Origin of the sequence: Micromonospora coriariae, assembly GCF_900091455.1 — a bacterium.
Classification (GTDB): domain Bacteria; phylum Actinomycetota; class Actinomycetes; order Mycobacteriales; family Micromonosporaceae; genus Micromonospora; species Micromonospora coriariae.
On record NZ_LT607412.1, the window covers coordinates 6,647,364 to 6,705,034 of the forward strand.

The following is a 57,671-nucleotide window of genomic DNA, read 5'->3' on the forward strand; positions in this document are numbered from 1 at the left end:
GCTGCTCGGCTGGGACGCCCCGGTGCCGTTCCTGTCCCAGGAGTCGACCGCGCTGGCCACGGTGATCGTGTTCGAGGCGTGGCGGTACTTCCCGTTCGCGTTCCTGTTCCTGCTGGCCCGGCTCCAGGCGGTGCCCGGCGAGCTGGAGGAGGCCGCCCGGGTCGACGGCGCCACCCCCACCCAGCGGTTCCGGCACATCCTGCTGCCGCAACTGCTGCCGGTGATCGCCCTGCTGGGCGTGCTGCGCTTCATCATGACGTTCAACAAGTTCGACGACGTCTACCTGCTGACCGGCGGCGCGGCCGGCACCGAGGTGGTCAGCGTACGGGTGTACGAGTTCCTCACCGCGCGAACCGACATCGGCGCCGCCGCCGCGCAGGCGGTCGTACTGGCCGTGGTGCTGATCGTGTTCGTGCTGATCTACCTGCGCTTCTTCGGACGGAGGGTCGGCTGATGGACCGGGACCTCGTCGAGACGGTCAGCCTGCGCTGGCTGCGCCGCCTGGTGATCGCCGCGTTCCTGGTGATCACCGTCTTTCCCTTCTACTACATGCTGATGCTGTCGGTACGCCCCATCGAGCGGCTGCTGCTCGACCCCGGCTCACTGGTGGTCGGCTTCGGTGAGCTGACCGTCGCCACGTACGCCGAGGTGCTCAAGGCCACCGACGACGGCGGTCAGGGATTCCTCACCTTCATCCGCAACAGTGGCCTGGTCGCCGTCGCGGCGACGCTGCTCACGCTGCTGGTGGCGATCCCCGGGGCGTACGCCGTGGCCCGGCTGCGGTTCTTCGGCCGGCGGCAGGTCGACTTCTTGTTCCTGGCGGTCTACCTGTTCCCGTCGATCGTCATCGCGATCCCGCTGTTCGTGGTCTTCACCCGGGCCGGGCTGCGCGGCTCACTGTTCGGCCTCGTGCTCGTCTACATCTCGCAGACGCTGCCGGTCTCGGTCTACATGCTCAAGAACTACTTCGAGACCATCCCGGTCAGTCTCGAGGAGTCCGCCGCGATCGACGGCGCCGGTCGGCTCGGAATCATCCGCCGGGTCAGCCTGCCCCTGGCCATGCCGTCGATCATGGCGGTCGCGCTCTACGACTTCATGATCGCCTGGAACGAGTTCCTCTTCGCGCTGCTGTTCCTGGTCGACAAGCCCGACCGGTGGACGGTGTCGCTCGGCCTGTCCCTACTCGCCGACGGGGTCGAGGTGCCCAAGACGGTGCTGATGGCCGGGTCGGTCGTCCTCACCCTGCCCATCGTGATCCTCTTCTTCTCCAGCGAGCGCCTACTCACCGAGGGCCTGACCACCGGCGCCGAAAAGGGCTAACCCCGCCTTCCCCGCCCCGTCCCCGTCCCCCCACCCCGCCCCCCGCCCCGGCCCCGCGTCGATCTAGGGCAAATCAGCGCTAGTTGATCTCCACGGACGACGATATGCCCTAGATCGGCGCGACGAGGGCCGGCGCGCGGGGGCGGCGGGCGCGGGGGCGGCGGGCGCGGGGCGGCAGGGCGGGGGCTGGGTTGGGCGTCGCGGCGCTGCCGGCCCCGGTTACGGTGGCGACATGGCCAAGCCGACCCGTTGGACGACCGACACCGGACCCGAGCACTCGCAGTGGTACATCGACCGGTTCCGGAAGCTCGCGGCCGAGGGAGCGGACCTGGCCGGCGAGGCCCGGCTGGTGGACGCCCTGGTTACGCCGGGCTCCCGGATCCTCGACGCCGGCAGCGGCACCGGCCGGGTGGGCGCCGCGCTGGCTCAGCGGGGGCACACCGTGGTGGGGGTGGACGCCGACCCCGCGCTGGTGGCCGCCGCCGGCGCCGACTACCCGGGCCCGCGCTGGCTGGTCGCCGACCTGGCCGAGCTGGACCTGCCGGCGCTCGGTGAGGCCGAGCCGTTCGACGCCGCGGTGCTGGCGGGCAACGTGCTCGCCTTCGTCGCCGCCGGCACCGAGCCGGAGGTGCTGCGCCGGCTCGCCGGGCACCTGCGTCCGGACGGCGTGCTGGCGGTCGGCTTCGGCACCGACCGTGGTTACCCGCTGACCGCGTTCGACGCCGATTCGGTCGCGGCCGGGCTGCGCCTGGAGCACCGCTTCGCCACCTGGGATCTGCGCCCGTGGCGCGACGACGCGTCCTTCGCGGTCACCATCCTGCGCCGTCCGGCCGCCTGACCGGCACCAGCCGGGCCACCGGTCAGGCGGGGGCGGCGACCGCCTTCGCGGCGGCCGGGTCGAGGGTCGCGCCGGCCGGCACCAGACTGACCAGGCCCGCCGGCAGCCGCAGCGGGCGCACGTCGCGGTAGCCGAGCATCGCGAGCACGTCCCGGTCGGCCAGCACGTACCGCCGGCCCAGGTCGGTGACCACGGAGACCGCGCCGCCGGACGCGCCGGGCGCCGCGGCGGCCTCGACGACCGCGCCGCGGCCCGGCTCCACCACCACGTGGTCGGCCAGCACGGCACCGCCGGTCGGCGCGGTCCGCGGCACGGCGGCCAGGTCCGGCAGCGGTACGCCCCACCGCACCTCCCCGGCACCCCCGTCGTCTCCGACCCGGGTGCAGAGCGCCCCGTCGTCGCCGGCCGCGAGCCGGGGCGGGGCCGGCGGCGGAGCGGTCGGACCGTTCGGGGCCAGGTCGGGCACCGTGGGCAGCGCGGCGAACCGACCCAACGTCATCGGCTCCGGCTCGCCCTGCCCGGTGCGGGCCAGCAGCAGCCCGGCCTGCAACTCGGTGATCCCGGCCAGCCCGGCGTCGAGTGCCACCGCGTACTGCCGGCCGCCGCCGGAGTTGCGCACCAGGTACACCTGGCCGATCGTGGCGCCCGGCACCCCGGAGGCGCGTCCGCCCAGATCGGGCAGGGCGAGTGGGGCCAGGTCGGCGCCGGCGGGCAGCGAGTTGAGCAGGGCGGGAGCCACCGGGACCGCCCGGGCCCGGGTGGTTGCCAGCGCCGCCAGCACCCGGCTGGGGTCGCGGATCAGGTAGCGCCGCTGGTGCCAGACCAGGTGCAGCCCGCCGTCCGGGTGGCGCAGCAGCAGCGCGTCCTCGCCGAGTGTCCGGCCACCGCCGGGCTGGGTGCCGATCAGCAGCGCGGAGCGGGGTGCCTCACCGGCCGCGCCGGCCGGGATCGTGGAGCAGACCGTCCACGCCGCCGCGGACAACCGACCCGGGGCGGGCAGTGAATCGGGCGCGTCGGCGATGCCCAGCGGCAGCCCGCGCGGCACGCCGTCGATGGACCGCCGGGAGACCAGCACGGTCTTGGACCGGTCGGCGCCGACGATCAGCAGCGCCGACGCGTAGTTGAGCACCGGGTGCAGCTTCTGCTCCCGGTAGACGAAGCGGGCGCCGGACTCCTTCTCGACGATCACCGCGCCCGGGTCGCGCCAGCCGCTGCCGCCACCGGCGAACAGGCCGTAGAGCGCCGAGCCGCCCAGCCCGATCGCCGCGACCAGGACGCTGGCCAGCGCGGCGCCGGCCAGCCGTCGGAACGGCGACTGGGCCGGATCGGTCTCGCGCATCACCAGGGCGGCGACCGCCCGCTGGACGCTGAACTGGTAGGAGTGCAGCTGGTCCTGCCGCGACGGCATGAGATCCCTTCCGGCTGTATCGGCCGGCACAGGATATGCGCTGCGTCGATGTCTCGTGGACCCTGCGTGGCGGGCGCCGGTCGGGCCGGTACCATCCGGGGACGAATCCGGCGGCGAGAGGGCACCCGTGGGCACGCGTTTCGAGGAGCTGGCCTGGCGGGAAACCCCGATCGGCGCGATCAGCCTGCGCCGGCGCCGCGACCCGGCACTCCAGGTCGAGGTGTACGAGGTCAAGCTCGACGACGAGTACCTGATGTCCAGCCTCTTCCCGGTCGCGGAGATCGAGCTGGCCCGGCTGGGCCTGGCCGAGTTGGCCGGTGACACGCTCGACGTGGTGGTCGGCGGCCTCGGGCTGGGTTACACCGCCCGCGCCGCGCTGGACGACCCGCGGGTGCGGTCGCTGCTGGTGGTGGAGGCGATCGAGGACGTGATCGACTGGCACCGGCGCGGTCTGCTGCCGTTCGCGGCGGGGCTCGCGGAGGACCCGCGGACCCGGTTCGTCCAGGCCGACTTCTTCGCGGCCGTGGCCGGCGACACCGGGTTCGACGCGGAGGCGCCGGGGCGACGGTTCGATGCCGTACTGCTCGACGTCGACCATTCTCCGCGCAACGTCCTGCACCCGAGCCACGCCGCTTTCTACGCACCGGCCGGGCTGCGGCGCCTGGCCGCCCAGCTACGCCCGGAGGGCGTCTTCGCGCTCTGGTCGGACGACCCGCCGGACGCCGAGTTCACGACGGCGCTCACCGAGGTGTTCGCGACCGCGCGGGCGCACGTCGTGCCGTTCGCCAACCCGCTGACCGGCGGCCAGTCCGCCAACACCGTCTACGTCGCCCGCACGGCGCTCTGAGCGGCCGCGACGCTCGGGCATGATCTCGGCCGGACCGGGAAGGTGGCCGGGAGGTCGCCGCCGTGGGCGCGACCGGTTACCGGAGGTGGACATGCGCGCACTGCTCTGGGTTGTCGGCGTGGTCGCCGGCGTGCTGATCCTGCTCGGGCTGATCCTCGAGGCGGTCCGCTGGCTGATCATCATCGGGTTGATCGCGCTGGTGATCGTGATCATCCTGGGTGTGGTCAAGGGACGGCAGGCGATGCAGCACCAGACCAGGCGACGGTGAGGGCCCGCGTGGTCAGAACCAGTCCTTGCGCATGTCCAGCGTGGTCCGGTCCCGGCTGTCCAGCAGGTCGAACTGCGGCCCGGTGCGGGGCAGCTCGACAGTGAAGAAGTAGCGCGCGGCCTGGCGCTTGCCGGCGTGGAACGCGTCGCCGGCCCCCTCCGGCGGCAGGGCCAGCACCTGTTCCAGCCACATCCACGCGACCACGACGTGCCCGACCGCCTCCAGGTAGACGCTGGCGTTGGCCAGCGCGAGCACCGGGTCACCGTCGGCCCAGAGTCGGCGGGTGACCGCGACGACCCGGTCCACCGCGCCGCCCAGCCGGTCGGCCAGCTCGGCGGCCTCGCCTCCGGCCTTCCCGGCCCGGGCGACGGTCTCGCGGATCGTCGAGGTCAGCAGGGTCAGACCGGCGCCGTTGTGCATAGTCATCTTGCGCCCCAGCAGGTCCAGCGCCTGGATGCCGTGGGTGCCCTCGTGGATCGGGTTGAGCCGGTTGTCCCGGTAGTGCTGCTCCACGTCGTGGTCGCGGGTGTAGCCGGCGCCGCCCAGCACCTGGATCGCCAGGTCGTTCGCGGTCAGGCACCACTGTGACGGCCAGCTCTTGGTGATCGGGGTGAGGACGTCCAACAGCAGGTGCGCCCGCTTGCGGTCAGCCTCGTCCGGGGCGGTCTTCTCCTCGTCGAGCAGCCGCGCGCAGTAGAGCACCAGGGCCAGCGCCCCCTCCACGTAGCTCTTCTGGGCCAGCAGCATCCGTCGTACGTCGGGGTGGTCGATGATCGGCACCTGCGGCGTGCCCGGGTCCTTGGCGCCGACCGGCCGGCCCTGCGGCCGTTCGCGGGCGTACGCCAGGCTCTTGAGGTAGCCGGTGTAGCCGAGCGCGGTGGCGCTGGCGCCCACCCCGATCCGGGCCTCGTTCATCATGTGGAACATCTGGGCCAGCCCCTGGTGCGGCGGCCCGACCAGGTGACCGACCGCGCCGGAACGGCCACCTGGTTCGTGCGCGCCGTCGCCGAAGCTGAGCAGTGTGTTGGTGGTGCCCCGGTAGCCCATCTTGTGGTTCAGCCCGACCAGCACCACGTCGTTGCGGTCGCCGAGCGAGCCGTCCGGCCCGACGAGCACCTTGGGCACGATGAACAGCGAGATGCCCTTGACCCCGGGCGGGCCGTCGGGGATCCGTGCCAGCACCAGGTGGACGATGTTCTCGGCCAGCTCGTGATCACCGCCGGAGATCCACATCTTGGTGCCGAAGAGCCGGTACGTGCCGTCCGGCTGCGGTTCGGCGCGGGTGGTGATGTCGGCCAGCGAGCTGCCGGCGTGCGGCTCGGACAGGCACATGGTGCCGAAGAACCGTCCCTGGAGCATGGGTCGTACGTAGGTGTCGACCTGCTCCGCGCTGCCGTGCGTCAACAGGAGGTTGGCGTTGCCCAGGGTGAGGAACGGGTAGGCCGAGGTGGCGACGTTGGCGGCCTGGAACCAGGCGAAGCAGGCCGCCGCGACGGCGTGCGGCAGTTGCAGGCCGCCGACGGAGGCGTCCAGCCCGGCGCTGAGCAGGCCGGTCTCGGCGAAGCTGTCCAGCGCCGCGCGGACCTGCGGGATCAGCCGTACCCGCTGCCCGTCGAATGTCGGTTCGGCGAGGTCGGCGGCCCGGTTGTGCGGTGCGAACTGCTCGGTCGCCACCCGCTCGGCGAGGTCCAGGGCGTCGTCGAAGGTCTCCCGCGAGTGCTCGGCGTAGCGGGGGCGCTCGACCAGCTCGGACACCCGCAGCCAGTCGTGCAGCAGGAAGTCGAGGTCGCGGCGGGAGAGCAGGGTGGACGGCACGGCACTCCTCATCGGGCGCGGCGGTGACTCGGCGCGGGGCGCCAGCCCGGCGACGCCCCGGCCCATCCTGACGGATAGGCCGGGCGCGCACCACCGCCGGCGGCGTCAACGGCGCCCGGCCAGCTCCTGGATCCGGTCCTTGTCGCTGAGCACGACGGTGCCCGGGTCCGCGTCCGGCAGCTCGGCCGGCGAGGTCGAGCAGCCTTGCCCAGCTGACGCGGCTGTCGCCGGCGTGCACGGCGATTCGCCTCGGGGCGCCGCCGGCCGGCGGTGAGCAGGCGGGTGACCAGCAGGGTGCGGGTCACCGCGCCGCCACGACGGGGTTCCCCGCGCCCGGCGGGGGCAACTCGCGGTCGAGTGCCCGAAGTACGTGCAGGCACATGTCCCCCGGGCTCGCACGCCGAAACCACCCGGATCACCCGTGCCGCAGGGGATGGCAGATCGTGGGAACACCGAGGTCCGCCGCCCCGACCGGCCGTGCCGGGCGAATCGTCGTACCGTCCGGTTAGGGTCGCGGACCGTGACCGAACCCGGAGACGTCCCACCCGAGGTCCTCGACCGGCTGCGGCCGATCTGCCTCGGGCTGCCGGAGACGTACGAGGAGCCGGCGTGGGTGGGCACCCGCTGGCGGATCCGTAAGCGGACCTTCGCCCACGTGCTCACCGTCGATTCCGACCACCAGGCCGCCCGTGCTCGGGCCACGGACGTCGACCACCCGACCTGCCTGCTGATCTTCCGCGCACCGCCCGACGAGATCGCCGGGCTGGTGGCCAGCGGGCATCCCTTCTACAAGCCGGAGTGGGGCCCGACCGTGCTGGGCATGGTCGTGGACGACGACACCGACTGGGACGAGGTCGCCGAGCTGCTGACCGAGAGCTACTGCCTGCTCGCCCCGAAGCGACTCGTCGCCCTGGTGGACCGACCGGCCGCGCCGTCCGGCTGAGCCTCCCGCCGGGTGGCCCGATCGGCGGTGCGGCCGGCGGTCGGCGGCTACCCACGGGCCGGCGGTCTCGGGCGGCGCGGCGCGTGGATCCGTCGATATCCTGCCTCGCATGCATCGAAGCCGCGTCTACGCCCTGCTGATCGACGCCCCCGAGCCGGAAGTCGACCGGGCAGCGGCGTTCTGGTCGGCGGCACTGGGTGTCAGCGCCCGGCCCGTTCCCGCCGAGCCGCATTTCACTGATCTGCACGAGGCGGTGCCCGGGCTGGTCACCGCGGTCCAGGCAGTCGATGACGCGCCCCGCTTCCACCTCGACATCGAGAGCGACGATGTGGCGGCCGAGACAGCGCGCCTGGTCGCCCTCGGTGCCACCGAGGTGTCGCGATGGCTGGAGTGTCGGACCCTGCGCGCGCCCGGCGGGCATCTGGTCTGCGTCGTGCCGGTGGCGAGCCCGCCGGAGGTCTTCACCGCCCAGGCCCGGACCTGGCCGTGACACGCGCCCGCTCCGGCCGGGTTCGGCGACGGTGTCGGAGGGCCCCGCTAGGGTGCGGTCCATGGCGGAATTCGTACTGGTGGCGGGGGCGTGGCTCGGGTCGTGGGCGTGGGACGAGGTGCTGCCGCCGCTGCGCGCGGCCGGTCACGGCATCCACCCGCTGACCCTCTCCGGCCTCGCCGAGAAGCAGGGTGTGCCGGCCGGGCAGCAGACCCACGTGCAGGACATCGTCGGTGAGATCGAGCGGCGAGACCTGCGCGACGTGGTGCTGGTCGGGCACAGTTACTCGGGCATCCCGGTGGGTCAGGCCGCCGGGCGGATCGGCGACCGGCTGGCCAGGGTGGTCTTCCTCGACTCGGAGGTGCCGGTCGACGGCGGGTCGTTCGCGTCCGGCTGGTGGCAGGGCCCGGCGGCGCTGGAGTCGTTGCTCGCCGACAACGACGGCTACTGGCCACCGCTGAGCGGGGACGATCTCGACGGCCAGGGGCTCACCGACGAGCAGGTCGCACGGCTGACCAAGGGGTTCACCCCGCACCCGGGCGCCACGCTGACCGAGCCGGCCGTGCTGACCCGCCCGCTCGGCGAGTTGCCGACCACGTACGTCAAGTGCCTGCTCGACGGGCCTGAGCCCAACGACACAGTGGCCGGGCTGCTGACCAGCGAGCACTGGCGACTGGTCACTATGGACACCGGCCACTGGCCGATGATCTCCCAGCCCGCCGAGCTGGCCCAGGTGCTGCTGGCCGCGGCGGGCTGATCTGCCCCGGGCCGCCCAGGCGGTGGTGGCTCTCCACGTCGGCGCTCCCGGGCGGCGGTGCGGCGCCCGCCGCACCGCCGATCGTCTGCCGGGGCGGTCAGGTCGCCGTGTCGTCGAGGCTGGCGATGCGGGGCACCGGCGACGCGACCAACCACAGCACGGCGAGCGCGCCGCCCAGGCCCGCGACGATGAGCGTCGGCCGCAGGCCGATGGTCGTGCCCAGTGCGCCGCCGACCAGCGCGCCGAGCGGCCGGATCCCGTAGTTGACAGCGCCGTACGCGCCGGCCCGCCGGCCCCGCGCGTCGTCGGGCGTGACCGCGGTGATGAGGGCGTTCAGGTTGACGTCCATGAGCATCACCCCGACGCTGGAGACCAGCTCGATGGCCGCCAGCATGGCCACCTTCGCCCAGGTCGGTCCGCTCAGCAGCGCGGTCAGCGCCAGCGGCGCGGGAAAGAGCACCGCGCCGATCATCGCGGTACGGCCCAACCCGATGGCGCGCGAGACCCGGGGCGCCAGCGCCGCGCCCGCGAGCCCACCGATCGCGCCGGCGCCGAACGCGACGCCGATGGCGCCGGCGGACAGATCGAGCTCGCGGCTCGCGTACAGCACCAGTAACGCGGTGGCGATGAAGGTGAAGAAGTTGACGGTGCTGGTGCAGCCGAGCGCGGCGCGCAGCACCGGGTGGCGTAGCACCAGCACGAGACCTTCACGGACGAGGCCGAGGGTGGAGGACCGCCGTGGCGGCGGGGGCGCCTCGGTCACCGGAATGCGGCTGATCAGCAGCGCGGACCCGAGGAACGACACCGCGTCGACGATGACGGCGACCGGCGCGCTCAGCGCCTGGACAAGTCCCCCGCCGACGGCCGGGCCGGCCATGAAGGACACGGCGCGGCTCATGCTCAGTTTGCTTGTCGCGTCGACGTAGGCCGACGGCGGCACCAGGGCGACGAAGAACGTCTGGCGGGCCATGGCGAACAGCACCGCCCCGGCGCCGGTCAGCAGCGCCACCAGATAGAGCTGGGTGAGGGTGACCGCGTCGAAGAGGTAGGCCACCGGCAGGCTGAGCAGCACCGCCGCGCGGACCAGGTCGGCGATGATCAGGAGCCGGCGCTTGCGGGTGCGCTGGTCGACCCACGCGCCGACGAACAGGCCCAGCAGGTTGGGCAGCCAGATCAACGCGGTGAGGACACTGACCTGCGCGGGCGTCGCGGCGAGCAGGGAGACGGCGATCAGCGGCAGTGCCAGCTCGCTGATCCGGTCGCCGAACTGGGAGACCGTCTCGCCGATCCAGAAGGTGCGGAACCGCCGGTCCCGGTGCAGGGCCGGCGCTGGCGCGATGTCGACGGTGGTCACGACGTGGCCGGGTCGTCGCCGGGCTCGGGCAGCAGGTAACGCAGCATCCGGACGAGGTGCGCGCCGGCCGGTGGCGTCTGCTCGTCCTTGCGTCGCACGTACGGGGCGAGCAGTTGCTCGATCGCGTCCTCCAGCTCCCGCAGCTCGTCGGCGGTGGCCACGAACCGGGTGTCGGCCACCCCGGCCAGCCCGCGCCACTCGGCGTCCAACCGGGGTTCGTCGTGCAGCAGCCACTGCTGCGGTGCGTCGGCGGTACGGGCGAACATCTCGCCGCGCAGTTGACGGGCGGCCGCCTGACCCTCCGCGTCGTCGGGCAGCGTGAAGCGGAAGCCGCGGGCGGCCGCCTGCCACCAGCGTTCCCGCTTGCTGGTGGCGCCGTCCCAGTCGGTGACCAGGCCGAACGTCGCGAGATGCCGCAGGTGCCAGCTGACCACCGAGGGTGTGGCGCCCACGTGCGGCGAGAGCCCGGTGGCGGTGGCGGGGCCGTGCCGCTGGAGGCGGTCGAGGATGGCCAGCCGGACCGGGTGGGCCAGCGCCCGTAGCGCCTGCGGCTCGGTGATCTCAAAGTCCCCGTAGGGGTTCGTGAGAGACATGTTTCGAAAGTAGTCTCTCAGGTTCCTCCGGGCAACCCCGTCCCCACCGGATCGCCGCGGTCAGCTCACCCCGAGCCGGGCCAGGGGCTCGACCAACTCGCGCTCCTCGTAGCTGAGATGGGACAGCAGGGCGTCGGTGAGCAGGTCCACCGCGGCGCGCAGCTCGGCCAACCCGTCAGGCGCCCCGACGTACGCGACCAGGGCCCGGTCGACGCCCTCCAGGACGTCGTGGATGACGTGGTGTTCCTGCTCCAGCCGGTCGATGACCGGGCGGAGCCGGGGGTCCGCCTGCCGCAGCCGCGGAAAGAGCGCCTGGTCCTCGATGGTGTGGTGGGTGGTGACGATCCGGCAGTAGGACTCGCAGTAGGCGCCGAGCGTCCACCTGTTCTGCCGCATGGTCATCGTGTTGATCTGCGACCGGGCCGCGCCAGCGTCGATCTCACCGGCCGCGACCTGCTCGATCAGGTCGTGGATCTGCGCCAGCTCGCCGCGCAGGCCGTCGTGCACCTGCACCAGGTGCTGGCCGGTGGCCTGCTCGTGTGCGGTGTAGGTGCGGGTCGGGTCGGGCGCCGGCCCGCTCGGCCGGGCCGACTCGTCCCAGACCCGCTGGTCGCTGAGCCGCCGGCCGTCGTCTGGGGTCGGCACCACGGCGAACGCGCCGCCGGTCACGCGCGGCCGCGCCGGGGGCTCGACGACGGCCGCCGGCTCGGTGACCGGAGTACGCGTCGGCGCGGTGCCCCGGTCGCGCTCGGCGGCGACCAGCTCGCGGACGGCGGGCGCCACCTCACCGGCGAACCGGCGCAGGTCGTCGGGGTCGTCGCTGCCGAGGATGAAGGCGCTGATGCCGTCGCCCAGCGCGAGATCGGCCAGTTCCCGCACCCACTGCTCGGCGGGGCCGTGCAGCGGGCCGTGCCCGGCGGACGCGAACTGGCCGGAGATGTTGAGCAGACGGCGGACGTCCCCGGGCGAGCGGCCGGCCTGCCGCGCGGCGACGTCGATGATCTCGTTGCCCTTGGCCAGGTCACCGGGCTGGAGGTAGCCCAGCGAGGGCAGCCATCCGTCGGCCCGACGGCCGGTGAGCTGGAGCATGCGCGGCTTGTACGCGCCCAGCCAGATCGGCACCGCGTGGGCGGGGGCCGGGCCCCGCTTGGCGCCGACGACCCGGTGGAACTCGCCGTCGACCCGCACTCCTCCCCGCGCGTCGGCGTCCCAGAGCTGGCGGATGACGTCGATGGCCTCCTCGAGGGCCCGCACTCCCTGTCCCGGGGTCAGCCGTCGGCCGCCCATCGCCTCGATGGCCTCCCAGAACGCCCCCGCGCCGAGCCCGAGCTCGACCCGACCGCCACTGAGCAGGTCCAGGCTGGCGACGCTGCGGGCGAGCACGGCCGGCGGGCGTAGCGGCAGGTTGGTGACGTTCGCCGACAGGTGCACCCGGCTGGTCCGCGCGGCGACGTAGCTCAGCAGCGTCCAGGTGTCGAGGAACCTCGGCTGGTACGGGTGGTCCTGGAAGGTGACCAGGTCCAGCCCTACCTGCTCGGCCAGGACGGCGAGGCCGACGGTGTGGTCCGGATCATCGCTGGCCGGAGTGGTGAACGATCCGAAGACCAGGTCGTGGCCGTAGTCGCCCATCTGCGGAGCCTCCCGTGTCGTGCGACGCCTCGGTACGACGCGTCATGACCTCAACCTTATGTCATACAGAACATCTGCTGCCAACAAGGTCTGCGACGCTGCGCTACTGTCGACGCATGACGGGTGCCACTGACACGCGGGACCGGCCCGATCCGCTCGACGAGGACCTGGGCTGGATGCTCGGGATCGTCTTCCGTGGCTACGTCCGGGCGGCCGAGCACGCGCTCACCGACTTCCCCGGCGGGCCGCGCGGCTACCAGGTGCTCACCGCCGCGATCAACGGACCGGCCCGGAACCAGGGTGCGATCGCCGAGGAGCTCGGCATCGACCGCACCGTGCTCACCTACCTGATCGACGACCTGGAACGCCCCGGGTTCGTGGCCCGCCGGGCGGACCCGGCCGACCGGCGCAGCCGGCTGGTGGACGTCACCGACACCGGCCGCGCGGCGTGGGAGCAGCGGCGGCGGGCGCTGCGGCAGGTCGAGTCGCACCTGCTGGGGGCGCTCGCGCCGGCCGAGTCCGCGACGCTGCGGGCCCTGCTCCAGCGGGTCGCCTGCTCGGCCCAGGCGGTCGACCCGCTGCGCGACCTCTGCGAGGTGGTCGCGCAGGTGCGGTCTGACCCGGCCAGCCCTGGCCCGAACCGGTCGGGGGCAGCGCCGGAGCCGGGCCGGCGGGCGCCCGCCACCCGAGCCCGTCGCCGCGGCACCGCCTGAATTCCGGGCGAGTCGCCCGCTAGGAGCCTGGGTCAGTAAACGTGTTGACGATGGGCGGCGGGTACCGGGCATGATCGCTGCCGTGTCTTCCAAGATTTCTTTCGGTGAGAAGCCCACGCTCACCGGTGACCTCGTGGTTCTGCGTCCGGTCTGCGTGGCCGACGCGTCGGCGTTGGCTGCGGCGGCGCTCGATCCGGACGTGGATCGGCTGACCGGCACCCACAGCAGGTTCAGTCTTGAGGCGTTGGAACGCTGGTATTCCTCCCGGGCCGAACACGACGACCGGTTGGATCTGGCGATCGTCGAACGAGCCACCGGCGAAACCGTCGGTGAGGTGGTCTTGACAGAGCTTGACGTCCACAACAGTTCCTGCTCGTTTCGGATTGCCCTGTTCGGGCGCCGGTTCTTCGGCCGAGGGTTGGGCACCGAGGCGAGCAGGATGATCTTGGGTCACGCCTTCGAAACCGTCGGTGTGCACCGGATCGAGTTGGAGGTCTACGCGTTCAATCCGCGGGCCCGGCGCGTCTACGAGAAGATTGGCTTCGTCCACGAGGGAACCAAACGGGATGCGCTGTGCTGGGACGGGGAGTGGATCGATGCGCACACCATGGCCCTGCTGGGCGATGAGTGGGTCACGCATCGGGGCCACGTTCGCCCCGCGCAGTGATTTTCAGGCGGGCGAAGTGAGCTGTGTCCGTCGATGAGCCTGGCCTGTTCGATCCGGTTGCGGTAGTACCTCGGGCGCAGAGCCCGTCCTCGCCGGTGGACAAGCGGTTCCGGGCGTTCGACCCGCACCAGGTGCTGCTGCCGCCGCCGTCGCTGGACGACTGGCTGCCCGAGGGGCATCTGGCCCGGTTCGTCGCTGAGCTGGTCGATGACGTGCGGCGCGGGTCCGCCAGCACCGCCCGACCGTCGTGCGTCGAGCCGTACCGGCGGACCCTCGATCCGCTGTCGCGCTGGTCAGCGCACGTGCACGAACACCGGGTTCGAGTAGAACCACAGGTCGTCCCACGGGCTCTCCAGCCCGTCGGCGAGCGGCTCGGCCTCGTCGGTGCTGGTGCCCCGGACCCGCGCGTAGGTGTCGGCCTCGACGTCGCGCAGGGTGTGCCGGATGACGTAATCCGCACCCTGCCGGCGCCAGTCACGGGGGCCGAAACGGGCCACCACCTTGGTGGTGGGGTTGGTGTCGGCGTCGAGGTTCGCGCTCGGACCGGTGATCTGGCCGACGATCAGGTCGACCCGACGGACCTCGGGCCGGTCACCGTTGGCGTTCTCGCCGTTCAGAGGACGGAACTTGATCTCGATCTCGACGTCGGTGCGGTTGCGACGGCTCACCGTGATCGTCTCGCCCACCTCGGCGGTCTTGCCCTGGGACTTGGCGGTGACGTCGAGGCTGCGGATCAGATCGCCGGTGGTGACCCAGATCCGGCCGTTGCGCAGGCCGTCCATGATGTCGCCGTAGTCCTGGCGGGCGTGCACGTAGGTCTTGCTGTACTCGCCCGGCCAGAAGTCCGAGCCACCGCGAGTCCAGTGCACGTGCGAGTCCGAGGTCGCGGTGATCCACCAGCGCCGACCCTCGCCGAGCAGCGAGTCCCACAGCCCGCCGACCCGCGCGGTCATCTGGTCGAAGCCGCCGTAGGTGGGGTGGTTGCCGTACCCGCCCCGCGCGCCACCGTTGAGCGGACCCGCCTGGTGTCCGGGCGCGCCCTCGAAGCCGATGTAGATGTCCGGTGCGGCGTTGTTGCCGTTGCGGAACTCGCGCGGGGTGTCCTGGCCGTAGACGCCGAGCCCCGGCGCCGAGCGGGACGCGTGGTGGGCGATCACCAGCGGCTTGTGCGGCATGCCCCGGGCGACCTTGAGGAACTCCACCATCTTGGCCTCGGTGTCCCGGCCCGGGTCGGTGGGGAACGCGTCGTACTTGGCGAAGCGGCTCTCCAGCTCGAACAGCTGCTTCGCCTCGTCGTCGTGGCGCGGGATCATCAGCGTGTGGTGATCCAGCGAGGGCGCGTCGAACTCCATGCCCCAGAACTGGAGCACCTCGGGGACCAGCTTGCGCGAGCGCAGCAGGTCGGGGTACGCCTGCTCGATGTTCACCTTCGAGTGGGTCGGTCCACCGTGGTCGGTGCACATCGCCCAGGTCAGGCCGAAGTTCTTGGCCATTATGGCGTTGGTGACGATCGGGTAGACCGCGTCCGCGCCCTTGTGGAAGACCACCGGCGACTTCGTGGTGTCGAATTCGCCGCTGTACTCCGAGTGGACGTGGTGGTCACCGGCGCGCCACGCCCGGGTCTTCGAGTCACCCCGGTCGTTCCTGTCGTCGCCGGGCCGGCGCTCCTCGTCGGCCCAGGCCGCGCCGCCGCCCACCAGCGGGCTGGCCGCGGCCAGTGTCGCGCCGACGCCCGCGTACTTGACCAGCTTGCGCCGCGTCAGCTGCGCGCGCTCGACCTCTTCGGGTTGCTTGTCCCTCACGTGCGAGCCTCTCCTCGATCAAGCGAATGCTCTTTCGATGAAGCAGCCTCGGAGAGGGTCGTGAACGGCGGTTGTACGGGGTGCGGGTCCACGATGAACACCCCGCCCGGACCCACTGAAGGCTCGGCCGTCAGCGGCGGGACGCTGCGGTCGGTCACCCGGTGACAGCGCCGGGTGCCGGAGCGGGGCCGCCCGGTCAGGGCACCTGCCGGGTGTCCCGCGTGGTCCGGGCGGCCGACGGGTCGGCCGGCGCGGTGACCACCCGTGGCGCGACGTCGACCGTGGGCAGCCCGGCCCGACCGGTGAGCGGGAGGATCAGCTCGCTGCGGCCCAGGTCGACCCGGACGGTGGCGTCCCGGTCGTCGGTCTCGGTGAACTCCGGGTCGCTCTGGCCGAGCACCAGCCCGAGCACGTGGCCGGCGGGCAGCACCGCGTCGTAGGCGTTCAGCGGCACGGTCACCGTGTACCAGCGGTCCGGCCGCAGCGGGGTGCGGAACCGCAGTGAGCGGTGGTGGGCGGCGTCGAGCCAGCCCCGGGTCAGCACCGCGTGGTCGGAGACCGCAGTGATCTCCTCGGTGTCCCGGTAGCAGGCGTCGTCGGCGGCCGTGGAGGCTCCCCAGCAGGACTCGGTGCTCAGCGTCCGCACGCCCTCCGAGCTGTCGTAACGGATCCGCTCGGCGGTGCCGTAGTCGACCAGCCGGGCGGTCAGCTCGGTGGTCGGCCGGTCCACCCGGACCCGCAGTCGCACCGAAGGGCTGCCGGAGATTCGTACCGGCGCCGCGAGCGCTCCGGAGAGGAAGACCAACCGCCCGGAGGTCGCGGTGTTCGGCTCGGCGACCAGTTCGGCCTCGGTGAGCGATTCGTCGACGTACGCCTGCTCGCGGCCCGGCCGGGCGCCGCGCCCGCCGAGCGTGCCGGCCACGCCGTCCCCGGCGCCGAGGGCGACCCGGGCCGACCGGGTGCCGGGCGCCGGCCAGTCCCGCTGCGTCGTCCACGTTCCGGGCGCGGTCTCCAGGTCGACCCGCGGCTCGTCCATGACCCCGTTGCGCAACCCCTGCAACCAGTAGTCGAACCAGCGGTGCAGGGAGTCGACCCACTCGGCGCGCCGGACGTCGAACGGGTCCTCGTGGCCGGCCTGGTAGAGCCAGAGCTTGCGGGGCACGCCCTGCTCGGCCAACTCCTGCCACCAGCGGGCGAACTGGTTGGTCGTGACGTTCAGATCGTTGACGCCGTGCGCCACGAACACGCTGGCCCGGACCCGGCCCGCGGCGGGTCGGTAGTCGCGTTGCGCCCAGAAGCCGTTGTGGTCACCGGTCTCCTCGGCGCTGTCGGCGCGCAGCCGGGCCAGCACCTCCGCGCAGGCCCCGTCGGTCCGGCCGTTGACGTACGAGTGCAGGTATCCGGGATAGTCGGCGGACCGCAGCACCCCCTGGTAGCGCATGTAGTCGTACCAACTGGAGATCGCGGAGATCGGCACGATGGTCGCCAGTCCCGGCACGCCGGTGGCGGCGACCCCGTTGGCGACCGAGCCGTCCCACGACTTGCCGATCATGCCGACCCGCCCGCTGCTCCAGGCCGCGCTGACCGGTTGGCCGTCGGCGGCGAAGGCGCGGGCCCGCCCGTTGAGCCAGTCCACCACCGCCTTCGCGCTGCCCACCTCGGCCGGGCCGCCGACGTCCTCGCAGCCGGTCGAGCGGGCGGTGCCGGCGAGGTCCACCGCGACGAAGGCGTAACCACGCGGAACGAAGTAGTTGTCGTAGAACAACGGCGCCTTGGCGATCACGCCGGCCGCGTCGTACGTCTTGCGCTCACTCTCGTTGCCCCGACCGCAGCAGAGATAGTAGGGCGAGGCGTCCATGATGACCGGCACCCGGACTCCCGCGACGGCGGCCTCGCGGGGTCGGACCAGGTCCACCGCCACCCGGTCCCGTACGCCGTCACCATCGCTGTCCGCCCGGGTCTCCACCCAGACGCTCTCCCGGATCGCGTCGGCATAGGAGTACGCGGGGACCGTGCGGTCGCCGACGACGTGTGGCGGGGTCGGGCGGTGTCGAGCTACCGCCTCGGCTGCATCGGTGGCGGTCGGCGTCGGCGCGGCGGCCAGCGGGGCGGTGGGCAGCGCCGCGAGCAGCAGGCCGGTCAGGACGGCGGCGACCCGGGCACGGGTGCGGACGGGCGACAGTGCGGGCGACATCGGTGTCCTCCACAGGGTGCGGCGCGTGGATGACATTCCATCGCATCGATACCCGTCTTGCCTAGGGCGTGTTTCAGATCCGGGCGCGGGGCAACCAGCCCAGGAACCGGAGCCGGGCCCCGGGCAACGGCAGCGTGGGCAGGTCCTGTGCGGCGGCGACGAGGCAGGAGCCGAGGTACACGGCGAGGGCGGCGCGTGCCCCACCGAACTCGGCGAGGAGCTGACTCTGCTTGGTGGCACAGGGCCAGTCGCGACCGCATCCGGTGCAGGTCCAGGTCGGTGGGCTGGGCAGGTGCTCCGGCAGCTTGGGCCGGTACCGGCCCACGACGTTGTTGTCCGGGCGTGTGTCACGTCGCCGGGGCACCGGGCCGCCGTTGCGGTGCGTGGGCTGCCGGCCGGCGGGCAGGTAGCGCCGGACGGTGCCGAGGAGCGCGCCGACGCGGACCAGCGCGTCCGGCCCCACCTGGTGGGTCAGCAGCGCCGTCAGCAGGTGGTGCCCCAGCAGGTCCAGTGAGTCGCGGTTCAGGTGCAGGTCGCGGCACAGGTCGACGAACTCGGGCGTCGTGAGCGGCACCCGGTCGTCGAGCGCCCGGCGCAGCACCTCGCGCAGCGCACTACCGAGGCTCTGCAACGCGTCCGTCTCGCCCAGTGCCAGGCTGTCCTCGCCCGCCACCCGGGCGAGCGTCTCGGCGACGGCGAACCGGACGACGCGGTCAGATTCGGTACTGTCCAATGGTCTCCCCCTACGTGGCCAGTCGCCCGGCATCCCCACGGCCCCCCGGGAATCATGAAAAGAATTCCGCCGGTGCAACCTGCATGGCTAGGCCACCGGACGCACGATCCCCGCGTGCGATAGCCGGAAAACGAAGTCGACCACCGGACACGGTGGACCAACAGCGAGCGAAACACTGGCGGATTATCGTAGGGTGGAATTCCCATCAATAGCGATTGCCATAGTAGGAATCAGCAACCGCACCGCCGGCAGCCTCGTGCCGGGACACCGCCTCCACGCACGGACACGTCCCGACCTCGCCGCCGGCCCTGGTCCACCAACCGGCGGCACCATCCCGGACGGAGACAGCGGATGACGTCACCAGTGCAGACCCGAGGGTTCGACAGCCGGGATCCGTCGGCCATCCGCCACTTCCTGGCCAGGACGTACGACACCGACCTGCGCATGCGCGGCGGGGACGACGGATACCGGCTCGTCCACAAACGTGTCGACGCCGGGCCGTTCGCCGTCGCGACCACCGGGCAGACGGCTTACCTCGACATCGAGGTGGGCGCCATCGACGGACTGGTGATCTGCCGCGCTGACACCGCCCGGGTCGACCGCACCTGCGACGGCGCGGCCCACCGCTTCGCTGCGGGCGACGTCTTTCTCGCCACCAGGCCCGACCTGCCGTACAGCGTGCGTTGGCACCCCGGCGAGGTGGAGGTCTGTGTGCTGGACCTCGCGGTGCTCTCGCAGGTCGCCACCGCCGCGCCGGGCCGACGACCCGGTCAGATCCGGTTCACCGACATCGGCCCGGTCTCCGCGAACCTCGCCCGACAGTGGCGCAACACCACCAGCTACGTCAGCGACGTCGTCCTGAACAACCCGATCGCCAGCGCGCAGCCGCTGGTGATCGGCAACGCCGCGCGAATGCTCGCCGCGTCGGCGCTCACCGTCTTCCCCAACACCGCGGTCACCGATCCGACCGCTCAGGACCGGCGCGACGCCAGCACCGCCACGTTGCGCCGGGCGATCGCCTTCATGGACGAGCACGCCGACCGGGACATCACGGCGGCCGACATCGCCGACGCCGCCGCGGTCTCGCTACGGGCCGTGCAACTCGCCTTCCGCCGTCATCTCGACACCACTCCGATGGCGTACCTACGTCAGGTCCGGCTCGATCGGGCCCACCGCGACCTGCTCCGGGCCGACCCCCGCCGGGACACCGTGTCGGAGATCGCCAGTCGGTGGGGATTCGCCAGCCACAGCAGATTCACCGCCCGGTACCACGCCAGTTACGGAGTACCGCCGCGCGAGACGCTCAACGCCTGACGGCCAGGTCGGGCACCGTCACGGACGGCTCACGAGGCGCGCGGCAGCGTGAGCCACTCCTGCCAGGTGATGTCGCGGCCCAGATAGCGGGGCTGACGAAAGGGCCAGTCGGCGGCGATCCACCGCGGCACCAGCGCGTCGAGCGCGCGCTCCTCCTCGCCGCCGACGAGGTCGTCGACCACCCACCAGGAGATCTCGCCGTCGGAGCCGGTGCGCTCGGGCGGGTCGATGTAGACGCAGCCGAGGATCGCCGTCTCCTCCTCGTCCAGCAGCGCGTAGTTGAACGACTTGTGCGCGGCTATCTCCTTCTCATGTCGCAGCAGGTCGATGCGGTCCTCTTCGTAGGTCATCGTCTCCGGGGGCCAGGCCCAGGCCGGGCCGAAGATCTCCCACAGGCGCTCTCGCGAGCCCATCACGGCCGGGTAGTCGAGCGGGGTGTCCGCCTCCCGGATCGGCCGCAGATGCAGCGCGGTGCCGGGCACGGGTACGTGAACGGGGTGTACGAATTCGTCAGGCAGCCAGCTCATGGGGGCTGAGGCTACCGCCCGGTCTCCGCGGGATGATCAATGCGGCACGTGTGCGACGTGATCGCTAGCCCCGGTCGCGCTCGTGGGTGTCGCGTGCGGCCTGCAGGTCGGGCACCGAGGCCTCCAGCAGGTCGGCGAGGCCGCGCAGCTGCTCGGCGACCCGGGCGCCGAGCGGCGTGAGCGAGTATTCGACACGCGGTGGGATCGCCGTGAGGACCTCGCGGGTGAGCATGCCGTCGCGCTCCAGGGTCTGCAGGGTCTGGGAGAGCATCCGCTCACTGACCCCGTCGATACGGCGGCGCAGCGCGTTGAACCGGTAGCGACCCTCGCCGAGCGCCAGCAGGGCCAGCGAGGCCCACTTCGAGGTGACGTCCTCGAAGGCGGCGCGGGAGGTGCAGCCCCGCGCGAAGACATCGCTGACGAGTTCCTGGGTAGGCCCCGCCGGGTCCCGGGCCGGCATGTCGCTCACCTCGCCAGCCTACCCCACAGTTACTGCTTAGCATGTGCTGTAGATTCGTAAGTGCTTACAGTTTCGCATCATCCCATCGGAGGTCGTCATGCCCACCTATGCCGTCACCGGCGCCACCGGCCGCCTGGGCCGCCTGGTGATCCAGCAGTTGCTCGACACCGGCGTGCCCGCCGCCGAGATCGCCGCCATCGTCCGCACCCCGGAGAAGGCCGCTGACCTCGCCGCGCGTGGCGTCGAGATCCGTCGGGCCACCTACGACGACCCGTCGATGCTGCCCGGCGCCGTGGCGGGCGTACGCCACCTGCTGCTCATCTCCGGTGACACGCCGGGCCAGCGCGTGCGCCAGCACAGCGCGGTCATCGACGCGGCCAAGCTCGCCGGTGTCCAGCGCCTGATCTACACGAGCATCCTGCGCGCCGACACCACAACGAACCCGCTGGCGCCGGAGCACAAGGCCACCGAGGAGGTCCTCGCCGCCTCGGGCCTGCACCACACCGTGCTGCGGAACAGCTGGTACACCGAGAACTACACCGACCAGCTGCCGCAGTACCTGCAGACGGGCACCATCCTCGGCGCCACCGGTGGCAACAAGGTCTCCGCCGCGACCCGCGCCGACTACGCGGCCGCCGCCGCCGCGGCGTTGACCCGCGAGGAGGACGGCAACGCCGTCTACGAGCTGGGCGGTACCGCCTTCACCTTCGACGAGCTGGCCGCCGCCGTGACCGAGGTCACCGGGACCACGGTCGTCCATCAGGACCTGTCGGCCGCCGAGCTGGCCTCGGCCCTGAAGAACGTCGGGCTCGACGCCGGCACGGCCGGGTTCGTCGCCGCGCTCGACCACTCGATCGCCCTCGGCGAGCTGGTGACCGACAGCGACGACCTCACCCGGTTGATCGGCCGGCCGAGCACCCCGCTGCGCGACGCGATCCGGGCCACGCGGGCCTGACCGTCGGCCGGCCCGATCGGTAGCCCGGGCGGGCGACGGGCGTCCTCACCCGCCGCCCGCCGTCGGGCTCCGCCCACACCTGCCGGCGGGGCGTGGTGGACTATCCGGCCGACTCGGCGAGGAGCAGCCCGGTCAGCAGGCTGCGCAGGGCCCGCTCGAACAGGTCTGTCCGGGGCGCGGGGGGCGAGGGCTGACTGAACGCCGCGACCAGGTGCGGGTACGCCGCGAGGTCGGCGCCGGCGAAGGTGATCGACCCCGCCGTGGCCTCGCTGCGGGCGAAGAGGCTCACCACGCCGGTCACCATCGCGATCGCCTCGAACTTGGCCGTGACGGCGCACCCAACGGGTTCCAGGATCCGGAGGCAGTTGTCGAACCAGGCCAGGCTCTCGGGGCCGATGCCGGACGGTCGGTGAATCACGTCGATCAGCCACGGGTGCCGGCGGTGCAGCGCCAACTGCCGGCGGGCCAGCAGCAACATCCCGTCCAGCCAGTCGCCCTCCGCCCGCGGGTACGGCCGCAGCTCCCCCACCACCCGGTCGGTCATCAGGTCCAGCAGGTCGTCCCGGGATGACAGGTACCGGTAGAGCGACCCGGCCCCGGTGCCCAACGCGGTGGCGACGGCCCGCATGGAGACCGCGGCGAGTCCGTCCTCGTCCGCCAAGGCGATGGCGGCAGCGACGATGGCGTCGCGGCTGTGCGCCGGGGCGGGACCGCGGCTGCCGCGTGCGGGCCTGGTCCAGATCGGTTGCCGGTCGGAGCCGCCGTCGTCGGATCTCGTGGGTGCGTCGCTCACCGATCTACTGTAAACTGCAAACGCCGTTCGCAGTTTAAGTCGAGAGGTGGGCTGACGATGGAGCGGATCACGGCACGGGACGGCGCGAGCATCGTGCTGCACTCCACGGGCACCGGGCCCGGGATCGTCGTGGTGCACGGCGGCGGCGTCACCATCGACATGTACCGACGACTGGCCACGGCGCTCGCCGACCGGTTCACCGTGCACCTCTACAACCGGCGGGGACGGGCGGACGCCCCGCCCAGGTCGACGCCCTACACCGTTGAGCAGGACATCGACGACCTCGCAGTGGTGCTGGAGCACACCGGGTCCCGCAACGTCATAGGCCACAGCTCCGGCGGCTTCGTCGCGCTGCAGGCCGCGCTCCGGCTGCCGATCGACCGGCTCGCCCTCTACGACGCCGCGGTCTCCATCGACGGCGGCTTTCCCGCCGCGTGGCTCGACCCCGCACAGGAGGCGCTGCGGTCCGGCGACATCGCCCGGAGCCTCACCATCACGGCCGCCGGCATCAATCCGCAAATGGCCGCGGCGAAACTCCCGTTCGGCGTGCGGCTGGTCATCGTCCGCGCGTTCATGCGTACGCCGATCGGTCGGATGATGGCCGACCTGCTGCCGATGACCCTCGATGAGTCAGCCCTGATCCGGGCGCACGACGGCCCTGCCACCCGGTGGGCGGGCGTTACCGCCGAAGTGCTGCTCGCGTGCGGCGCCGACGGCCCGCCCTACTACGTCGACCTCAACGAGGCGCTGGCCAGCGCGTTGCCCCGGGCCCGGACCCTGGTGATTCCCCGCAGCGGCCACGACGCCGTCAACCGGGCCTATCCAAGGTTCGTGGATCCGTTCGCCACGTTCTTCGGAGCCCCGGTCACGCCGGAACGGACGGGCCACCCCTGACGCGCCGCGCGGGTCGCCCCACCCGTGGCCGAGCGGCGACGGTCGGCCGCGGGTCGGGCGCTTGGTTAGGGTGATGGACATGCCCGCACGCCGCCCGCCCCGCCACGACGACGGCCGGAGGTGGGCCCGACCGGCTGCCTCCGCACACACCACCGGGTCGGGCGACTGGTGAGTGGGGCACGCGTACCCGTCCCGCGAGGTGAATCGGCGGCACCCGCGCACGTCCGGTCCAGACTGGTCGACGCCTGCGCTCGGATCGCCCGGTCACGCCCCTTCGAGGTCGGCATCGTCGCCGTCATCCTCGCCAACGGGATCGTCCTCGGCCTGGAGACGTACCGGGGCCTGACCGTGGCGGGCACCGCCCTGCACTGGCTGGAGTTGTTCTTCCGCGCCGTCTTCGTCGTCGAGATCGGCATCCGGCTGGCCGCCTACGGCCGCCGACCCCAGGATTTCTTCCGGCACGGCTGGAACGTCTTCGACTTCGCCGTGATCGCGGCGATCTTCATTCCGGGCCTGCACGGCGATCCGGCGCTGCTGCGTGTGGTGCGGGTCGCCCGGATGGTCAGGTTGGTGCGTTTCTCTCCGGGCCTTCGTACCATCGTCTCCGCCCTGTGGCGCAGCCTGCCGGGCGTCGGTGGTTTCCTCGCGCTGGCCGTGGTGACGCTCTACGTGTACGGCATGGCCGGTTGGCTGATCTTCGGCAGCAGGTTTCCGGACCAGTACGGCGACATCGGCCGGTCCCTGCTGACGTTGTTCGTGCTGCTCTCCCTGGAGACGTTGCCGGACCTCATCCAGCAGGGCATGACGATCTCACCGTGGACACTGCTCTACTACGTCAGCTACGTGGTCATCACCGTCAACCTGCTGCTCAACATCCTCATCGCGGTGATCGTGAACTCGATGGAGGAGGCACGCCGGCTGGAGATGACCGAACGGCTGGCCCCGGGGTACGACGAGGACGGCGACGGCGTACCGGACGAGGTGGATCGCATCGCGATCAGCCAACGGCTCGACGACCTGCGCGCGGTGATCGCCGAGCTGGAGCGGGAGCTGCGGATCGACCGGGATGACGGGCACAGCCGGCCGCACCGCGAGGACACCCACGCCGGACGCTGAGCTGGCTGCCTGTCCTGGTCGTCCTGTGCGGCAGGACCACGCGAGTGGTTCGCATCCATGTCGGCCATCCGACGCTCTCGCCTCGCGACGGTCAGTTGGGCTAGCGTCGATGGCGGTGCCATCGGTCCGGCCGAAGGGACTTCCGCATGACGGCCAGTGTCGACAATGCTCGCCCCCACTCCGACGATTCAACCACCCTCACCACGCTGATCGACGACGTGATCCGCCCCCAGGCTCCACTCGTCGACCGGGACGGCACCTTCCCCCGGCAGAGCGTGGACGCCCTCGCCGCGGCTGGTCTGCTCGGCCTCGCCTCCTCGACCGAGGTCGGTGGCGGCGGCCGGGATATGCGCACCGTCGCGGAGGTCATCGAACGACTGGCCGCCGAGTGTGGCTCCACGGCGATGGTCGTTCTCATGCACTACACGGCGACCGCCGTCATCGAGGCGCACGGCCCGCGCGATGTCCGTGCGGCCATCGCCGCGGGTGAGCACCTGAGCACCCTGGCGTTCTCCGAGTTCGGCTCACGCAGCCACTTCTGGTCGCCGACCGGCACCGCGACGACGGACGACGGTGCGGTCCGGCTCGACGCCAGGAAGAGCTGGGTCACCTCGGCCGGCGAGGCGGACAGCTACGTCTGGTCGAGCCTCCCGCTCGCGTCGGGAGCGGGTCCGATGACGCTGTGGCTCGTTCCCGCCGGTAGCGCCGGCCTCAGCATCGCCGGCGACTTCGACGGGCTCGGCCTGCGCGGCAACGGCTCCCGGCCGATGACCGCCGACGGGGTCCGCGTTCCCCCCAGCGCGATGCTGGCCGCCGACGGCGCCGGCCTCGACACCGCGCTCAGCGCGGTCCTCCCCTGGTTCCTGGTGCTGAACGCCGCGTTCTGCCTCGGTCTCGCGGACAGCGCGGTCGCCGAAGCGGGTCGACATCTCAGCGCCACCACACTCGCGCACACCGGCGCGGCCCTTCGCGACGCACCGGTCACCCGGCGCGGCTACGCCCAGTTGAAGATCCGCACCGACGCCCTGCGCGCCTTCCTCGGCGACACCCTGACCGCGCTGGAGACCGGCCGGGAGGACGCGACGCTGCGGGTGTTGCAGGTCAAGGCGCTCGCCGGCGAGACCGCCGCCGAGGTGACCGACGGCGCGATGCAGCTCTGCGGCGGCAGCGCGTTCCGCAAGGAACTGGGCCTCGAACGCCGGTTCCGCGACTCCCGCGCGGCCCGGGTGATGGCACCCACCACCGACGCCCTGCACGACTTCGTCGGCCGTGTCGCCACCGGGCTGCCGCTGCTCGACGAGGCCAACCGCTGATGGCGGCGCCGGCTGTCCTGATGGGCGCGGTCGCGTACGACCCCAAGGTGGTGACCATCTGGGAGGGCTTCCGCGCCTGGCTGCGAGGGCGCGGCCTGGACTTCGACTTCGTCCTCTACTCGCACTACGAACGGCAGGTCGAGGATCTCGTCGCCGGGCGGATCAACGCCGCGTGGAACTCGCCGCTCGCCTGGCTGCGGGCCGAACGGCTGGCGGCGGCCAACTGTGGCACCGTGAGCGCGCTCACCATGCGCGACACCGACCGGGACCTCACCTCGGTCGTGGTGGTGCGGGCCGACTCACCCGTCCGACGGGTCGAGGACCTGTCCGGCTCGCTCGTCGCAGTCGGTGCGGTGGACAGTCCACAGGCGACGCTCATTCCACTCGGGCACCTCGCGGCGGCCGGGGTCGAGGTTGACGTGCGCCGGTTCGACGTCGGCGTCGGGTTGCACGGCGACCACATCGGCGGCGAGCGCGACGCCGCCCGGGCCCTGGTGGCCAAGGAGGTGGACGCCGCCTGCATGATCGACGCCAACCACCTGGCGTTCGTCCAGGAGGGCACGCTGCCGCCCGACGGCACCCGGATCGTGGCGCAGACCGCACGGTACGACCACTGCAACATGACGGTGCGCGACCCGGCGTCCGCCGGGGTCCGGCTCTTCGGCGCGCTGCTGCGCGGCATGTCCTACGCCGACCCGGAGGTACGCCCGTTGCTCGACCTCGAAGGACTGACCGCCTGGGAGGACGGCCGCAGCACGGGGTACGACGCCCTCGCCCGGGCGGTCGACGCCAGCGGGTTCTACGCGGCCGACGGGCGGGTGACCGCCGCGGACTACCGGCCGTGAGCAGCGCGCCGGCGTCCGACGCCGAGATCCACCTCGGGGGCCTGGGCTTCGGCCGGGGCGCGCACCTGCTGGTGCAACGCGGCCTCGCCTCGCTCCCGCCCGGCGGCCGGCTGGCGGTCTCCGGCCTCGACCCCGCCCTGCCGGTGCACCTGCCCGCCTGGTGCCGGAGCCGGGGCCACCGGCTCGAATGGCCGGATCCGGCCGACCGGAGCGACCTGGTCGCGGTGGTCGTCCGCGGCGCGGCCGATGACGACCGCTGGTTCGGCGCGGAGCGCGCCGGGCCCGCCCTGCCCTCGGCGCTCAGCAGCCACCCGCCGCCCCGGTGGGGGCTCGGCGCCCGCGGTGCGCTGCTGGAAGCCGGCGGCCCCGAGGCCCGGTTCGACCTGGACGACCGCGATCTGGTGTGGGCCGATGTCGCCCCCAAACTGTACGCGCAGGCGGCGGCGCGGCAGTGGGACCCGGAGACCGCTGTGCCGTGGGACGACGCGTTCGCGCTGCCGGCCGACGTCGAGGCGGCGGTGGTGCAGGTGATGACCTACCTTGTCGAGAACGAGCAGGCCGCACTCGTCGTGCCGGCACGGTTCGTCGGGCGGATACACCCGCACTTCCGTGAGGTGATGCAGCTCCTCGCGGTGCAGATGGCCGACGAGGCCCGGCACATGGAGGTGTTCGGTCGGCGGGCGCTGCTCCGGGGCGCCGAGCTGGGCACGTCGTCGGCCGGCGGTCGGCAGTCGCTCTTCACACTCGTCACCGAGTCCGACTTCGCGTTGGCCTCGTTCCTGCTCTCCGTACTCGGAGAGGGCAGCTTCGTCGATCTGCTCTCGTTCCTGGAGCAGAACGCGCCGGACCCGGTGACCCGTCGTGTCTGCTGGCTGGCGATGCAGGACGAGCGGCGGCACGTGGTGTTCGGCATGGCACACCTCGAGCACCAGGCGACCGTGGACCCCCCGCTGCGGGACCGGCTCCGCGCGGCCATCCACCGCCGCCACGACGCGCTCGTCGACACCGCGGGGCTCAACGCGGACGTGTTCGACGCGCTGGTGGTTCTCGCGGCCGGTGGCTGGCACCCCGACGACGTGTCCGCCGGTTTCGAGCAGGTGCAGAGGCTGCAGCACGTGATGGATCAGGGCCGGCAACGCCGGCTGGTACGGCTGGGCTTCCGGCCCGACGAGGCGGCAGCGCTCTCCGCCCTGCACACCCGCAACTTCATGTAGCGATACCGGGTGGGTCGCCAACGAGCAGTACGGTTGAGCCGCCATGAACAGGGATGTCAGCTCGATCCGTGCGGAACTGCTCCACCTACGAGACCAGAGCCGGGCCCAGGCCGCAGCGTTGGACAGCGATCTGCGGAGCCTCTTCGAGGCCTCCCGGTCGTCCAACGCCGACGACGAGCACGACCCGGAGGGCAGCACTATCGCGTTCGAACGGGCCCAGCTCACCGCCGTCCTGGACGCGACGCGCCGGCGCCTCGCCGAACTCGACGTCGCGCTGCGGCGGGTCGAGGCCGGCACCTACGGCGTGTGTGAACGGTGCTCCCGCCCGATTCCCGCCGAACGACTCGCCGCCCGCCCCTCAGCGAGCACGTGTGTCGGCTGCGCCAGCCGGACCCGCTAGAAGTCGTCGTCGAAGGCGACGGTGCCGCTGACCCCGACCTGGTAGGCCGACACCCGCCGCTCGAAGAAGTTGGACAGCTCCTGCACGTCCTGCAACTCCATGAAGGCGAACGGGTTGGCCGACCCGTAGTGCGGCGCGATTCCGAGCTGGACGAGACGCCGGTCGGCGACGTGCTGGAGGTACTCCCGCATGTCGGTCAGCGTCAGGCCGGGCACGCCGTGGCCGAGCAGGTCCTCGGCGAACTGCACCTCGCACTCGACGGCCTCGGTGAGCATCTGGCGGACCTGCCCGGCGAGATCGTCGTCGAACAGGTCCGGCTCCTCGGCGCGGACGGTATCGACGACGTCGAACGCGAAGGCCATGTGCATGGACTCGTCGCGGAACACCCAGTTGGTGCCGGAGGCGAGACCGTGCAGCAGGCCGCGAGAGCGCAGGAAGTAGACGTACGCGAACGCGCCGTAGAAGAACAGTCCCTCGATGCAGGCGGCGAAGCAGATGAGGTTGAGCAGGAACTTCCGCCGGTCCTCGCGGGACCGCAGCTCGCGCAGGTTGGTGAGGGAGTCGATCCAGCGGAAGCAGAAGTCGGCCTTACGGCGGATCGAGGGGATGTTCTCGATGGCGGCGAAGGCGGCGAACCGCTCGCTCTCGTCCGGCACGTACGTGTCGAGCAGGTTGAGATAGAACTGGACGTGCACCGCCTCCTCGAACAGCTGCCGGGACAGGTAGAGGCGGCCCTCCGGGCTGTTGACGTGCTGGTAGAGGTTGAGCACGAGGTTGTTGGCGACGATGGTGTCGCCGGTGGCGAAGAACGCGACCAGCCGGCTGACCAGGTGCCGCTCGGCCGGGGAGAGCTTGTCGAGGTCCGCGAGGTCGGCGTGCAGGTCGACCTCCTCGACCGTCCAGGTGTTGCGGATGGCGTCGCGGAACCGGTCGAAGAAGTGCGGGTAGCGCATCGGGCGGAGGGTGAGGTCCATCCCCGGGTCGAGCAGCATGTGCGTGGTCCTCGTGTCGGTGGTGGTGTCGGCGGCGGTCACTGGCAGGCCTCGCACGACTCGGGGTTCTCCAGCGAGCAGGCCAGCGCCTCCGGGGCGCTCGCCACGGGTGCGGCGAGGGCGACGGCGGCGGGCGCCACGGTGGCCTGCTGGATCCGGGTGGCCGGGCGGGACCGCAGGTAGTAGGTCGTCTTCAGTCCGGCCTTCCAGGCGTACAGGTACATCGAGGAGAGCTTGCCGATGGTGGGCGAGGCCAGGAACAGGTTCAGCGACTGCGACTGGTCGATGAACGGCGCGCGAGCGGCGGCCAGGTCGATCAGCGCCCGCTGCGGCAGTTCCCACGCGGTGCGGAACAGCTCCCGGACGGCGGCCGGCAGCTCCGCGATGTCCTGCACCGACCCCTCCGCCCGTTTGATCGCCGACCGGACCGGCTCGGTCCACAGGCCACGGGCCTTCAGCTCGCGTACCAGAGCGGTGTTGACCTGGAGGAACTCGCCCGACAGGGTCTCGCGCTTGAACAGGTTGGACACCTGCGGCTCGACGCACTCGTAGCAACCGACGATCGAGGCGATGGTGGCGGTCGGGGCGACCGCCACCAGCAGCGAGTTGCGCAGCCCGTACGCCTCGACCCGCTCCCGCAGCGCTGCCCAGCGCGCTGTCTGCGTTCCCTCGACACCCCACAGGTCGGGCTGCAACTGGCCCCGCGCGACCCGGGTCTGCGGGTACGCCGGGTGCGCGCCGAAGCGCCGCGCCAGTTCGGCGGAGGTCTCCAGGGCGGTCAGGTACAACTCCTCGCTGACCCGGGTGGACAACTCCCGCGCGGCCGGCGAGTCGAACGGCAACCGCAGCGCGAAGAACACGTCCTGCAGGCCCATCAGCCCGAGCCCGACCGGCCGCCAGCGGGGATTGCTCGCCGCCGCCTCGGCGGTCGGGTAGTAGTTGATGTCGATGACCCGGTCGAGGAACGTGACAGCGGTACGGACCGTCGCGCGCAGCCGCTGCCAGTCGATGGCGCCGTCGGCGAGGTGGGCGGCGAGGTTCACCGAGCCGAGGTTGCACACCGCGGTCTCCGCGTCGCTGGACACCTCGATGATCTCGGTGCAGAGGTTGGACAGGTGCACCACGTTGCGCGGTTCGGCGGTCTGGTTGCACAGCCGGTTGGCGGCGTCCTTGAACGTCATCCACCCGTTGCCGGTCTGCGCCAGGGTGCGCATCATCTTCCCGTACAGCTCCCGCGCCGGGACCTGCCGCACGTAGCGGCCCTGCGCCTCGGCCGCCCGGTACGCGACGTCGAACTCGTCGCCCCACAGGTCGGGCAGTTCCGGCACCTCGTGCGGGTCGAACAACGACCACACCTCGTCGGCCTCGACCCGGCGCATGAACTCGTCCGGGATCCAGTTGGCCAGGTTCAGGTTGTGGGTACGCCGGGCGTCCTCGCCGGTGTTGTCCCGCAGTTGCAGGAACTCCTCGACGTCCGGGTGCCACGGCTCCAGGTAGACACAGGCGGCGCCCTTGCGCCGGCCACCCTGGTTGACCGCGGCGACGCTCGCGTCCAGCGTGCGCAGCCACGGCACGATCCCGTTGGACTGCCCGTTCGTGCCGCGGATCAGCGCACCGCGGGACCGGACCCGGGAGTACGCGATGCCGATGCCGCCGGCGAACTTGGACAGGTTGGCGACCTGCGCGTACCGCTGGTAGATCGAGTCCAGTTCGTCGCGCGGGGAGTCGACCAGGTAGCAGGAGGACATCTGGGTGTGCCGGGTGCCGGAGTTGAACAACGTCGGCGAGCTGGGCAGGTAGGCCAGGCTGGACATCAGCCGGTAGAAGTCGACCGCCTCGTCCGGGGTACGGGACAGCCCGCAGGCCACCCGCAGCAGCCAGTACTGCGGCGTCTCCAGCACCAGCCGGCTGGTCGGGTGGCGCAGCAGGTACCTGTCGTACACCGTGCGCAGGCCGAAGTACTCGAACCGCCGGTCGCCGTCCGGGTCGACGGCGTCGTCGAGCGTCCGGGCGTGCGCGGCGACGAAGGCGGCGGTCTCGTCGCCGATCAGGCCCTCGGCGTGGCCCATCCGGATCGCGGTGCTGAACGAGGTGATGCCCTGCCGGCGCACCTCCTTGTCGACGTAGCCGGCGAGCAGCCGAGCGGCGAGGCGCGAGTACTGCGGCTCCTCGCCGATCATCTCGGCCGCGGTCTGGATGGACAGCCGGTCCAGCTCCGCGGTGGTCGCGCCGTCGTAGAGGCCGCTGATCGTCCGGGTCGCCACCCGCAGCGGGTCGACATCGGTCAGGTCGTCGGTCCACCGCTCGACCGCGCGGACGATCTTGTTGACGTCCACCTGTTCGCTGGCGCCGTCGCGCTTGCGGACGTGCATCTGCGTCCGCCGCCGGCCCGGCACTGCGGTGTCGCCGCCGGTCGGGACCACCTGGGTGACTGTCACCACTCACTCCTCGCGAGTTCGAGACCTGATGGCCCTCGGACGCGAGGAGACAGACACCGGCGGACGCCACGCCGGGCGTGGGTCAGGGGGCGTCGGCCGTCCCACGCGGCGTCGGACCGCCGCACACCCGGGTGCGGGTGCACGGCGCGCTGGCAGGTCTTCGGACTTGTGGGCACGACCGGTCTCGCCGGTCTCCTACTGGCCGTCGCTTCCCAGGCCGCTTGGCGGCCCAGTGCTGATGACGGCGGTCGTTCCCACTCACCGCTGCGGGGCAGTCCCGGATTTCCACCGGGTTCCCTCTTGCCTCGACCACTGCGGATGAGCGGCCGAACCAGCTGCGCTCGACACCATATATAGGGACGACGCCGTTGTCACACCCCACATCTCGGGCATCGGCGTGTCGGCGGTCCAGTCGGTGACGACGGTCACCGGTCAGCCGGCGCGGGTGTGGACCAGGGTGGCGGCATGGGCCAGCGCGGCCTTCTCGACGGCGGAGAGGGTGGGATTGACCCGTCGAACGTCCAGCGCCCGCCGCAGTTGGCTGGCCCGGGGCGGTTCCGCGTACCGCTGGAACGCGGCGAGGCCCGCCCGGCTGCGCTCGGCGAGGTCGGCATCCGGACCGACCGCCACCTCCGCCATGATCAGCGCGGTCATGGCCAGATCGAAGTCGGCCGGTCCCTCGGCCGCGTTGTGCCAGTCGATGACTACCGGACCGCGCGAGGTCAGCATGATGTTGAGCGGGTGCAGATCGAGGTGCAGGACGCGATCCGCTGGCTCGGCGCGGAGTCTGGCCGGCAGGCTGTGGAGGCGGTCGTGCAGGTCCACGAGCAGCTCGGCGGTGGAGTCGATGTCGATCCCGCCGAAGAGCAGCGCCTCCAGCAGGGTCTGGCCGTCGAGCCGTTCGAGCACCAGGTCGGGGCCGTCGGCGGCGTACACCACCGGCACCGGATAACCGGCTGCGGCGACGTACGCCATCACCGCCGCCTCCGGCGCGGTGTCCCCGCCGGCACGGTAGCGGCGCAGCACGCGCGCCTCGTCGAGCGCGAAGACGTCCGCCTCCCGTCCGGACGCGAGCAGCACGAGACCGTCCACGATGGCCGACGCTAGCAGCGCGTGGGACGGGCCGTGATCCGGCCCGCCCCACGCGCTACCGCTACCGCCGACTCAGTTCGTGACGGTGAAGGGCAGCGTGACCCGCGTCACCGACCTGGCGCCCGCCAGCGTGATCACTGTCGAGCCGGCCTTCGCCGCCCCGGGGACGCTGACCGTCGCGCCGGCGATGACACCGTCACCGTTCGCGCGCACGGTGCTGACCGCGAGGCCGTCACCGAAGCTGACTGTGACCTCCTCGTTCGGAGCGAATCCGGCGCCGTCGAGCGTGATCGTCGTACCGTGCGGTCCGGCGGTGGTCGTCAGCGCCGCCTGCGGATCGTAGGTCGGCTTCTCCGGCTGCCCGGTCACCTGGATGGTGGCCGTCGCCGGCGTCCGGGAGGACACGCCGGTGGCGGTGACGGAGTACCGGCCGGGCTCCGCGTCACCGGACGTCGCGACGGACGCACGTACGGCTCCCGCCGCGGACGCCGCGACCTTGACGGTCCGCGCCGGACTGGTGCCGAGAGTCACGGTCACCTGCTCACCGGCTGCGAACCCGCTGCCGTTGACGGTGACCGCGTCACCGGTGGTGGCCGACGCCGACACCGCGATCGCCGGCTGGAGGCCGCCCCGCGCCACGGTCACCGTGAAGGTCCCGGTGCTGCTCGACAACGTGTCCCACGCGGTGACATGCACCGTGTAGGTGCCCTCCTGCGCATAGGTGTGCCGTCCACTCAGCGCACCGTCCGCGCCGATCGTGACGTCGTCCGGAACCGTGCCGTCGCCCCACTGCACACGGGCGCGGTAGCCCGTCGTACCGGGAACGCCGCCGCTCACCGAGCCGAGCGTGGCCGCGAGAACCTGCCCGACGTTGGCCGTCTGGTCGCCAGGGGCGGTGGTCACCAACGCGGCGACCGGCGTGCCGTCGTTCGCGATGGCGAACACATGGATCCGGCCCGCCGAGCCGGGGTCACCGGTCTGCGTCGGCAGGGTCACCGAGACGAGCGTCTTGCCCGCCGGGATCTGGTACGGCGCGGTGGCGAACAGGAACGGCTGCGCGCCGTCCCGGCTCGTGCCGCTCAGGCGGTACGCGGCCTTGGCCACGACGATGTTGCCGTACGACGGGGTGCCGTTGGCGTTGCCGCCCAGCGTCCAGTCACTCATCTGGATCGGGATGCTGGCCGTGCTGCCGTCGCTGAACGTCGCAGTGCCTGTGCTGTTCTGGTTGCCCTGGGTACCGGCGCCGATGAACGAGATGCTCCGGGCGTCGGTCGGAAGATTGAGATCGATCGTCCTGCCGTTGCCGGTGCTGTTGTCCGGCTGCCCTGCCGGGACCGCCGGCAACGTGAACCGCAGGTCCGTTCCGGGCACCTGGTGCCGCTCGCCCTGGGTCACGCCGGCTGCCGTCAGGGCGGCCCGCGAGTACGCCCACGACTTGGCGTCGCAGTTCGCCGCGAGGGTGCCCTCGTCACCGATGCAGACGGTGTCGAACGCCGCGGTGAGGCCGGAGCTCGGCGCGTAGGCCACGTCGACGCCGACCGTGACCGAGCCCTGGCCGGTGCCGTCGGTCACCGTGACGCTCGCCTGGTGGTGACCAGGCGTGGCGTAGGTGTGCGACCCGTTGATCCGGTAGACGGCCCGCGAGCTCAACGTCAGTGTGCCCTCGGTGGTCGGTGAGCCGTCACCCCAGTCGATGGTGGCCTGGTAGTCGCCGGCGGTACCCCCGGTGACGGTGGCCAGTGGCACCGAGACGGGTGCGCCGGACGTGGCGTGCACACTGCCCGCGGCGGTCACCGTGATGTCGCCGCCACCGATCTCGAGGTCGCCTCCGGCGAGCAGCTCGATCTCGGCGAGGTTGGCCTGCGCGGCGCCGGCGGTCCTGGTGACGACGAGACGGAACTGCGCGTACCGTCCCGGCTTGTCGATGGTGAACGGACGGGTCTGGTTGCGCCACCGGAACACCTCGCCCTTGCGGGAGTCGACTGTGCTCCAGGTGATGCCGTCATTGGAGCCCTGCAACCGCCAGTCCGCCGGATCACCCGCACTCGCGCCGGAGGTGAGGGTGTAGTGGCTCGGCTTCTGCTTGGCGCCACGGGAGGCCCAGCTGACCTGCGGCGTCGCGGTGGTGAACGTCAGCTGCGTGGTCGACGAGTCGTCGAACAGCTTCGACGCGTCCTGGCCGTCCGTCGCGGTGGCGGTGCCGAGCCCGGGGCCGGTGACGTCCTGCAGCGGCTTGGGCGCCTTGTCGCCCCTGGTCAGTGACGGCGGCGCGTCGTTCTTGCCGCTGCCCCAGGACGACGGCCTGGGGCCCATCTGGAAGTCGATCGTGCCGCCCTTGGCGAGCGCGGTGACGTCGATGGACAGCTCGCGCTGCTTCTTTCCGTTGACCTTGACGCCCTGCACGTAGACGTTCCTTGTGCTGTTGTTCGGCGCGTTGACGACGATGTCGCCGCTGGTGCGGTGGACTGTCATCTTCGTGAACTGCGGCGAGCCGATGGCCCAGTGGGACGACCCGGCCTGCAGCGGGTAGATGCCCAGCGAGCTGAGGATGTACCAGGACGACATCTCGCCGTTGTCCTCGTCGCCCAGGTAGCCCTGGCCGATCTCGCTGCCGACGTAGAGGCGCTGCAGGATCTCGCGCACGATCTCCTGGGTCCTGGCCGGCGCGCCCGCGTAGTCGTACATGTACGGGATGTGGTGCGACGGCTGGTTGCTCATGCCGAGCTGGCCCATCCGCACCGCGCGCGCCTCGAGCATCTCGTGGATCGTGCCGCCGTACCCGCCGGGTCGGTCGGCGTTCTCCGGGGTGGCGAAGAACTGGTCGAGCTTGTCGCGCAGCGCCTTCTGCCCGCCGTGCAGGTTTGCCAGTCCCTGGCCGTCCTGCTGGGCGGTGAACGCGAAGTTCCATCCGTTGGTCTCGGTGTAGACGCCGCCCCAGTCCAGCGGGTCACCGGCGAGGAAGTTGCCCGACGCGTCCCGGCCCTGGAAGAGCTTCGTCTTCGGGTCGAAGAGGTGGACGTAGTTGCGGGCGCGCTCCAGGAAGTACCGCGACTCGTCCTTGAGCCGCTGGCGCTCCGACTTCGGCGTGGCCGGGTCCTTGGCCAGGGCGGCGCCCATGTTGCCGATGCCGTAGTCGTTGATGAAGCCTTCCAGCGCCCACGACACCGACTCTCCGGTGGAGGTCGGCGTGTAGCCGAGGAACAGCGAGGTCTCGATGCCCTTGCGGCCCACCGCGCTGCGCCCGGACGCGACGGTCGCGTCCTTGACCGCCGCGTCGTACGCCGCGAGCGGGTCGGGCAGTCTGACGCCGGTGAGGTACGCCTGGGCCAGCGCCACGTTCGCGCTGGTGCCGGTCATCAGGTCGGCGTAACCGGGCGACGACCAGCGGGCGATCCAGCCGCCGTCGCGGTAGTGCTGGACGAACCCGTCAGAGATCTTGGCCGCGACGTCCGGGTACAGCAACGCGTAGGCGGGCCACACGGTGCGGTAGGTGTCCCAGAAGCCGTTGTTGACGTAGATCTGGCCGTCCACGATCTTCGCGCCGGTGTGGGTGGCGGTCGACGTGCCGGTCGGCGCCGACACCGGGCTCGCGTACTGCCAGCGCGGTGCGGCGGCGGTGCCGGTGTTCTCCGACTGCGAGTTCGGGTACAGGTTCAGCCGGTACAGGTTCGAGTACATCGTCACCAGCTGCGTCTCGGTCGCCCCCCGCACCTCGACCCGCCCGAGCCGGTCCTTCCAGGCGGCGGTGGCGGCGGTGTGGACCTGGTCGAAGCTCTTACCGGTGACCTCCAGGTCGAGGTTCCGGCGCGCCTGGTCGACCGAGAGGAACGAGGTCGCGATGCGCATCGTCACCTGGCGGTTCGCGGACACGTCGAAGGTGGCGGCGGTCGCTGTGGACGCCGTGGGCGCCCGGTCGAACGCGCCGGACACGAACATCCGGCTACGACCGGCCGACAGGCCGCTTCCGTTGTCGACCCAGCCGGTGAAGGTGCCGTCGGCGCCGATGGTGAACGTGCCGTTGTAGAAGACCAGGCTTCCGGTCGCCGGCCCGGACGGGAAGGTGAACCGCATGATCCCGGCATGGTCGGTGGGCGACATCTCGGCGGTGAGGCCGTTCTGCAGCGCGACCCGGTAGAAGTCCGGCTGGGCCGTCTCGTCGTCGTGGTTGAAGGCGAGCGCGCGGCTGCTGGGCGGACCGGTGAGGGGTCCGTCGCCCGCCACCGGCATGACCGACATCTGGTTGCGGTCACCCATCCACGGGCTCGGCTCGTGCGAGATCGCGAGGCCCTGCAGGGTGGGCAGGTTGGCGGCGTTGTTGACCCGGTGGTACTGGTACTCCCACGAGTCGGAGGTCGCGTCGGTCACCGGGGTGAAGAAGTTGAAGCCGTTCGGCACCGAGGTGATCGGCAGGTTGTTGCCGCGCGAGAACCCACCTGTCGAGTTGGTCCCGCGCCGGGTGTCGACGTAGTTGGTGAGCCGCGAACCGTCGATCGACGCCGGCGAGGCGGTCACCGCGACGTCGTCGAGCCAGCCCTGGAACCGGGTGTCCGCCGTTGCCTGCGGGTTGTCGTAGGCGAGCAGGATCCGGTCGATCGTCCTGCCGCGTGCGATCGCGCCGATGTCGGCCTGCACCGCGTTCCACTGGTCGGCGTAGAGGACCTTCGACGCACCCTGGCCGGCCGGGGTGAGCGCGTAGCCGTGCTGGTCTACCGGCGAGAGGCGGCTGAGGTAGCTGCCGTCGGTGAAATGCAGGTCGACGGCCGCGAAGGTGGACGGGTACTGGGGGTCCTCGCCGGTGTACTCAGGGAAGATCTTGTAGGAGAGCCGGGTCTTCGGCCCGACCGGGATGTTGACGTCGAACAGCCTGTTGGTCGCGTACGACCGGCCGTCGTCTTCGGCGCCGCCCGCGTACCGCAGCGATGCCAGTCCGGTGAAGCCGGCCCCCGGCTTCGTGGTGTAACCGCCGGACGGACCGGTGCCGGCGACGCTGACCATGGGGGCGGCCGGCGGTCGGACGTTGGAGCCGTCGCTGATGTCCCAGCCGGCGAGCTGCACGAGGGGGTCACCGGAGTTCGCGGTGATGTTCAGCCGGTAGTAGCCGTAGGCGGTCGTGTTGGTGAAGCTGTAGGTCTTCGTGGCGAACCGCCGAGGGAAGCTCTGGTCCGTCTGGGTGTTCAGGTCGACCCACGTGCTGCCGTCGGTGGACCCCTGCACCGTGAAGTTCCTGGGGTCACGGGTCGGAGCGTCGTCCCCGGAGGTCAGCGCGTACCGCACGACGGCCGTCGGCCTGGTCAGCTGGTACGTCACCCAGCCGGTCCGGTTGCGCGCCAGCCACTTGGTCGACGGATCGCCGTCGGTGAGCTTCGCGGCGACCTCGTTCGGCGGATTCTCGGCGCTCGCGGTCACCGCCTGGACCTGACCGAGCAGGCTGCCGGGCAGTACCCTGCGGCTCGATCCGCTCAGGTTGACCTGGACCGGCTTTCCACTCCGGTCGACCTCGACAGTGCTCGCGGCGGGTTGAGGGTCGGCCGACTCGAACGAGGAGCTGAAGGTGCCGGGTGGCGCGGTGGTCGGCGCGGCGCTGGCCAGGGGCGCGCCGACGAGCAGGCCCACCGGCAGCAGGACCGCGGTTGTCGCGGCGATCAGTCGGGGGGACAGGAGGCGCGCGATGGGGGGATGCGACATAGGGGCAGGGCCTTTCGCCTCGAACCGGGTCGAGTACGTCGAACGTCTGGGCGGAGTGGACAGTGGCTGCGGTCCATCGTGGTGAATTCCGTGGTGCCGCCGCCTGACATCGTTGTCATGAGGTTTCACGACGACAACATCGGGAGCGGTGGACTGTCGCTGATGGTTCCGGGTGGATCACTGTCGTGTCAATGGGTTCATCAGGGCGAAACGAGCGGTGGTCACATCCACTCCGAAAACCGTTTCGGCTCGGCGCCGCGGGCGTGGCGATCTACCACCCTCGACAGCTCGGCCACCTTCCCCGGAGCCAGGACGCGCACTACGCTGGCGAGGAGTACGGGGCAGCAGGCACCGCCATTCACCCCTGAAATGTTTGCGAAAGGCTTTCGGTGGGCCGACGACGATCCCAGTCAGTGACGTTGAGCGACGTGGCGAACCGCGCCGGCACCTCCGTGGCCACCGCGTCCAAGGCACTCAACAGCCGCGCCGAGGTCGCACCGGAAACCCGGGAACGGGTCCTGCGGGCCGCCGCCGAGCTGTCGTTCCAGCCGAACGTGCTGGCCCGCGGTCTGATCTCCGGACGCACCCGCACGGTCGGGCTGCTCACCGACGAACTCGGTGGCCGGTTCGCCATACCCATCCTGCTCGGCGCCGAGAACGCCCTCGGCAACGGGCAGATGTCCGTGCTGCTCTGCGACGCCCGTGGCGACGCGATCCGCCGCCAGCACTACATCCGCACCCTGCTCGCCCGCCAGGTCGACGGGTTCATCGTGGTCGGCGACAGCAACGACCTGCGCCCGTCGTTGACACAGGACATTCCGGTCCCGGTGGTCTACGCCTACGCCGAGTCGACCGATCCGAACGACCTGTCGATCGTCGCCGACGACGAGGGCGGCGCCCGGCTCGCCGCCGAACACCTGGTGTCGCACGGCCGCCGCAGGATCGGGCACATCACCGGGCCGGACACCTACCGCGCGGCACGCGATCGCGCCGCCGGACTACGAACGGTGCTCGCCGAGGCGGGGCTCGCCCCGGCCGGCGACCCGCTCTACGGCGAGTGGTCGCAGCGATGGGGCCGGCACGCCGCCCGGCTGCTGCTGGCCGCCCAGCCGGACGTGGACGCGATCTTCTGCGGCAACGACCAGGTCGCCGCCGGCGCGGCCGACACCCTGCGCGACCTCGGTCGGCGGATCCCCGACGACGTGGCGATCGTGGGATACGACAACTGGGAGTTCTTCGCGGCCGACTGCCGACCGCCCCTGACCACCGTGGACCTCAATCTCGAACAACTCGGGGCCGCCGCGGTCAACCATCTCTTCGCCGCGATGGACGGCAACCCCGGCGCCGGGGTCATCCGGCAGCCCGGCCGCCTCGTGGTACGCGAGTCGACCGGGCCGGTGCTGCACCGCTGACACCCGCGCCCGCGCGGGCGGGTGGCGCGGCGGACGGGTGTCGACAACCGGTGCTCAGCCGACGGGCAGGGTCGACTCACGCATCACCACGCGGCCCGGGAACTCCTCCGAGCTGGGCGCGGCGCCGTCGATCGCCGCGAAGAGCCGCTGGCCGGCCACCTCACCGAGGTGCTTCAGGTTCATGTCGATGCTGGTCAGTCGTGGACGGGAGTCGGCGGCGATGGCCTCCCAGTTGTCGAAGCCGATGACCGAGATGCTGCGCGGCACGTCACGTCCGAAGTCACGCAGCGTCTCCAGGACGCCACGTGCGATCTGGTCGCTGCCGCAGAAGATCGCGTCGACCTCGGGGTGCTGCTCGACGATCATGTGCGCGGCCGCTCTCCCCCAGGACTCGTCCCACGACCCGAAGTAGGGCCGGTCGCCGACCATCGCCAGGCCGGCGGCGGCGAGCGCGGCCGCCGCGCCCTCGGCACGGTCCCTCGCCGCCTGGAACCCGGCTTCCCCGGTGATGTGGGCGATGGAGCGCCGGCCGCACGCCAGCAGATGCTCGATGGCGAGCCGCCCACCACCCACGTTGTCGACCGTGATCGAGATGTCCGCCGGATCGGCCGAGGGTGCGTAGACGTACACGACCGGCACGGGGATGGTGCCGGCCAGCGGCGGGCGGGGGTCGGTGCGGGAGCCCACGACGATCAGGCCATCCACCCGCCGGGACAGCAGCGCCTGCACGTGATGCTTCTCCCGGATCGCGTCGCCGCGCGCGTCGCACAGGAAGACCGAGACCTGGCCGGCCCCCGACGCGTCCTCGGCGCCCATGAGGATGGGGATCGAGAAGCGGCCCTCCAGGTCGCTCGTCAGCAGGCCGACGGTGCCGGTCCGACCACTGAGCAACCCGCGGGCCAGGGCGTTCGGTGCGAAGGACAGCAGCTCCGCGGCCTCCAGCACACGGACTCTCGTGCTCGACCGCACCTCGCCGCGACCGTTGATGGCCTTGGACGCGGTGGCGACGGACACCCCGGCGAGCTTGGCGACATCGGTGAGCGTGGGCGGGCGGTAGGCGGGGACGTCGGGCTCGGTGGTCATGCGATGCTCCCTCTCAGCGACCGACACCGGTGCGCTGCGCGTCGGCGAGGCCGTCGCCGGGTGTCGTGTCGAACAGCCAGCGGAAGCACATCCTAAAACCTTTTCGGAGATGTTGCGGCGCGGGTGTGGCCCCGGCAGCACGCGCGGACCCCCGTACCCGGGCGGAACCCTACACGGGGAGCTCGCCGACCCGTGACGGACAGGGACATTCCATCCCGAAAACCTCTCGAAACCTCGACAGGGTGCCGTCGATCGGCAGCGGCGGGGAACGCCACCGGACCGGCCGTGGCCCGGTCGGTCGACCGGGCCACGGCCATCCAGCACCCGGGTGGACGGCGGCGGACGACGCCTTACGGAGCGAGTTCCTTGTTCGATCGGGCGGCGGTCGTCACGACTGTCGACCTCTCCTGCGGGCTCAGGAGTCCCGCCTCGACGAACGCCTGCGCGACGTGGTCGACGGTCGACACGAACTGGCCGTGGTTCTTGAAGGGCGCCTGATCCCAGACCAGGTCGAGGAAGGTCGGGCCGTCACTGCCGGGCGACGGAACGCCCGCGACGGGTACGTCGTAGTTGGGCAACCCGTCGTTCCGCTTGCGGTTCGGCACACCGGTGTCGACCGACCCGAACACGATCGTCGGCTCGACGCGCCGGAAGTACGTCGAAGCGGCCTGGGCGTCGCCGATGTGGTAGGGCCGCAGGGTGAAGCCGTGCGTGGTGAAGAGCGCGTCACCCGCCGCCGTGGTGCTCGCGGGTGTGATCGCCGCCCGGGCGTAGTCGCCGTCCCGCTTCAGGTGGCGGTACAGGGACAACTCCCGGTAGTTGCCCACACCGGGGTTCCCGAGGATCTGCATGAGCAGTGGCCCCCAGAAGATCGACTGCGTGTCGGGACGGTCCAGCGCCCGCTCGATCCGAATGCTGAACGGCATCCGGATCTCGATGGTGTCGCCCGGCTTCCACGTCCGGCTCAGGGTCAGGTAACTGCCGGGCTTGGCGGTGCCCTTCTCGGCGACGCCGTTGACCGTGACGACGAACCCCTTCTCCACCCAGCCCGGCACCCGCAGCTTGATGTCGAGCCGGCCGCGCCCGTTGACCGTCAGCCTGGTGCGGTCCTCCCGCGGGTAGTTCGTCTCCTGAGTGACGACGAAACCCTTCTCGGCCCAGGTCAGCGTCGACGGTATGTACAGGTTGACCCACAGCGTCGTGCCGTCGGCCGACTTGAAGTAGACAGTCTCCTGGTACTTGGTGTGGTTCTCCATGCCGGTTCCGCCGCAGCAGGTGCCGGTGTTGCCGTAACTGCGGGTGGCCCCCGGGGTCAGCGGTTGGAAGTAGGTGACCTGCGGGTTGTTGACGTTCGCGTTGTCGGCGCGCGAACCGAGGATCTGGTTGAGCAGGCCGCGCTCGTAGTAGTCCAGGTACGCGGCGTCGTGCTCGTGGAGGAACAGGTTACGAGCCAGCTTGAGCAGGTTGTAGGTGGTGCAGGTCTCCGCGCCACCCTGGGCGATCGAGTTCGCGATGTTGTCCCGGTTCTGGAACAACTCGGTGTTGTTGTTGGAGCCCGGGTAGTTGCCGCCCGTCCCACCGTTGGCGTACATCCGGTGCGGGACGACCATCCCGAAGAAGTTCTTGGCGGCCTGGAAGTACTCGGTGTCACCGCTGTGCTCGTAGACGCGCAGGTAGCCGACGAACTGCGGCACGTGCGAGTTGGCGTGCAGCCGGTCCGGACGGCGACGACCGGGACGGGTCTGCGGCGTCGTGACGAGGATGTCGCGGTTCTCGACGCAGGCGTCGAAGAGCGACTCCCGGTTGTCGAAGAACTTGGCGGTGTCCAGGTGCCGCTCGTCGCGGGTGATCGCGTAGATCTCGGGGAACACCTCGTTCGCGCCCCCGGTCTCGCCGGCGATGTAGAGGTCCCACATGTAGTTCAGGTTGTCCCGGGTGATCGGACCCGCGTACGCGGGGTGGTTCTTGTCCCCGACGGTCAGCGCGAGGTGAGCCCATTCGGCCATCCGGACAACCACGTCGAGGGCCTTGGCGTTGTCGGTGTGGTAGTACGCGTCGAGCAGACCACGCATGATCTTGTGCTGGGTGTACCAGGGCGCCCAGGTGTTGGTGCTCAGGTCGCCGCCGTAGACGGCCCACCGTGGCGGGCCGAGCCGGAGCACCGCGTCCTCCGGGATCGCGCCCAGGTAGCCCGGGTGGGTCGGGACCCACTCGGCGGTACCCCCGCTCTGGCTCGCCACGATGCCACCGTCGCGGCCGTTGGGCGAGGCGTCCCTGATGGTGGAACCGCCCTCCTCCTCGAACCGGTACCAGGCGATCGACCCGCCGCCGGTGCTCCCGGCCGCCGAGTCCAACAGCGACCGGACCTCCTGCGGGCCAAGTGCCCGGTCGAAGATGTGGAACTCGTCGACTGTCGCGTCCAGGAACGCGTCGCCGTACTGCGACCGCCCGATCCACCGGTTTCCAGGGTTTCCGAGGTTGGCGGGGCTGAGGGTCATGGCCGTGTTCTGGCCGGCCTGTTGACCGTTGACGTACAGCGTGCCGGTGTTCTGGGTGAGGGTGACGGCCAGGTGCACCCACTGGTTGGTCGGCAGGGCAGCGCTGCCGTCGATCCGCTGCTCGCCACCGCTACCCCCCACCGTGATCGCGAACCTCGGCACGTTGCCGGTGACACCGGCACGCGGAGTCAGGAACATGTTGACCGTCGTGTTCTGACCGAAGTCGAACAGCCGGCTCCAGCTCTGGGTGGAGGCGAGATTCACCCAGCTGGCGATGGTGAAGTCGGCGAGCTGGCTGATCGCCTCCTGCGGAAGGGCGACGTGCTGTGCCTGGCTGGGGCCGTTCAGGCGGAGGCCGCTTCCGAATCGGCCCGCCACCCGGCCGATCTGCGGCTCCTGGGGGTCCTCACCGCCCGGGTCGCCCCCGCCCATCCGCGCGGTGATCGCGGCCTGACACGCCGCGAGTTCGTCGACCATCCAGTCGAGCTTGCTCCTGAAGATCGGTTCTGCATGGTCGGCGTAGCCCTGCGCCAGGGCGGTCATGAAGTGGCCGGCCCAGTGGCCGCTGAGCAGCCCGCCGTCCTCCCAGCCCCCGGGGACGGAGACGCCGGGAGGGTTCGGGCGGCCGGCCTGGTTGTTGAACAGCACGAGGAAGCGCCGCTCGTCGAGCTGCCGGAGGTAGCTCTTCATGCGGTCGCGCTTCTCCTGGAGCAGGCCGTCGCCCAGCGTCACATCTCGCAGCTGGAACGGCCGGACCGGGGCCGTGCCGCCGGGTCCGGGATCGGCCGGGGTCGCGCCCGGAGCGGTCGGGCCGGTCGTCGTCGCGGTGGCTGTCGCCGCCTCGGCGGCGGTCGCCGGGAGCGCGCCCGCGGCGGCCACCGCGGCGGCGCCAATGGCCGATGCCTGGAGTACCTGACGTCGGCTGACGGGCATCTTGTCGGATTCCACCATTGCGGATCGTCCTTTCGGGCGGAGGGATTTACGGGGCCTTCGTCGCGTTGCCCGCCAGTGCCGAGGTCCGGGCTTCCGCCCGGCCCTGGTCCCGGGCGTCGGCGAGCAACCGCGCGAGTCGCCGCCGGCGTCGGCGGACGGTGCTCCGGATGGCGAGGGCGAGGGCGGCGAGGGCGGCGGTCAGGGCCAGTTGCGGCCACGGCAGCGCCCAGATGGTGACGGTGGCGGTGGCGGGCCTGATCTCGGCGTCGGCGGGGCCACCGCCGAGGATGGCCGGGGTGAGGTCGACGCGGGTCTGGAGCCTTCCCAGCGCCCAGACCCCGTCGAGGTGGGCCCGGACCTCCCGGGTGCCCCCGGGAAGCGCCTCCTCGACGTTCGTCGCGGTTCGCCGGGTGGCCAGGCCCAACGGACCGGTGGCGGCCGTGCGGCCGGTGCCGGTCACCGCGACGTTGCCGTCGTTCGTCGTGGTGTACCTGAGCTGGACTGTGCCGGCCGAGAAGGGGTTCCACGAGCGCTCGTACCTGGCGGTGAGGCCGCTGATCGCCAGGGACGCGGTGACGGTGCCGCTGGCTCGCAGCATGACCCGGAAGCCGACACGGCTCTCGACGGCGACAGTGCCTCCCGCGCTGGTGACCGCCGCCGCGATGCCGGCCGGGTGGTCCCCCGGCGTGGCGTCGCGGGGCACGGTGATGGTGAACGGCACCACCTTCGTCTGCTTGGGCCCGACGCTGACCGTCTCCTGCACCCTGATCCAGGTGCCGCCGTCCGCCGACTCGCGGTTGGACGGGAGCATGTTGAAGCGTCCCTTGTCGGTGAGGTAGCCGTCGGCCGCCTTCAGCGCGAAGACGACCGCGCCGTCGCTGAGGTTCCGTACGGCCAGGTGTTCGGTCACCACCTGGCCCGGGTCGAGCGTGCGCTCGACCCAGCGGCGGCCGTCCGGGCCCTGCGGACTGGCCGGCTGGACCGCCCAGGTCAGCGTCGGGCTGGTGGGTTCCGCCACCGCGGTGGCGGGTGCGATCGGCACGGTGACGAACACTGCGGCCAGCACGGCGAGCAGTCGCAGCGGCGTCCGCGGCAAGGTCCGGATCATCGCGGGTCCTTCGACGGAGGATGTGATGGTGGGGGCCACGGCGACGCGGCCCCCACCCGTGCGTCACTCGAACAGGGAGAGGGTCAACGTCGAGGTGTACGAGCCGGCGGCGACATCCGCCGGGGTCCGCAGGTACAGGTCGGCGTCAACCGAGTACGCGTCGCCGGTGACCGCCTCCGAGTCGAACGTCGACACCAGCAGCTCCTGGTCGACGAGGCCCACGTTGTTGCCGGGCTGGGTCGGCTCGTCCAGGACGGTCACCACCTCCTCGCCTTCGGTGACCAGGCCGCTGTCCCCGCCGTCGAGAAGGCGTGGCTTCCAGCCGAGATGGCCGGCGCTGATCGGCGCCTGGCCGGCGCCGCCGACGAAGTCGGTGGCGCTACCCAGCACGGCCCAGGCGGCGTTGTCGGGCACCTCCTCGGCCGTACGGGTGTCGGTGACCGTCACCGTCGGCAAGCTGCCGACGAACTGACGGACCAGCAGGGTCGAGCCGTCCTCGGACAGCGCGACGGAGTTGCCGGCGATCGACATGGCGAGCACGCCGGGTTCGGCGATCTCCTCGATGTCGACCGTCACCCGCACGTCGGTGCTGTCGCCGGGCTCGGCCTGGACCGGCGCCTGCAACGCCACAGTCCCGGCCAGCACCGCACCCGCGGCACCGGCCGCGAGCAACCGCCTACGCTTTCCTGTGTTCATCTGCTACTCCATCGTCACTAGTGGTTACGGGGCCTGACGGGGATCGCCGGCGCAGTCGGCACCGGCGTGGTCTGCGGTGCGGACGGTCGTCACGTCCACACCGTTGATGGGTCCGGTGGCCCGGACGGTCGCCGAGCCGGCGGGCACCGAGGGCGTCCGGGTGGCGAACGACTGGTAGGCGTTCGCACCGGGCGCCACGTCGGCGACGGAACGCTGGCCGTAGGCCGTCTCCAGGACGATGTCCACCGTCGCGACGTGCTCGTTGCGCGCCTGCACTGCGACGTACGCCCTCCCGCCGACGCAGCGCGTCTGGACGCTGAGCGTGACGGGCAACGCGGGTTGGACACCCGGGTCGTCGGCGACGACCCGCCACTCCGTGATCGCGACCGCGGAGTAGGTGGTGCCGTTCCCGTTGGCCCGGATCGTCGCCCGCACCCGGGGGGTGGTGACCGGATCGAAGGTGACGGTGTTGAACGCTGTGGTGCTCGTGCCGTAGGCGGACGCGCCGGTCACGTCACGCCAGGCCGAGGTCCCCTCGTCCCAGTACTGCAGCACCCACCCGTCGGGCTCGGCGACGCCGTCGCCGGTGCCGCGGTTGGAGTCCCGCCAGAACTTCAGCTCCGTGCCGGTGATGCGCACCGGTCGCGTCCAGTCGTACTGGACCCACTGGGTCGCCGGACGGGTCCCGGACCAGGTGCCCCAGACCTGCGCCTGGCTCGGGTTCGCCGGGTCGGCTCCGTCGTTGAGGGCGGTGACACTGTTCCAGCCCGCCGTGTAGGACGCGGTCGGGGTCGCGATGGGCCCGATGTTGCCCGCGAGCGGCCCGGACAGGTCCGCCGGAATGGCGACGGTCTTCGCGGTCTCCAGGTTCCCGGCCGTGTCGAGTGCCCGGAACGACACGGTGTGCCGGCTCGAGTCGGGCGCCGCGATGGCGCCGCTGTAGGCCGTCCACGGCCCGACGTCGATGGAGTACTCGACACGGGCGACACCGGAGGTCGCGTCGCTCGCGGTCACCGTGACCGCCCGGGTCACGCTGTCCACTGTGGCCGTGCTGACCGGTGCCGTCGCGTCGATGCGGACGCCCAGGCTCGCGGGCTCCGAGGTGTTGCCCGCACGGTCGGTCCCGGTCGCCCGGACCGTGTGCTGGCCGTCTCCGGAGACGGTCAGGTCGACGGAGCGCACGGCGCTCGCGACGACCGGCTCGCCGTCGTCCACCCGCGACTCGATGGTCAGCCGACCGCCACCGTCGTCGACACCGGCGACCCGCACCCGCACGGCGGACCCGAACCAGCCGGCACTGCCGGCGCTGCCACTGGGTGTGAGCGTCAGCGTCGGCGGCGTCTCGTCGCCCTCGGTGTCATCCGGCGAGATGACCCGGACCTGGGCGGAGACGCGACCGGCGGCGTAGCCGAGCACGCTGCCCCCGATCGTGAACGTCCCGGGCGTCGCGACGTCCGCCGGCGTGACCGGGTCCCAGAAGACCGGCACCCGCAGCGTTTCGGCGCCGAACGACACCGCGAGGCCGTCGGGCAGCTCGGTCTCCCCCACCTCCACTGTCACTCCCGGCGGGGTGACGGACCCGGGCTGGGCGGCGAGGATCTTCCACTCCTCGACCGCCACTGCCGAGTAGGTGCTGCCATTGGTGGACGCGTCGAACACAGCGCGAACCTGCGTCGTGGTCACCGGATCGAACGTGGTGTTCTGGAAGCCCTGCGTGCCGGTCGGGAAGCCGCTCGGACTCGGCACGTCGGCCCACTGACCGGCGTCGAGATCCCAGTACTGGATGCGCCATCGGGCGGGCGCCGCGACGCCCGCGCCGGTGCCCTGCGGCTGGTCGTTCCAGAAGTCGATCTGTGACCCGGAGACCCGCATCGGTTGGTCCCACGTGTACTGCACCCACTGCTGCGGCGGGTTGTTGCCGGTCCAGGTCCCCCACATGTCCGGTGGCAGCGGGTTCGACCGGACGATCTCGTCGTTGAGTGCCTTGATCCAGTACTGCGTGGGCACCGGCTGGTTGGAAACGGTGACCGTCGCCGCCTGGGCGATGTTCGCCCGCGGGGTGCGGTCCGGCCCCCTGACCGGCGTCGGCGTCACGAGCTTCAGCCTCGGCGGGCTCTGGGTGTCGTCCCACTCGACGGGGTCGATCGCCACCGACCGGCGGAAGTGGCCGCCGCCCACGGCGTCGGCGGTGTGGTACGCGATGTACCACCTGCCGTTGAACTCCAGGATGCCCGGGTGGCTCGTCGTCGAGGAGACCGGCCGGAGCATGGTGCCCCGGTAGGTCCACGGCCCCTCCGGCGACGACGCCGTCGCGTACGCGATGCAGGCGTGGTAGTTCGCCGGGGTGCACTGCGAGGTCGGACCGGCGTTGTTCCCGGCGTACGCCATGTAGTAGGTGCCGTTGCGCTTGAACGCCCAGGCCGCCTCGAAGAAGCCGGTCAGGCCGGTGACCGAACGCTGGGTGGTGACCGGCGTCTTCATGTCCTGCTGGAGCTCGATCATCCGCAGCTGGCTGAACGAGCCCCACCAGAGGTACACCCGCTGGTTCGGTGCTGTGCCGTCGACGAGGATCGTCGGGTCGATGTTGTGGATGGTGTTGGGCGTGGGGACCCGCTGGGAGATGATCGGCCCGCCCGCGTGGTCGGTCCACGGGCCGGTGGGGCTGTCCGAGACGGCCACGCCGATCGCGAACTTGTCCGAGGCCGGGCTGTCCCGTTCGTTGATCGGTACGTACCAGTAGTAGCGCCCGTCCACGCCCCGGACGACCTGGCCGGCGTACGCGCGCCCCGGCGTCGCCCAAGCGAAGACCTGTTCCGGGCGCATCAGCGACGGGAAGTGGGTCCACTCCCCCGCCTGGACATCCGTGGTCCGGAACGCGCCCCACTCGTTCATTATGAAGTCGTTGGTGGACGGTCCGGCCTGGTCGTGGCCGGTGTAGATGTACAGCTGGTCCTGGCCGCTGTCGTTGCCGGGCGCGCCGCCCGGAACGACGACCGGCGCCGGGTCGGCGGAGTAGTAGCTGCCGTCGCCGAGGATCGGATTGACGGTGTTGGTGAAGGTGTACGAGTCGGCGGCGTGCGCCGGCGCGGCGATCCCGACCAGGCCGGCGGCGACGAGCCCGGCGACCGCCGTCGCGGCGAGCGTCCTGCGGACCCGGCGCGTCGGCCGGCGGGTTGGTGGGGCGGCGCCGCGTACCACTGTGGTGTTCACGGTGTCGTTCTCCTCACTGTTGTCCGGAGGTGGTGGCGGCGCCGGTGCGGCGCCGCCACCACGAAGGGTCAGCCGCAGGCGAGCGCGCCGAACGGCGCCTCGAATGCCACCGTCACCGGCTGGCCGTCCACGCTGCCGGTGGCCTTCACCGTCGCGACTCCGGCCGGCACCGACTCGGCGCGGGTGGTGAACGCCTGGTAGGCGGACTTGCCGGGGGCGACGCCGGACACCGTGCGCGACCCGTACGGCGTGATCAGCTCGATGGTGAGCGGCACGTCCTCGGCGTTGCGCGCGTTGACCGAGACGTAGGCGCGGGTGCCGACGCACTGCGTGCGCGCCTGCGCCTCGACGTCCCACGTCGGAGTCTGCGGCGGGTCGCCCACGGTGAGGGTCAGCGTGGTCCGTGTGGCGCCGGCCTGGCTGACGTAGTCGGGCAGGATCAGGTTGCCGATGATGGTGTAGCGACCGGGGGTGTCGACGACGTCCTCGTCGAACTGCCAGTCGACACCGATGGCCTGGTTGTCCCGGGACCCGTCGTTGTAGGAGACCTCCACCTTGTCCGGCAGGTGGGGAAGCTCCCCCACGTCGACGGCCCGCTCGAACGTCTCCGCGCCCTGGATCGAGATGCCGCCCGGCGCCGTTTCCGGCCGCACGTAGACGCGGGCCTCGGCGATCAGGCCGTACGCGTCGTTCGTGCCGTAGACCACGAACGGTTCGACGTTGGTCTCCGCGACCATCGCCGGCGTGATCTCCTGCCAGTTGAAGGCGACTGTGCCGCGAGCACCGCTGGCGTAGACCGCGTCGAGCGCGCTCGGCAGGGTGGGCACGTCACCCACCGCGGTCCGGATGAGCACCGGAGAGCGCACCGAGTCTACGGTCTCGCCGTTGGCGCGCCAGCGCAGCACGCCGGTGCCCGCGCCGCTGCCCATGAGGCCCCAGATGCGGATGCGCAGATAGCTGGTCGTGACCGGTTGGAAGTCGAAGTGGTTGTAGACGTTGGTGGTGAGCCCACCGGCGTACGTCGAGTCCCCGGTGAGGGTGACCGCCGTCCAGGTGGTGCCGTCCGCGGAGCTCTCGATCGCGTACGTCGTGCCCGTGGGCCGGCGGGTGCCGCCGTTGTCGTCGTACCAGTAGATGTCGGTCGACGACAGCCGCACCGGTGCGGTCCACCGGTACTGGATCCACGCCTCCCGCTCCGGGCTGGTGCCGTTCTGTGTCTGGCCCCAGTTGCCCCAGCCGTTCCCGGCACCCGGGTTCGAGCTGTTCGGGGTGGTGTTCTCCTTGACCCGCTGGTGGTTCTCCCACGACGCGGTGCCGCTGGTGCTGACCGTGGCCGAGGAGCCGAACTCGGCGACCACCTCCCGCTTGGCGAGGGTCACCGCCACGGTCACCTCGGACCGCTTCTCGCCGTCGTTGGCGAAGAGCCGGAACACGTAGTCACCCTCGACCGTGCCGGTCACGCGGGTGGTCAGCGCCTTCGGGTCGGAGAAGATGACGCCCGCTCCGGGCGGGGCCGAGACGGTCTCCCAGCCGAAGGTGAGCTCGCTGTCGTAGGGGATGCCGTCGTCGGACGCCGTGCCGGCCAGCCTGGTGGACAGGTTGCCGTCCGCCGAGCCGTCGCGCGCGGCGGTGACCACGGGGGCCTGGTTGGAGACCTCGGGTACGTCGCGTCCCGAGTCGAAGACCTGGATCTCGGAGATCGCCGTGTAGAACGTCGGGTTGTTGGTGAACGCGATGCGCAGCTTGTTCGACGTCACGGTGTCGAACAGCGCCTCGTTGAACTTCGCTGACGGGACTGTCGGGTTCTTGAACTGGCCCGGTACCTCCTTCCAGCCGCCGTCGCCGTCGGGCACCTGCACCCACCAGCGCGCGGGCTCGCGGTAGCCACCGGCCTGGCGGTCGCTGACGGCGTACACCTTGACGTTGTCGAAGGATTTGGCCGACCCGAGGTCCAGCTCGATGTAACCGTTCTTGTCGGTCGTGCCGTAGTTCCCCCAGTACGGCTCGTTGGCGGTGACGCCGTCGGTCACGGCCGCGAGCGACACCGGCCGCTCGGTCTCCTTGATGGCGCCGGGTGTGTAGTTCATCGAGGTGGTGCTCCAGCCGGGCGTGTGGAACTGCCGCCACGGCGTCGGCCGCACGCCCTGCTGCGTGTACGACGAGCTGAGGTTGGCGCCCGTCGCCAGGTTCGGCGCGTCCTCGGTGAGGTCGATGCCGGCCGTCTTCAGGTACTCGACGACGCGGGTGTCCTCGATCGGGGTGTCGACCGCGCTCGGGACGTTGGCCCCGGTCGTCGCGGTGAACGTGACGGTCAGGCCGGCCTCAACCTGGACCTGGTTGGTGCGCGGGTCGTAGGTGAGCTTGCCGAGCTTGTCGGCGCTGACCTTCTTCTCCCCGTTCAGGAAGAGGCTGTAGCCGGCGCCCAGGCCGTAGTTGCTGCCGTCGGGGTCCCAGACGATGGTGACGTCCTGCCCGTGGTAGCGCAGGTTGTTGGCCATGAAGTGGTCGTAGCCGAACTTGATCGGCGACAGCTCGATCTTGTCGTCGGAGCGCGGCTGGAGGCCGGCCATGTCCTCGACGAAGATGTAGTTCATGTTGCCGAGCATCACGTGGTTCGGGTTGTTGCGGTTGTAGGTCTTCGCGGTCGGGTTCCAGTTGGAGTAGTACTCCGCCTGGTTCGGGGCGCGCAGGTCCGCGTTCGGGTAGATGCTCCAGGCCATCCAGTCCAGCAGCCGCTTGGCGTACGCCGGGGTGATGTACTTCTGCTCGGGGTCGTAGTGGCGCAGCGCCGAGCGGACACCGCGATACTGCACTGTGAAGTTGATGTTGGAGAAGTTGTTGGAGCCGCCGATCCCGTAGGCGGTCCGGTCGTACTGGTTGGCGGTGTAGAACGGGAAGATCGGGAAGTTGTCGCCGTAGGTCAGGAAGCGGAACCCGTCGACGTAGTTCTGCCACTGGTCGAACGGGATGAGGTTCTCGGCGTAGACGTCGTAGAGGTTCGATTCGCGGGCCGGGATCAGGTCGCGGGCCGACGCGGGCAGCGGGTTGGGTCGGCCGTTGGCGCTGGCCGCGCTGGTGGCGCCGTGCGACGTGCCGGCGAGGAACATCCGCATGTCGGTGCTCCACAGCCGGTCGAGGATCTCCGCGCGGATGGCGTCGGCGCCGCCGGCCATCTCGTCGACCTTGCCCTGGTCGGCGCCGGCGAGCTGGTAGAGCTGGCGGGCGGCGTCGAACGCGCCCCACACGTACGCGGACTCGGGGCGCTCGATGGTGCGTGCCCCGGGCGCGCCGGCGTTGGCCTTCGGGTAGCCGAAGGTGATCGCGTCGGCGTCGTTGCCCGGCATGTAGTTGGTGTCGTAGGCGATGAGCTTGTCGTCGTTGCCGTCGTAGTGCTCGAGCTGGCCGACGCCGTCGCCCTCGAAGTAGCGGGCGAACTTCCGGGCGATCTCCTTGCCACCGCCGTGCACGTTGTAGGCCTCGAGTCCGGCGGTGCCGATGTACTGCGAGTAGTGGTTGTTCCAGCTCGTGTGCCCCGGACTGTCCAGGAAGGCCGAGGAGCCGGACAGCTCGCCGATGTTGAGGACCTGGCCGTACGGCAGGTAGGGCGTGCGCAGCCACTTGGTGTCCTGCAGGTGCATCGGCTGGGTCAGCGCGACGGCGTTCTGGTAGAGGTTCACCCCCTCGATCGTCGTGGGGTACTGGTAGACGTGGCCGGGCGCGTTGGCGTCGAGGGTGTTGTACCGCTCACCCCACCAGCGGTAGACGATGGCCTTCTCCAGGGCGGGGTCGGGCACGTTGATGTAGGGCACGTCCTGCGCCCAGCGGCGGTTGAAGGCGGTGATGCCGGTGCGGACGGCCGTGGCCGGAGGCATCTCGGCGTACTCCTGGTAGCTCGGCACGGTCCTGGTCAGGCCGGCCGACGAGACGGCGCCGACCACGGACAGCGACACCGACCCGCCGGCCGGCACGGTGATCTCGCGGTCCAGGTTCGCTCCGGTACGGCTGAAGCCGGCACCGGTGAGGTCGACCCTGATCGAGTCCCAGGCGGTGTCGACGAGCCCGTTGTTGGCGCCGCTGGTGATGGTGCGCGTGCCGGTCAGCGCGGCGGCGCCGGGCCCGGCCTGGGTGGCCAGCGGGGACGCGGCGCGGACGGTGAGGGTGGCCGGCGCGTCGCCGGGGTTGTCGAAGTCGAGGGCGGTGACGGCGACGTTGTCCTCGGTGATGAACTTGGTCTGGTTGGCGGTGACTCCGGTGGTCCCGATCGTGTACCGGCTCTTCGCGTGGCTCGGCGCGTTGAACCGGTTGGCGTTGACCTCGGTGACGGTCTGCCCGGGCACCGTGACGGTGTACAGGTTGCCGAGGTTGTTGGGGCCACCGACGTACGCGCTGCCGGCGAAGCCCATGACGGTGAAGTTGTTGTTGCTCGCGCCGCGCATGTAGAGAGAGCGGCCGCGGGTCATCAGCACCGCAGACCCGATCGTTCCGGGGACGCCCAGCACGCGGTCGAGGTAGTAGTCCGTGCCGCCGGCGGCCAGGTCCTTTTCGAAGATCGACTGGTGCATGTTCCCCGCGGTGAACGGCACACCGGGCTTGAGCTGGTTGGCGACATCGCCGACGTTGCTGTAGGTCGGGTCGCCGATCTCCATGGCATGGTTCTGGCCGTTGGTGTAGACCCCGACGTCACCCTCGTTGCCCGGCAGGACCGGGCTGGCGGCGTGGGCCGGAGACGGTACGCCGACCGCCCCTCCCACCACCAGCGCGGCCAGGGCGGCCCAGAGGGGCACCCTCCTCACTCGCCTATGGATCATGTCGTTCCTCCTTGTCGTCGGTACGGCTGAACGGGAGGTGCGTTAGCGCTAACATCAGTGGGCCGCAAAGCCCGTGGCACCTGGTCAGCGCTCTGTCGGTAGCCAGACGCGCATGGTCGAGGGCCCTCGGTTGGCCCAGTCGTGGTACTCCACCAGCGCCACCTCGTCGAGGTCCTCGTCGAGGTCCTCGTCGAGGTCCTCGCCGACGACCGGCACCGACTCGGCCGCGTCGGTCCGGTAGGGCCAGTCGTGGTCGTTCGGATGGGCGCGCCGGCAGCGAACGGTGACGCGACCGTCGACGAGGCGGGGCGGTTGGCTGGTGTCGACGCGAAGCTCGTCGACCGTCTCGACGCCGGGCACGTCCACCGACTCCAGGGCGAGCACGAGTGGGCCGTGCTCCACCGCGACGCAGCCACGGACCGCGTCGATGCGCGCGTCCGGGTAGGTGAACCGGGGCGCCATCGGCAGGGACAGGACGACCTCGTCGCCCCGTCGCCACGTCCGGTTCTCCGTGACGAGACCGGGACCGACCGGACGGGTGTCTCCATCGACGGTCAGCGTCGCACCCTGGCCCGCCCAGCCGGGCACCCGCAACGACAGCGACCAGGGACGGTCGTCGTCGCTCTCGATCCGCACCCGGACCTGCCCACCGTGCGGGTAGTCGGTCGCGATGCTCACGCCCAGCTCCCGGCCGTCGGCCAGGCGGTGCCCGACGGTACCGGGCAGGTACTGGTGAAGTTGCAGACCCTCGTCGTCGGAGGTGGCGACGTAGGCCGACAGGCTGGCCAGGGTGCGGGCGACGTTGGTCGGGCAGCAGGAGACCTCGAACCAGGGCGCCCGCAGCGACGCCGCCGCGCGAAGGCTGGGCCGGTCGGCGTCGGGAAGGGTGCCGAGCTCGCGGCGGTGCAGCGTGTTGGTGTAGAAGAAGCTCCGCCCGTCGGCCGACGGAGAGGTCGACACCACGTTGAAGAGCGTCCGCTCGATGAGGTCGGCGTACCGGGGGTCGCCGTCGGCGAGCAGCAGCCGCCACGCCAGCATCACCGAGCCGACGCCGGCGCAGGTCTCGGAGTAGGCCCGGTCCGGAGGCAGCACCCAGTCCTCGCCGAGCGCCTCGTCCTGGTGCCGGGAGCCCTGCCCGCCGGTGACGTACGTGCGCCGGGCCACCGCGTTGCTCCACTGGGTACGTACCGCGTCCAGCAGGCTGGCGTCCTTCAGTTCGACGGCGACGTCGGCGGCGCCGGCGGCGAGATAGTTCGCGCGTACCGCGTGCCCCCGCAGGACGGTCGCCTCCCGGACGGGACGTTCGTCCTGGAAGTACTCCCGGCCGTATTCCACATCGCTGAGCCGGCCGTGACCCCGCCGGTCGACGAAGAGAGCGGCCTGGGTCAGGTAGCGGTCGTCGCCGGTGACCCGGGCGAACTCCACAAGCGCGGTCTCGATCTCCGGGTGCCCGCAGAGCCCGTCGACGCCGTCCGGACCGAAGGTGTCGCAGACGTTGTCGGCGGCACGGCGGGCGACCTCGACCAGCCCGTCGTCCGCACCGGGACGCGTACGGGCGCGGGCGACCGCGGCCTGGAGGAGATGACCGACGCAGTAGAGCTCATGACCCCATTCGAGGTCGGACCACCGGGGCGCCTGCCCGGGGCGGCCGAACCTGGTGTTGAGGTAGCCGTCGGCCTCCTGCGCCGCGGCCACCCGTCGCACGATGGCGCGGAACCTCGACTCGAGCTCCGCATCGCCGGTCCGGCCGATCTCCCAGGCCAGCGCCTCGAGGAACTTGTAGATCTCCGAGTCGGAGAACTCGCGTCCACGGCGTTCGCGGGACAGGTCGCCCTGCACGGCAAGGTCGAAGTTGCCGATCCAGCCCGCACGCTCGAGCCAGTGCTCGATGTGCGGGAGCGTCGCGGCGGCGTTGATCGACTGACGCTCGGCCCAGAATCCCCCCGTGATCCGGACCTGGTCCAGCCCGAGCGGCCGGAGCCGGCCACGGATCGGCAGGACAGGGGCGGCCGTGGGTGCGGTGCCGCTCATGGTCATCCTTTCATCGCGCCGGACATGAAGCCGCGCACGTAGTGTCGTTGGAGCAGCAGGAACAGGACGATGCACGGAAGGGCGAGAACGACGACGCCCGCTTCGGTCGCCCCGTAGTCGACGACACCCTGGACCTGGCCCCGCAGGTTGGACACGGCGAGCGGAAGGGTCATGCGCTCGGTGTCGTTGATGAGGATCAGCGGTGCCATGAAGTCGTTCCACGCGGTGAGGAACGCGAACAGCCCGACGGTGATCAGGCCCGGCTTCACAGCGGGCAACAGCACTCGCCACAGCGCGCTGAACGTCGAGCAGCCGTCGACCATCGCGGCCTCGTCCAGTTCGCGTGGCACCGCCTCGAAGGAGATGCGCATCAGGAAGGTGGAGAACGGCAGCTGGAACATCGTGAGCACGAGGGCCACGCCGACGAGGGAGTTCTCCAGCCCCACCTGGTTGAGCAGGACGTAGAGCGGGATCAGCAACGTCGCGTACGGGACCATCAGGATCGCGAGCGTGACCAGGAACAGGATGTTCTTGCCGGGGAAGCGGAACCGGGCGAACGCGTAGCCACCCAGGAGCGAGATCAGCAGCGTCAGGGCGACCGCGAGCAGGGCGACGAAGGCCGTGTTCGCCAGGTAGCGCCAGATGCCGGCCTGATAGTTCGCCAGCGTCTCGTAGTTGCCGAAGCCCCAACCGTCGACCTGGTTGGTGCCGGCGCGCGGCCCCACCGAGGCGACCGCCGTCCAGAGCAGCGGGGCCAGGAAGATCAGGCCGACCGCGCCGGAGAACACCCAGTACGGTGTGCGCAGCGCGATGCCGGCGATGGTGACGCCCCTGGGTCCGCCGGGGCGACCGGGCGCCGCGGCGGGTGGCGGCGGTCCGCCGGGGTCGACGCGGGAACGGGATACGGCGACCATCGGGGTCAGCTCTCCTCGGATCGGAAGGCGCGCAGTTGCAGCGCGTTGATGAGGACCAGGGCCAGCAGCACGATGACGGAGAGGGCCGCCGCCACACCGAGGTCGTTCTGACCCTGGAACGCCACCATGTAGATGAGCTGGACGACGGTGATCGTGCTGTTGTCCGGACCGCCCTTGGTCAGGATGTAGAACTGCTCGAAGGCGAGCAGGGAACCGGTCACGCAGAGCACGGTCGTCAGCGCCAGGGTCGGACGCAGCAGCGGCAGGGTGATCTTCCGGAAGGTCTGCCAGCGGCTGGCGCCGTCCGCGCGGGCGGCCTCGTACACGTCCGCCGGTATGCCCTGCAGGCCGACCAGCATGAGCACCATGTAGAAGCCGGCGTAGCGCCACACGATGAGGAAGGTCGTCGAGATGAGCGCCGCGGTCGGTGACCCGAGGAAGCTGACGCCCAGACGATCCATCACAGGCGCCAGTGGGCTCGCGTACGGCGAGTAGAGCACGTAGAACAACAGGGACGCCGACGCCAGCCCGAGCGCACTGGGAATCAGGAACGACGCGCGGAGCAGGTT

Annotated in this window: 43 protein-coding genes and 1 riboswitch (2 of these 44 cut by a window edge); of the genes, 19 read left to right on the forward strand and 24 right to left on the reverse strand. The window is 71.3% G+C overall.

Going from position 1 to position 57,671, the window contains the following annotated elements:
• The 3 genes from GA0070607_RS30970 to GA0070607_RS30980 all read left to right on the forward strand — a co-directional run.
• Positions 1 to 454, forward strand: the 3' portion of a protein-coding gene (locus tag GA0070607_RS30970) for a carbohydrate ABC transporter permease (RefSeq protein ID WP_089021365.1). It extends 503 nt beyond the left edge of the window; 454 of the gene's 957 nt are visible here — the last part of the coding sequence; the start codon falls outside the window, past its left edge; it ends in the stop codon at positions 452 to 454.
• Complete coding sequence (locus GA0070607_RS30975; RefSeq protein ID WP_089021366.1) at positions 454 to 1,320, forward strand: carbohydrate ABC transporter permease; 867 nt, start codon at positions 454 to 456, stop codon at positions 1,318 to 1,320. The genes GA0070607_RS30970 and GA0070607_RS30975 overlap by 1 nt, the downstream gene beginning before the upstream one ends.
• Positions 1,321 to 1,552: 232 nt before the next feature.
• Positions 1,553 to 2,158 (forward strand): class I SAM-dependent methyltransferase, encoded by a 606-nt coding sequence (locus tag GA0070607_RS30980; protein WP_089021367.1) that lies wholly within the window; start codon positions 1,553 to 1,555, stop codon positions 2,156 to 2,158.
• Positions 2,159 to 2,180: 22 nt separating this feature from the next.
• Here GA0070607_RS30980 and eccB read toward each other — a convergent pair whose 3' ends face one another.
• Positions 2,181 to 3,566: a type VII secretion protein EccB gene (gene eccB, locus GA0070607_RS30985; RefSeq protein ID WP_089021368.1), complete on the reverse strand. Its 1,386-nt coding sequence runs from the start codon at positions 3,564 to 3,566 to the stop codon at positions 2,181 to 2,183.
• A 127-nt stretch (positions 3,567 to 3,693) separates the two neighbouring features.
• Between eccB and GA0070607_RS30990 the strand changes: the two genes are divergently transcribed.
• Both GA0070607_RS30990 and GA0070607_RS32890 read left to right on the forward strand, forming a co-directional pair.
• Entirely contained in the window at positions 3,694 to 4,413 is a 720-nt protein-coding gene (locus GA0070607_RS30990; RefSeq protein WP_089021369.1) for a polyamine aminopropyltransferase, read from the forward strand.
• A gap of 91 nt (positions 4,414 to 4,504) precedes the next feature.
• Positions 4,505 to 4,681: a hypothetical protein gene (locus GA0070607_RS32890; RefSeq protein ID WP_167627024.1), complete on the forward strand. Its 177-nt coding sequence runs from the start codon at positions 4,505 to 4,507 to the stop codon at positions 4,679 to 4,681.
• A 12-nt stretch (positions 4,682 to 4,693) separates the two neighbouring features.
• On the opposite strand, the gene GA0070607_RS30995 is transcribed toward GA0070607_RS32890, so the two are convergent.
• Entirely contained in the window at positions 4,694 to 6,496 is a 1,803-nt protein-coding gene (locus GA0070607_RS30995) for an acyl-CoA dehydrogenase (RefSeq protein WP_231930583.1), read from the reverse strand.
• 520 nt (positions 6,497 to 7,016) lie between these two features.
• Between GA0070607_RS30995 and GA0070607_RS31000 the strand changes: the two genes are divergently transcribed.
• The 3 genes from GA0070607_RS31000 to GA0070607_RS31010 all read left to right on the forward strand — a co-directional run bounded on the left by GA0070607_RS31000 (position 7,017) and on the right by GA0070607_RS31010 (position 8,686).
• On the forward strand, positions 7,017 to 7,439 hold the full coding sequence (locus GA0070607_RS31000) for an MmcQ/YjbR family DNA-binding protein (RefSeq protein ID WP_089021370.1): 423 nt from the start codon (positions 7,017 to 7,019) through the stop codon (positions 7,437 to 7,439).
• 109 nt (positions 7,440 to 7,548) lie between these two features.
• Positions 7,549 to 7,929: a VOC family protein gene (locus tag GA0070607_RS31005; RefSeq protein WP_089021371.1), complete on the forward strand. Its 381-nt coding sequence runs from the start codon at positions 7,549 to 7,551 to the stop codon at positions 7,927 to 7,929.
• 61 nt (positions 7,930 to 7,990) lie between these two features.
• A complete protein-coding gene (locus tag GA0070607_RS31010; protein WP_089021372.1) occupies positions 7,991 to 8,686 on the forward strand; it encodes an alpha/beta fold hydrolase in 696 nt (231 codons plus the stop codon).
• 97 nt (positions 8,687 to 8,783) lie between these two features.
• Here the strand turns inward: GA0070607_RS31010 and GA0070607_RS31015 are convergent, their stop codons facing one another.
• The 3 genes from GA0070607_RS31015 to GA0070607_RS31025 are packed head-to-tail and all read right to left on the reverse strand — an operon-like array spanning position 8,784 to position 12,262.
• Positions 8,784 to 10,040, reverse strand: a complete 1,257-nt coding sequence (locus GA0070607_RS31015; protein ID WP_089021373.1) for an MFS transporter — start codon at positions 10,038 to 10,040, stop codon at positions 8,784 to 8,786.
• Positions 10,037 to 10,633, reverse strand: a complete 597-nt coding sequence (locus GA0070607_RS31020; RefSeq protein WP_089021374.1) for an ArsR/SmtB family transcription factor — start codon at positions 10,631 to 10,633, stop codon at positions 10,037 to 10,039. The genes GA0070607_RS31015 and GA0070607_RS31020 overlap by 4 nt, the downstream gene beginning before the upstream one ends.
• Positions 10,634 to 10,693: 60 nt before the next feature.
• Positions 10,694 to 12,262, reverse strand: a complete 1,569-nt coding sequence (locus tag GA0070607_RS31025) for an LLM class flavin-dependent oxidoreductase (protein WP_089021375.1) — start codon at positions 12,260 to 12,262, stop codon at positions 10,694 to 10,696.
• 116 nt (positions 12,263 to 12,378) lie between these two features.
• Here GA0070607_RS31025 and GA0070607_RS31030 point away from each other — a divergent pair, with 116 nt between their 5' ends.
• Positions 12,379 to 12,975 carry a MarR family winged helix-turn-helix transcriptional regulator gene (locus GA0070607_RS31030; RefSeq protein ID WP_089021376.1) on the forward strand — a complete coding sequence of 199 codons (597 nt, stop codon included), beginning with the start codon at positions 12,379 to 12,381 and terminating at the stop codon, positions 12,973 to 12,975.
• A gap of 70 nt (positions 12,976 to 13,045) precedes the next feature.
• The gene (locus tag GA0070607_RS31035; protein WP_089021377.1) at positions 13,046 to 13,642 is read left to right on the forward strand and encodes a GNAT family N-acetyltransferase; all 597 of its coding nucleotides are present in this window, start codon (positions 13,046 to 13,048) and stop codon (positions 13,640 to 13,642) included.
• Positions 13,643 to 13,935: 293 nt separating this feature from the next.
• Here the strand turns inward: GA0070607_RS31035 and GA0070607_RS31040 are convergent, their stop codons facing one another.
• The 3 genes from GA0070607_RS31040 to GA0070607_RS34005 all read right to left on the reverse strand — a co-directional run bounded on the left by GA0070607_RS31040 (position 13,936) and on the right by GA0070607_RS34005 (position 18,371).
• Positions 13,936 to 15,444 carry a CehA/McbA family metallohydrolase domain-containing protein gene (locus GA0070607_RS31040; RefSeq protein ID WP_089021378.1) on the reverse strand — a complete coding sequence of 503 codons (1,509 nt, stop codon included), beginning with the start codon at positions 15,442 to 15,444 and terminating at the stop codon, positions 13,936 to 13,938.
• A gap of 196 nt (positions 15,445 to 15,640) precedes the next feature.
• Positions 15,641 to 17,638 carry a Xaa-Pro dipeptidyl-peptidase gene (locus GA0070607_RS31045; protein ID WP_231930586.1) on the reverse strand — a complete coding sequence of 666 codons (1,998 nt, stop codon included), beginning with the start codon at positions 17,636 to 17,638 and terminating at the stop codon, positions 15,641 to 15,643.
• 73 nt (positions 17,639 to 17,711) lie between these two features.
• Entirely contained in the window at positions 17,712 to 18,371 is a 660-nt protein-coding gene (locus GA0070607_RS34005; RefSeq protein ID WP_331716438.1) for a hypothetical protein, read from the reverse strand.
• 351 nt (positions 18,372 to 18,722) lie between these two features.
• Here GA0070607_RS34005 and GA0070607_RS32895 point away from each other — a divergent pair, with 351 nt between their 5' ends.
• Positions 18,723 to 19,685: a helix-turn-helix transcriptional regulator gene (locus GA0070607_RS32895; RefSeq protein ID WP_089021379.1), complete on the forward strand. Its 963-nt coding sequence runs from the start codon at positions 18,723 to 18,725 to the stop codon at positions 19,683 to 19,685.
• Between the two features lie 29 nt (positions 19,686 to 19,714).
• On the opposite strand, the gene GA0070607_RS31060 is transcribed toward GA0070607_RS32895, so the two are convergent.
• Both GA0070607_RS31060 and GA0070607_RS31065 read right to left on the reverse strand, forming a co-directional pair.
• Positions 19,715 to 20,212 (reverse strand): GNAT family N-acetyltransferase, encoded by a 498-nt coding sequence (locus GA0070607_RS31060; RefSeq protein WP_089021380.1) that lies wholly within the window; start codon positions 20,210 to 20,212, stop codon positions 19,715 to 19,717.
• Between the two features lie 64 nt (positions 20,213 to 20,276).
• Complete coding sequence (locus tag GA0070607_RS31065; RefSeq protein WP_089021381.1) at positions 20,277 to 20,672, reverse strand: winged helix-turn-helix transcriptional regulator; 396 nt, start codon at positions 20,670 to 20,672, stop codon at positions 20,277 to 20,279.
• 97 nt (positions 20,673 to 20,769) lie between these two features.
• Between GA0070607_RS31065 and GA0070607_RS31070 the strand changes: the two genes are divergently transcribed.
• Positions 20,770 to 21,627 (forward strand): NAD(P)H-binding protein, encoded by an 858-nt coding sequence (locus GA0070607_RS31070; protein WP_089021382.1) that lies wholly within the window; start codon positions 20,770 to 20,772, stop codon positions 21,625 to 21,627.
• Positions 21,628 to 21,727: 100 nt separating this feature from the next.
• On the opposite strand, the gene GA0070607_RS31075 is transcribed toward GA0070607_RS31070, so the two are convergent.
• Positions 21,728 to 22,420: a TetR/AcrR family transcriptional regulator gene (locus GA0070607_RS31075; RefSeq protein WP_089021383.1), complete on the reverse strand. Its 693-nt coding sequence runs from the start codon at positions 22,418 to 22,420 to the stop codon at positions 21,728 to 21,730.
• Positions 22,421 to 22,477: 57 nt separating this feature from the next.
• Between GA0070607_RS31075 and GA0070607_RS31080 the strand changes: the two genes are divergently transcribed.
• The 6 genes from GA0070607_RS31080 (at position 22,478) to GA0070607_RS31105 (ending at position 28,202) form a co-directional block, all read left to right on the forward strand.
• Positions 22,478 to 23,314 (forward strand): alpha/beta fold hydrolase, encoded by an 837-nt coding sequence (locus GA0070607_RS31080; protein WP_089021384.1) that lies wholly within the window; start codon positions 22,478 to 22,480, stop codon positions 23,312 to 23,314.
• Between the two features lie 168 nt (positions 23,315 to 23,482).
• Entirely contained in the window at positions 23,483 to 24,430 is a 948-nt protein-coding gene (locus tag GA0070607_RS31085) for an ion transporter (protein ID WP_089022221.1), read from the forward strand.
• A gap of 146 nt (positions 24,431 to 24,576) precedes the next feature.
• A complete protein-coding gene (locus tag GA0070607_RS31090; RefSeq protein ID WP_089021385.1) occupies positions 24,577 to 25,743 on the forward strand; it encodes an acyl-CoA dehydrogenase family protein in 1,167 nt (388 codons plus the stop codon).
• The gene (locus tag GA0070607_RS31095) at positions 25,743 to 26,588 is read left to right on the forward strand and encodes a phosphate/phosphite/phosphonate ABC transporter substrate-binding protein (RefSeq protein ID WP_089021386.1); all 846 of its coding nucleotides are present in this window, start codon (positions 25,743 to 25,745) and stop codon (positions 26,586 to 26,588) included. The genes GA0070607_RS31090 and GA0070607_RS31095 overlap by 1 nt, the downstream gene beginning before the upstream one ends.
• Positions 26,585 to 27,802 (forward strand): hypothetical protein, encoded by a 1,218-nt coding sequence (locus GA0070607_RS31100; protein ID WP_089021387.1) that lies wholly within the window; start codon positions 26,585 to 26,587, stop codon positions 27,800 to 27,802. Before GA0070607_RS31095 ends, GA0070607_RS31100 begins: the two co-directional genes overlap by 4 nt.
• Before the next feature lie 43 nt (positions 27,803 to 27,845).
• A complete protein-coding gene (locus GA0070607_RS31105) occupies positions 27,846 to 28,202 on the forward strand; it encodes a TraR/DksA family transcriptional regulator (RefSeq protein WP_089021388.1) in 357 nt (118 codons plus the stop codon).
• On the opposite strand, the gene GA0070607_RS31110 is transcribed toward GA0070607_RS31105, so the two are convergent.
• The 4 genes from GA0070607_RS31110 to GA0070607_RS31125 form a co-directional block, all read right to left on the reverse strand.
• Entirely contained in the window at positions 28,199 to 29,194 is a 996-nt protein-coding gene (locus GA0070607_RS31110; RefSeq protein WP_089022223.1) for a ribonucleotide-diphosphate reductase subunit beta, read from the reverse strand. The two genes, GA0070607_RS31105 and GA0070607_RS31110, sit on opposite strands and share 4 nt — an antisense overlap.
• Positions 29,195 to 29,232: 38 nt before the next feature.
• Positions 29,233 to 31,566, reverse strand: a complete 2,334-nt coding sequence (locus GA0070607_RS31115) for a ribonucleoside-diphosphate reductase subunit alpha (RefSeq protein ID WP_231931221.1) — start codon at positions 31,564 to 31,566, stop codon at positions 29,233 to 29,235.
• 200 nt (positions 31,567 to 31,766) lie between these two features.
• A riboswitch (cobalamin riboswitch) is annotated at positions 31,767 to 31,983 on the reverse strand.
• Between the two features lie 81 nt (positions 31,984 to 32,064).
• The gene (locus tag GA0070607_RS31120) at positions 32,065 to 32,724 is read right to left on the reverse strand and encodes a phosphotransferase (protein ID WP_089021389.1); all 660 of its coding nucleotides are present in this window, start codon (positions 32,722 to 32,724) and stop codon (positions 32,065 to 32,067) included.
• A gap of 72 nt (positions 32,725 to 32,796) precedes the next feature.
• Positions 32,797 to 38,409, reverse strand: coding sequence for a GH92 family glycosyl hydrolase (locus GA0070607_RS31125; RefSeq protein WP_089021390.1), 5,613 nt, complete (start codon positions 38,407 to 38,409; stop codon positions 32,797 to 32,799).
• A 389-nt stretch (positions 38,410 to 38,798) separates the two neighbouring features.
• On the opposite strand from GA0070607_RS31125, the gene GA0070607_RS31130 reads away from it, so the two are divergent.
• Positions 38,799 to 39,821, forward strand: coding sequence for a LacI family DNA-binding transcriptional regulator (locus tag GA0070607_RS31130; RefSeq protein ID WP_089021391.1), 1,023 nt, complete (start codon positions 38,799 to 38,801; stop codon positions 39,819 to 39,821).
• Positions 39,822 to 39,875: 54 nt separating this feature from the next.
• On the opposite strand, the gene GA0070607_RS31135 is transcribed toward GA0070607_RS31130, so the two are convergent.
• The 9 genes from GA0070607_RS31135 to GA0070607_RS31175 all read right to left on the reverse strand — a co-directional run.
• Positions 39,876 to 40,904: a LacI family DNA-binding transcriptional regulator gene (locus GA0070607_RS31135; RefSeq protein ID WP_089021392.1), complete on the reverse strand. Its 1,029-nt coding sequence runs from the start codon at positions 40,902 to 40,904 to the stop codon at positions 39,876 to 39,878.
• Between the two features lie 350 nt (positions 40,905 to 41,254).
• Positions 41,255 to 44,353 (reverse strand): beta-L-arabinofuranosidase domain-containing protein, encoded by a 3,099-nt coding sequence (locus tag GA0070607_RS31140; protein ID WP_231930601.1) that lies wholly within the window; start codon positions 44,351 to 44,353, stop codon positions 41,255 to 41,257.
• Positions 44,354 to 44,381: 28 nt separating this feature from the next.
• Positions 44,382 to 45,443 carry a hypothetical protein gene (locus tag GA0070607_RS31145; protein WP_089021393.1) on the reverse strand — a complete coding sequence of 354 codons (1,062 nt, stop codon included), beginning with the start codon at positions 45,441 to 45,443 and terminating at the stop codon, positions 44,382 to 44,384.
• Positions 45,444 to 45,506: 63 nt separating this feature from the next.
• Positions 45,507 to 46,139: a hypothetical protein gene (locus GA0070607_RS31150; protein WP_089021394.1), complete on the reverse strand. Its 633-nt coding sequence runs from the start codon at positions 46,137 to 46,139 to the stop codon at positions 45,507 to 45,509.
• A 24-nt stretch (positions 46,140 to 46,163) separates the two neighbouring features.
• Entirely contained in the window at positions 46,164 to 49,349 is a 3,186-nt protein-coding gene (locus GA0070607_RS31155; RefSeq protein ID WP_231930604.1) for a family 43 glycosylhydrolase, read from the reverse strand.
• Between the two features lie 68 nt (positions 49,350 to 49,417).
• Positions 49,418 to 54,142, reverse strand: coding sequence for a discoidin domain-containing protein (locus GA0070607_RS31160; protein WP_231930607.1), 4,725 nt, complete (start codon positions 54,140 to 54,142; stop codon positions 49,418 to 49,420).
• Between the two features lie 99 nt (positions 54,143 to 54,241).
• Positions 54,242 to 56,188 (reverse strand): glycoside hydrolase family 127 protein, encoded by a 1,947-nt coding sequence (locus tag GA0070607_RS31165; protein WP_089021395.1) that lies wholly within the window; start codon positions 56,186 to 56,188, stop codon positions 54,242 to 54,244.
• A 2-nt stretch (positions 56,189 to 56,190) separates the two neighbouring features.
• Entirely contained in the window at positions 56,191 to 57,102 is a 912-nt protein-coding gene (locus tag GA0070607_RS31170; protein WP_231930610.1) for a carbohydrate ABC transporter permease, read from the reverse strand.
• A gap of 5 nt (positions 57,103 to 57,107) precedes the next feature.
• Positions 57,108 to 57,671, reverse strand: partial view of a carbohydrate ABC transporter permease gene (locus GA0070607_RS31175; protein ID WP_089021396.1) — the 3' portion only. Its footprint extends 354 nt past the window's final position; the window shows 564 of its 918 coding nt (coding positions 355-918); its start codon lies beyond the right edge, outside the window; it ends in the stop codon at positions 57,108 to 57,110.

What these genes read in the sequence shown, in the direction of transcription:
- GA0070607_RS30975 (WP_089021366.1), top strand. Translation starts at nt 454, where the DNA reads ATGGACCGGGACCTCGTCGAGACGGTCAGCCTGCGCTGGCTGCGCCGC.
- GA0070607_RS30980 (WP_089021367.1), top strand. Translation starts at nt 1,553, where the DNA reads ATGGCCAAGCCGACCCGTTGGACGACCGACACCGGACCCGAGCACTCG.
- eccB (WP_089021368.1), bottom strand. Translation starts at nt 3,566, where the DNA reads ATGCCGTCGCGGCAGGACCAGCTGCACTCCTACCAGTTCAGCGTCCAG.
- GA0070607_RS32890 (WP_167627024.1), top strand. Translation starts at nt 4,505, where the DNA reads ATGCGCGCACTGCTCTGGGTTGTCGGCGTGGTCGCCGGCGTGCTGATC.
- GA0070607_RS31005 (WP_089021371.1), top strand. Translation starts at nt 7,549, where the DNA reads ATGCATCGAAGCCGCGTCTACGCCCTGCTGATCGACGCCCCCGAGCCG.
- GA0070607_RS31010 (WP_089021372.1), top strand. Translation starts at nt 7,991, where the DNA reads ATGGCGGAATTCGTACTGGTGGCGGGGGCGTGGCTCGGGTCGTGGGCG.
- GA0070607_RS31020 (WP_089021374.1), bottom strand. Translation starts at nt 10,633, where the DNA reads ATGTCTCTCACGAACCCCTACGGGGACTTTGAGATCACCGAGCCGCAG.
- GA0070607_RS31025 (WP_089021375.1), bottom strand. Translation starts at nt 12,262, where the DNA reads ATGGGCGACTACGGCCACGACCTGGTCTTCGGATCGTTCACCACTCCG.
- GA0070607_RS31030 (WP_089021376.1), top strand. Translation starts at nt 12,379, where the DNA reads ATGACGGGTGCCACTGACACGCGGGACCGGCCCGATCCGCTCGACGAG.
- GA0070607_RS31035 (WP_089021377.1), top strand. Translation starts at nt 13,046, where the DNA reads ATGATCGCTGCCGTGTCTTCCAAGATTTCTTTCGGTGAGAAGCCCACG.
- GA0070607_RS31045 (WP_231930586.1), bottom strand. Translation starts at nt 17,638, where the DNA reads ATGTCGCCCGCACTGTCGCCCGTCCGCACCCGTGCCCGGGTCGCCGCC.
- GA0070607_RS32895 (WP_089021379.1), top strand. Translation starts at nt 18,723, where the DNA reads ATGACGTCACCAGTGCAGACCCGAGGGTTCGACAGCCGGGATCCGTCG.
- GA0070607_RS31060 (WP_089021380.1), bottom strand. Translation starts at nt 20,212, where the DNA reads ATGAGCTGGCTGCCTGACGAATTCGTACACCCCGTTCACGTACCCGTG.
- GA0070607_RS31065 (WP_089021381.1), bottom strand. Translation starts at nt 20,672, where the DNA reads ATGCCGGCCCGGGACCCGGCGGGGCCTACCCAGGAACTCGTCAGCGAT.
- GA0070607_RS31070 (WP_089021382.1), top strand. Translation starts at nt 20,770, where the DNA reads ATGCCCACCTATGCCGTCACCGGCGCCACCGGCCGCCTGGGCCGCCTG.
- GA0070607_RS31080 (WP_089021384.1), top strand. Translation starts at nt 22,478, where the DNA reads ATGGAGCGGATCACGGCACGGGACGGCGCGAGCATCGTGCTGCACTCC.
- GA0070607_RS31090 (WP_089021385.1), top strand. Translation starts at nt 24,577, where the DNA reads ATGACGGCCAGTGTCGACAATGCTCGCCCCCACTCCGACGATTCAACC.
- GA0070607_RS31095 (WP_089021386.1), top strand. Translation starts at nt 25,743, where the DNA reads ATGGCGGCGCCGGCTGTCCTGATGGGCGCGGTCGCGTACGACCCCAAG.
- GA0070607_RS31105 (WP_089021388.1), top strand. Translation starts at nt 27,846, where the DNA reads ATGAACAGGGATGTCAGCTCGATCCGTGCGGAACTGCTCCACCTACGA.
- GA0070607_RS31110 (WP_089022223.1), bottom strand. Translation starts at nt 29,194, where the DNA reads ATGCTGCTCGACCCGGGGATGGACCTCACCCTCCGCCCGATGCGCTAC.
- GA0070607_RS31115 (WP_231931221.1), bottom strand. Translation starts at nt 31,566, where the DNA reads ATGCACGTCCGCAAGCGCGACGGCGCCAGCGAACAGGTGGACGTCAAC.
- GA0070607_RS31125 (WP_089021390.1), bottom strand. Translation starts at nt 38,409, where the DNA reads ATGTCGCATCCCCCCATCGCGCGCCTCCTGTCCCCCCGACTGATCGCC.
- GA0070607_RS31135 (WP_089021392.1), bottom strand. Translation starts at nt 40,904, where the DNA reads ATGACCACCGAGCCCGACGTCCCCGCCTACCGCCCGCCCACGCTCACC.
- GA0070607_RS31140 (WP_231930601.1), bottom strand. Translation starts at nt 44,353, where the DNA reads ATGGTGGAATCCGACAAGATGCCCGTCAGCCGACGTCAGGTACTCCAG.
- GA0070607_RS31145 (WP_089021393.1), bottom strand. Translation starts at nt 45,443, where the DNA reads ATGATCCGGACCTTGCCGCGGACGCCGCTGCGACTGCTCGCCGTGCTG.
- GA0070607_RS31150 (WP_089021394.1), bottom strand. Translation starts at nt 46,139, where the DNA reads ATGAACACAGGAAAGCGTAGGCGGTTGCTCGCGGCCGGTGCCGCGGGT.
- GA0070607_RS31165 (WP_089021395.1), bottom strand. Translation starts at nt 56,188, where the DNA reads ATGAGCGGCACCGCACCCACGGCCGCCCCTGTCCTGCCGATCCGTGGC.
- GA0070607_RS31170 (WP_231930610.1), bottom strand. Translation starts at nt 57,102, where the DNA reads ATGGTCGCCGTATCCCGTTCCCGCGTCGACCCCGGCGGACCGCCGCCA.